The organism is Erwinia sp. E602 (genome assembly GCF_018141005.1).
Taxonomy (GTDB): domain Bacteria; phylum Pseudomonadota; class Gammaproteobacteria; order Enterobacterales; family Enterobacteriaceae; genus Erwinia.
This window is the reverse complement of the sequence record NZ_CP046582.1, coordinates 4,000,283-4,057,953: the sequence shown is the minus strand read 5'-3', so window position 1 is coordinate 4,057,953 and position 57,671 is coordinate 4,000,283. Positions and strand designations below refer to the sequence as shown.

49 protein-coding genes (2 of these 49 running past the window's edge) are annotated in these 57,671 nt (G+C 60.1%); 29 read left to right on the top strand and 20 right to left on the bottom strand.

All coding sequences use genetic code 11. The features are described from left to right. The 3 genes in view from lspA to ispH are tightly spaced (at most 3 nt apart) and all read left to right on the top strand, a layout consistent with a single transcriptional unit that may run on beyond the window. Nucleotides 1-171: the final stretch of a signal peptidase II gene (gene lspA / locus GKQ23_RS20260; RefSeq protein WP_212409284.1), read on the top strand. The gene continues 336 nt to the left of window position 1, outside the view; the window shows 171 of its 507 coding nt (coding positions 337-507); the start codon falls outside the window, past its left edge; its stop codon occupies nucleotides 169-171. A gap of 3 nt (nucleotides 172-174) precedes the next feature. Further along, on the top strand, nucleotides 175-645 hold the full coding sequence (fkpB, locus tag GKQ23_RS20255; protein ID WP_101505425.1) for an FKBP-type peptidyl-prolyl cis-trans isomerase: 471 nt from the start codon (nucleotides 175-177) through the stop codon (nucleotides 643-645). Further along, entirely contained in the window at nucleotides 626-1,579 is a 954-nt protein-coding gene (gene ispH / locus GKQ23_RS20250) for a 4-hydroxy-3-methylbut-2-enyl diphosphate reductase (protein ID WP_212409283.1), read from the top strand. Before fkpB ends, ispH begins: the two co-directional genes overlap by 20 nt. Before the next feature lie 100 nt (nucleotides 1,580-1,679). Here ispH and GKQ23_RS20245 read toward each other — a convergent pair whose 3' ends face one another. Further along, a complete protein-coding gene (locus tag GKQ23_RS20245; RefSeq protein WP_212409282.1) occupies nucleotides 1,680-1,994 on the bottom strand; it encodes a hypothetical protein in 315 nt (104 codons plus the stop codon). A gap of 1,089 nt (nucleotides 1,995-3,083) precedes the next feature. Between GKQ23_RS20245 and dapB the strand changes: the two genes are divergently transcribed. The 3 genes from dapB (at nucleotide 3,084) to carB (ending at nucleotide 8,762) form a co-directional block, all read left to right on the top strand. Continuing rightward, nucleotides 3,084-3,905 carry a 4-hydroxy-tetrahydrodipicolinate reductase gene (gene dapB, locus GKQ23_RS20240; RefSeq protein ID WP_212409281.1) on the top strand — a complete coding sequence of 274 codons (822 nt, stop codon included), beginning with the start codon at nucleotides 3,084-3,086 and terminating at the stop codon, nucleotides 3,903-3,905. A 468-nt stretch (nucleotides 3,906-4,373) separates the two neighbouring features. Continuing rightward, entirely contained in the window at nucleotides 4,374-5,522 is a 1,149-nt protein-coding gene (gene carA / locus GKQ23_RS20235; RefSeq protein WP_369814372.1) for a glutamine-hydrolyzing carbamoyl-phosphate synthase small subunit, read from the top strand. 15 nt (nucleotides 5,523-5,537) lie between these two features. Beyond that, on the top strand, nucleotides 5,538-8,762 hold the full coding sequence (gene carB / locus GKQ23_RS20230) for a carbamoyl-phosphate synthase large subunit (protein WP_056235909.1): 3,225 nt from the start codon (nucleotides 5,538-5,540) through the stop codon (nucleotides 8,760-8,762). Between the two features lie 62 nt (nucleotides 8,763-8,824). Here the strand turns inward: carB and GKQ23_RS20225 are convergent, their stop codons facing one another. Continuing rightward, complete coding sequence (locus tag GKQ23_RS20225; RefSeq protein ID WP_212409280.1) at nucleotides 8,825-9,439, bottom strand: LysE family translocator; 615 nt, start codon at nucleotides 9,437-9,439, stop codon at nucleotides 8,825-8,827. 192 nt (nucleotides 9,440-9,631) lie between these two features. On the opposite strand from GKQ23_RS20225, the gene folA reads away from it, so the two are divergent. Both folA and GKQ23_RS20215 read left to right on the top strand, forming a co-directional pair. Further along, on the top strand, nucleotides 9,632-10,114 hold the full coding sequence (gene folA, locus GKQ23_RS20220) for a type 3 dihydrofolate reductase (RefSeq protein ID WP_056235916.1): 483 nt from the start codon (nucleotides 9,632-9,634) through the stop codon (nucleotides 10,112-10,114). A gap of 62 nt (nucleotides 10,115-10,176) precedes the next feature. After that, entirely contained in the window at nucleotides 10,177-10,383 is a 207-nt protein-coding gene (locus tag GKQ23_RS20215; protein WP_212409279.1) for a hypothetical protein, read from the top strand. Here the strand turns inward: GKQ23_RS20215 and apaH are convergent. The 6 genes from apaH to lptD all read right to left on the bottom strand — a co-directional run bounded on the left by apaH (nucleotide 10,347) and on the right by lptD (nucleotide 17,253). After that, complete coding sequence (gene apaH / locus GKQ23_RS20210) at nucleotides 10,347-11,177, bottom strand: bis(5'-nucleosyl)-tetraphosphatase (symmetrical) ApaH (protein WP_101505421.1); 831 nt, start codon at nucleotides 11,175-11,177, stop codon at nucleotides 10,347-10,349. The two genes, GKQ23_RS20215 and apaH, sit on opposite strands and share 37 nt — an antisense overlap. A gap of 157 nt (nucleotides 11,178-11,334) precedes the next feature. Further along, complete coding sequence (gene apaG / locus GKQ23_RS20205) at nucleotides 11,335-11,712, bottom strand: Co2+/Mg2+ efflux protein ApaG (protein ID WP_056235922.1); 378 nt, start codon at nucleotides 11,710-11,712, stop codon at nucleotides 11,335-11,337. Between the two features lie 2 nt (nucleotides 11,713-11,714). Then, on the bottom strand, nucleotides 11,715-12,545 hold the full coding sequence (gene rsmA / locus GKQ23_RS20200) for a 16S rRNA (adenine(1518)-N(6)/adenine(1519)-N(6))-dimethyltransferase RsmA (protein WP_056235925.1): 831 nt from the start codon (nucleotides 12,543-12,545) through the stop codon (nucleotides 11,715-11,717). Then, nucleotides 12,538-13,536, bottom strand: coding sequence for a 4-hydroxythreonine-4-phosphate dehydrogenase PdxA (pdxA, locus tag GKQ23_RS20195; RefSeq protein WP_212409278.1), 999 nt, complete (start codon nucleotides 13,534-13,536; stop codon nucleotides 12,538-12,540). The genes rsmA and pdxA overlap by 8 nt, the downstream gene beginning before the upstream one ends. Next, nucleotides 13,520-14,815, bottom strand: a complete 1,296-nt coding sequence (gene surA, locus GKQ23_RS20190; RefSeq protein ID WP_212409277.1) for a peptidylprolyl isomerase SurA — start codon at nucleotides 14,813-14,815, stop codon at nucleotides 13,520-13,522. Before surA ends, pdxA begins: the two co-directional genes overlap by 17 nt. Nucleotides 14,816-14,871: 56 nt before the next feature. Continuing rightward, nucleotides 14,872-17,253, bottom strand: coding sequence for an LPS assembly protein LptD (gene lptD / locus GKQ23_RS20185; RefSeq protein ID WP_212409276.1), 2,382 nt, complete (start codon nucleotides 17,251-17,253; stop codon nucleotides 14,872-14,874). A 320-nt stretch (nucleotides 17,254-17,573) separates the two neighbouring features. On the opposite strand from lptD, the gene djlA reads away from it, so the two are divergent. After that, nucleotides 17,574-18,404 (top strand): co-chaperone DjlA, encoded by an 831-nt coding sequence (djlA, locus tag GKQ23_RS20180; RefSeq protein ID WP_212409275.1) that lies wholly within the window; start codon nucleotides 17,574-17,576, stop codon nucleotides 18,402-18,404. Nucleotides 18,405-18,504: 100 nt separating this feature from the next. On the opposite strand, the gene rluA is transcribed toward djlA, so the two are convergent. From rluA to polB, 3 genes are all read right to left on the bottom strand, one after another. After that, entirely contained in the window at nucleotides 18,505-19,164 is a 660-nt protein-coding gene (gene rluA / locus GKQ23_RS20175; protein WP_212409274.1) for a bifunctional tRNA pseudouridine(32) synthase/23S rRNA pseudouridine(746) synthase RluA, read from the bottom strand. Nucleotides 19,165-19,234: 70 nt separating this feature from the next. Then, the gene (gene rapA / locus GKQ23_RS20170) at nucleotides 19,235-22,141 is read right to left on the bottom strand and encodes an RNA polymerase-associated protein RapA (RefSeq protein WP_101505417.1); all 2,907 of its coding nucleotides are present in this window, start codon (nucleotides 22,139-22,141) and stop codon (nucleotides 19,235-19,237) included. A gap of 139 nt (nucleotides 22,142-22,280) precedes the next feature. Continuing rightward, nucleotides 22,281-24,644 (bottom strand): DNA polymerase II, encoded by a 2,364-nt coding sequence (polB, locus tag GKQ23_RS20165; RefSeq protein ID WP_212409273.1) that lies wholly within the window; start codon nucleotides 24,642-24,644, stop codon nucleotides 22,281-22,283. Nucleotides 24,645-24,813: 169 nt separating this feature from the next. Here polB and GKQ23_RS20160 point away from each other — a divergent pair, with 169 nt between their 5' ends. After that, nucleotides 24,814-25,575: a DedA family protein gene (locus GKQ23_RS20160; protein ID WP_056235945.1), complete on the top strand. Its 762-nt coding sequence runs from the start codon at nucleotides 24,814-24,816 to the stop codon at nucleotides 25,573-25,575. A 165-nt stretch (nucleotides 25,576-25,740) separates the two neighbouring features. Here the strand turns inward: GKQ23_RS20160 and thiQ are convergent, their stop codons facing one another. The 9 genes from thiQ to leuL all read right to left on the bottom strand — a co-directional run bounded on the left by thiQ (nucleotide 25,741) and on the right by leuL (nucleotide 35,856). Continuing rightward, nucleotides 25,741-26,448, bottom strand: a complete 708-nt coding sequence (thiQ, locus tag GKQ23_RS20155) for a thiamine ABC transporter ATP-binding protein ThiQ (RefSeq protein ID WP_212409272.1) — start codon at nucleotides 26,446-26,448, stop codon at nucleotides 25,741-25,743. Beyond that, nucleotides 26,432-28,042, bottom strand: a complete 1,611-nt coding sequence (gene thiP / locus GKQ23_RS20150; protein ID WP_212409271.1) for a thiamine/thiamine pyrophosphate ABC transporter permease ThiP — start codon at nucleotides 28,040-28,042, stop codon at nucleotides 26,432-26,434. Before thiP ends, thiQ begins: the two co-directional genes overlap by 17 nt. After that, nucleotides 28,018-29,004: a thiamine ABC transporter substrate binding subunit gene (thiB, locus tag GKQ23_RS20145; protein WP_212409270.1), complete on the bottom strand. Its 987-nt coding sequence runs from the start codon at nucleotides 29,002-29,004 to the stop codon at nucleotides 28,018-28,020. Before thiB ends, thiP begins: the two co-directional genes overlap by 25 nt. Nucleotides 29,005-29,081: 77 nt before the next feature. Further along, a complete protein-coding gene (gene sgrR / locus GKQ23_RS20140) occupies nucleotides 29,082-30,746 on the bottom strand; it encodes an HTH-type transcriptional regulator SgrR (RefSeq protein WP_212409269.1) in 1,665 nt (554 codons plus the stop codon). Between the two features lie 257 nt (nucleotides 30,747-31,003). Beyond that, complete coding sequence (leuD, locus tag GKQ23_RS20135; RefSeq protein ID WP_212409268.1) at nucleotides 31,004-31,609, bottom strand: 3-isopropylmalate dehydratase small subunit; 606 nt, start codon at nucleotides 31,607-31,609, stop codon at nucleotides 31,004-31,006. 9 nt (nucleotides 31,610-31,618) lie between these two features. Then, nucleotides 31,619-33,019, bottom strand: coding sequence for a 3-isopropylmalate dehydratase large subunit (gene leuC / locus GKQ23_RS20130; protein ID WP_212411904.1), 1,401 nt, complete (start codon nucleotides 33,017-33,019; stop codon nucleotides 31,619-31,621). Next, nucleotides 33,019-34,107 (bottom strand): 3-isopropylmalate dehydrogenase, encoded by a 1,089-nt coding sequence (gene leuB / locus GKQ23_RS20125; RefSeq protein ID WP_212409267.1) that lies wholly within the window; start codon nucleotides 34,105-34,107, stop codon nucleotides 33,019-33,021. Before leuB ends, leuC begins: the two co-directional genes overlap by 1 nt. Next, nucleotides 34,107-35,678 (bottom strand): 2-isopropylmalate synthase, encoded by a 1,572-nt coding sequence (gene leuA, locus GKQ23_RS20120; RefSeq protein WP_056235966.1) that lies wholly within the window; start codon nucleotides 35,676-35,678, stop codon nucleotides 34,107-34,109. Before leuA ends, leuB begins: the two co-directional genes overlap by 1 nt. A gap of 94 nt (nucleotides 35,679-35,772) precedes the next feature. Then, entirely contained in the window at nucleotides 35,773-35,856 is an 84-nt protein-coding gene (gene leuL / locus GKQ23_RS24225) for a leu operon leader peptide (RefSeq protein ID WP_099753877.1), read from the bottom strand. Between the two features lie 722 nt (nucleotides 35,857-36,578). On the opposite strand from leuL, the gene ilvI reads away from it, so the two are divergent. The 19 genes from ilvI to lpxC all read left to right on the top strand — a co-directional run. Then, entirely contained in the window at nucleotides 36,579-38,303 is a 1,725-nt protein-coding gene (gene ilvI / locus GKQ23_RS20110; RefSeq protein ID WP_056235973.1) for an acetolactate synthase 3 large subunit, read from the top strand. Between the two features lie 2 nt (nucleotides 38,304-38,305). After that, nucleotides 38,306-38,797 carry an acetolactate synthase small subunit gene (gene ilvN / locus GKQ23_RS20105; protein WP_056235976.1) on the top strand — a complete coding sequence of 164 codons (492 nt, stop codon included), beginning with the start codon at nucleotides 38,306-38,308 and terminating at the stop codon, nucleotides 38,795-38,797. Nucleotides 38,798-38,994: 197 nt separating this feature from the next. Beyond that, on the top strand, nucleotides 38,995-40,014 hold the full coding sequence (gene cra, locus GKQ23_RS20100; RefSeq protein WP_056235979.1) for a catabolite repressor/activator: 1,020 nt from the start codon (nucleotides 38,995-38,997) through the stop codon (nucleotides 40,012-40,014). A 554-nt stretch (nucleotides 40,015-40,568) separates the two neighbouring features. After that, nucleotides 40,569-41,027, top strand: a complete 459-nt coding sequence (gene mraZ / locus GKQ23_RS20095; RefSeq protein WP_056235982.1) for a division/cell wall cluster transcriptional repressor MraZ — start codon at nucleotides 40,569-40,571, stop codon at nucleotides 41,025-41,027. Nucleotides 41,028-41,029: 2 nt separating this feature from the next. Next, nucleotides 41,030-41,971 carry a 16S rRNA (cytosine(1402)-N(4))-methyltransferase RsmH gene (gene rsmH, locus GKQ23_RS20090; RefSeq protein WP_056235985.1) on the top strand — a complete coding sequence of 314 codons (942 nt, stop codon included), beginning with the start codon at nucleotides 41,030-41,032 and terminating at the stop codon, nucleotides 41,969-41,971. Further along, nucleotides 41,968-42,288 carry a cell division protein FtsL gene (gene ftsL / locus GKQ23_RS20085; protein ID WP_056235989.1) on the top strand — a complete coding sequence of 107 codons (321 nt, stop codon included), beginning with the start codon at nucleotides 41,968-41,970 and terminating at the stop codon, nucleotides 42,286-42,288. The genes rsmH and ftsL overlap by 4 nt, the downstream gene beginning before the upstream one ends. 15 nt (nucleotides 42,289-42,303) lie before the next feature. Continuing rightward, a complete protein-coding gene (locus GKQ23_RS20080) occupies nucleotides 42,304-44,070 on the top strand; it encodes a peptidoglycan glycosyltransferase FtsI (RefSeq protein ID WP_056235992.1) in 1,767 nt (588 codons plus the stop codon). Further along, the gene (gene murE / locus GKQ23_RS20075) at nucleotides 44,057-45,544 is read left to right on the top strand and encodes a UDP-N-acetylmuramoyl-L-alanyl-D-glutamate--2,6-diaminopimelate ligase (protein WP_212409266.1); all 1,488 of its coding nucleotides are present in this window, start codon (nucleotides 44,057-44,059) and stop codon (nucleotides 45,542-45,544) included. Before GKQ23_RS20080 ends, murE begins: the two co-directional genes overlap by 14 nt. Next, entirely contained in the window at nucleotides 45,541-46,902 is a 1,362-nt protein-coding gene (gene murF / locus GKQ23_RS20070) for a UDP-N-acetylmuramoyl-tripeptide--D-alanyl-D-alanine ligase (protein WP_212409265.1), read from the top strand. The genes murE and murF overlap by 4 nt, the downstream gene beginning before the upstream one ends. Continuing rightward, a complete protein-coding gene (gene mraY, locus GKQ23_RS20065; RefSeq protein WP_056236003.1) occupies nucleotides 46,896-47,978 on the top strand; it encodes a phospho-N-acetylmuramoyl-pentapeptide-transferase in 1,083 nt (360 codons plus the stop codon). The genes murF and mraY overlap by 7 nt, the downstream gene beginning before the upstream one ends. 2 nt (nucleotides 47,979-47,980) lie before the next feature. Further along, nucleotides 47,981-49,297 carry a UDP-N-acetylmuramoyl-L-alanine--D-glutamate ligase gene (murD, locus tag GKQ23_RS20060; RefSeq protein WP_212409264.1) on the top strand — a complete coding sequence of 439 codons (1,317 nt, stop codon included), beginning with the start codon at nucleotides 47,981-47,983 and terminating at the stop codon, nucleotides 49,295-49,297. Next, nucleotides 49,297-50,517: a cell division protein FtsW gene (gene ftsW / locus GKQ23_RS20055; protein WP_056236010.1), complete on the top strand. Its 1,221-nt coding sequence runs from the start codon at nucleotides 49,297-49,299 to the stop codon at nucleotides 50,515-50,517. Before murD ends, ftsW begins: the two co-directional genes overlap by 1 nt. A 3-nt stretch (nucleotides 50,518-50,520) precedes the next feature. Then, a complete protein-coding gene (gene murG / locus GKQ23_RS20050; RefSeq protein WP_101505411.1) occupies nucleotides 50,521-51,579 on the top strand; it encodes an undecaprenyldiphospho-muramoylpentapeptide beta-N-acetylglucosaminyltransferase in 1,059 nt (352 codons plus the stop codon). A gap of 70 nt (nucleotides 51,580-51,649) precedes the next feature. Further along, nucleotides 51,650-53,113 carry a UDP-N-acetylmuramate--L-alanine ligase gene (gene murC, locus GKQ23_RS20045; RefSeq protein WP_056236015.1) on the top strand — a complete coding sequence of 488 codons (1,464 nt, stop codon included), beginning with the start codon at nucleotides 51,650-51,652 and terminating at the stop codon, nucleotides 53,111-53,113. Then, the gene (locus GKQ23_RS20040; RefSeq protein ID WP_212409263.1) at nucleotides 53,103-54,023 is read left to right on the top strand and encodes a D-alanine--D-alanine ligase; all 921 of its coding nucleotides are present in this window, start codon (nucleotides 53,103-53,105) and stop codon (nucleotides 54,021-54,023) included. Before murC ends, GKQ23_RS20040 begins: the two co-directional genes overlap by 11 nt. Nucleotide 54,024: 1 nt before the next feature. After that, the gene (ftsQ, locus tag GKQ23_RS20035; RefSeq protein WP_056236022.1) at nucleotides 54,025-54,867 is read left to right on the top strand and encodes a cell division protein FtsQ; all 843 of its coding nucleotides are present in this window, start codon (nucleotides 54,025-54,027) and stop codon (nucleotides 54,865-54,867) included. Next, nucleotides 54,864-56,120 carry a cell division protein FtsA gene (gene ftsA, locus GKQ23_RS20030; RefSeq protein ID WP_056236023.1) on the top strand — a complete coding sequence of 419 codons (1,257 nt, stop codon included), beginning with the start codon at nucleotides 54,864-54,866 and terminating at the stop codon, nucleotides 56,118-56,120. The genes ftsQ and ftsA overlap by 4 nt, the downstream gene beginning before the upstream one ends. Before the next feature lie 73 nt (nucleotides 56,121-56,193). Next, on the top strand, nucleotides 56,194-57,348 hold the full coding sequence (gene ftsZ / locus GKQ23_RS20025; RefSeq protein ID WP_056236026.1) for a cell division protein FtsZ: 1,155 nt from the start codon (nucleotides 56,194-56,196) through the stop codon (nucleotides 57,346-57,348). A gap of 103 nt (nucleotides 57,349-57,451) precedes the next feature. Further along, a protein-coding gene (lpxC, locus tag GKQ23_RS20020) for a UDP-3-O-acyl-N-acetylglucosamine deacetylase (protein WP_212409262.1) crosses the window boundary here: on the top strand, nucleotides 57,452-57,671 show its beginning. 698 nt of this gene lie beyond the right edge of the window; 220 of the gene's 918 nt are visible here — the first part of the coding sequence; the start codon lies at nucleotides 57,452-57,454; its stop codon lies beyond the right edge, outside the window.

Below are 57,671 nucleotides of genomic sequence, written 5' to 3'. Positions count from 1 at the left end.
TTTGACCGGTCATATCATGGCTTTGTGGTGGACTTTATCGACTTTTACGTCGGTGACTGGCATTTTGCCACCTTTAACATCGCCGACTGCGCCATCTGCATTGGCGCAGCATTAATCGTGCTGGAAGGGTTTATCAGCCCTGCCAGCAAACCGGCTAAGAGCAAAGGGTAAGGCATGACCGATTCTGTACAGCACGATAGCGCGGTGCTGGTGCATTTCACCTTAAAGCTGGCGGATGGCTCTACTGCAGAGTCAACGCGCAGTAACGGCAAACCGGCGCTGTTTCGCCTCGGCGACGGTAGCCTGTCTGACGGGCTGGAAAGCCAGCTGGTGGGGATGAAGGTGGGCGATAAGCACGCCTTCGCACTCCCGCCTGAGGACGCGTTTGGCGGTATCAGCCCCGATCTGATCCAGTATTTTTCGCGCCGTGATTTTGTCCAGGCCGGCGAACCGGAGATCGGTGCAATCATGCTGTTCAGCGGCATGGATGGCAACGAGATGCCGGGCGTGATCCGTGAAATCTCCGGTGATTCCATCACCGTGGATTTCAACCATCCGCTGGCCGGGCAGACCATTCACTTTGATATAGAAGTGCTGGAGATCGATCCGGTACTGGAGGGCACCCATGCAGATCATGCTGGCTAACCCGCGCGGTTTCTGCGCTGGGGTCGATCGTGCCATCAGCATCGTGGAGCGTGCGCTGGAGATGTATGGCGCACCGATCTACGTGCGCCATGAAGTGGTGCATAACCGCTATGTGGTGAACAGCCTGCGCGAGCGCGGAGCGATCTTTATCGAAGAGATTAGCGAAGTACCGGACGGCTCGATCCTGATCTTTTCGGCACACGGCGTGTCGCAGGCGGTGCGGGCCGAAGCCAGATCCCGCGATCTGACCATGCTGTTTGATGCCACCTGTCCGCTGGTGACCAAGGTGCATATGGAGGTGGCGCGCGCCAGCCGTAAGGGGACCGAAGCGATCCTGATCGGTCACGCCGGGCATCCGGAGGTGGAGGGCACCATGGGCCAGTACAATAACCCGAAAGGGGGGATGTATCTGGTGGAGCAGCCGGCTGACGTGTGGAAGCTGCAGGTTAAGGATGAGAATAACCTGTGCTTTATGACGCAGACCACGCTGTCGGTGGACGACACCTACGAGGTGATCGATGCTCTGCGCGCCCGTTTCCCGAAGATTGTCGGGCCACGAAAAGACGATATCTGTTACGCCACCACCAACCGTCAGGAAGCGGTGCGGGTGCTGGCGAAGGATGCCGACGTGGTGCTGGTGGTCGGTTCGAAGAACTCCTCTAACTCTAACCGTCTGGCGGAGCTGGCACAGCGTGCCGGTAAGCTGGCGCGGCTGATCGACTCCGCTGAAGATATTCAGGAGGAGTGGGTCAGGGGCGCGAAGTGCGTGGGCGTCACCGCCGGGGCTTCAGCACCGGACGTGCTGGTGCAGCAGGTGATCCAGCGTCTGAACGAGCTGGGCGGCGTGGAAGCGATTGAGCTGATCGGCCGCGAAGAGAACATCGTATTCGAAGTACCGAAAGAGCTGCGCGTCGACGTGCGTCAGGTTGACTAAGAAATAAATATTGCCCGGCAGCGTTCGCTTGCCGGGCAATAAAGCGGTGATGCTTTTTTATCGGTTTCGACGAGTAAAACCGTCGACCTGTGCCTGAATTTCAAAGAGGCCCGCCACCTTCTTTTGATTTTTTCAGAAATCCATTTAGAATTTCGAAAGAACTGAAGTCTGCGCCTGCTGGCCACGACTGGCCATTGTCCAGAAATCCCTGAATAAGTTGATTCGCTGTATAACCTGCACCAGCCAGCGCTGCGCCACCCAGCGCACCAGGCAGTGCGCCTACACCACCTATTGCGGCTCCTGCCAGGCCTCCGGTAACGGCTCCGCCAGCGACTGCTCCGGCCAGAGCGGCACCGCTAAATGTGTCACCTGCGCCACTGACCAACCGATAGTTAACAAATGAAAGTGTTTTCATTACAGATTTTCCTTAATTAGTGTTTACCAGAGAATGATTTTTTTACCCTGAACGCTATTAAAATAGCGAAAGAAAAAACCAGCCCCTGCACGATAGTGCTTCCTGGCAGGAAGGTGTCCTTAAAAACTGACATAACCAGCCAGACCGTGAAAAAGTAAATTAAAAAACAGAGTATGAAGATTAAGATCTTTTCCTTCATCGTGACTCCAGCCTGATGTCCGAAAACTCCTTGTTAAAGGACAGCGTGTTTTTTTTCAATGAATGTTTTTTAAATAACCGCTTTTCCTGCTTTATTTCGTAAAGTATCCATGAGATTTTTTGTGTTTCGGGTTTAATGGGCGTGGTTTTGGGGCGGGTCGCTGTGGGCTCGGAGTCTGGCCTGTCCGGGCGTGGCTTTAGGGCCGGGTCGCTGCGGATTCAGGAGGCTGGCGTATTGGGGCGTGGCTTTGGAGCCGGGTCGCTATGGATTCGGGCACCTGGCTTATCGGGGTTTATCCGGAACGCGGACACGCCAGTAACATCCCTGGGCTCTGTCGGGCACGTCCCTGTGCCCGAAGGTCCGCTTATCCGGATAAACCCCGATTGCCTGTAATTTTCTGTGTTGCTGCCTTAAACCCTTCAAGTCTTCAAGTCTTCAAGACTTCAAAATCCTCATAACTCCGCCTGTGCATGGTTTTTACTAAAGCTACGCAATAGCTGGGAGGGGAGGCCGTTGGTGGACAGGTTAGCCGGGCGTACGGCGCATGGACGCGCCGTCCGAGCCCCCATGGATGGGGTCACGGCGACCCGGCGATCTGCCGCCAACGGCCGACCCAGCCTCCGGGTTCGGCAGCGACACGATCACAGAGCCCACCAGCGACGCAATCACGACGTAATCACTGAACCCACCAGCAACACGATCCCGGAAGAGGCAAGCCAACCGGGCACCGACTCGCTTACCCTCTGAATCCTTACAAAAATTCGTTTTACTGATAATGATTGCGCGCTGGCGTAAAATTCTAATCATCCGCTTTTAATTGTGGCACAGTAGTTAACGCGTGGTTAATCTGTGTGCGCTTTGCATGCATTGATATAAGACTGGGAATAATTATGAGTAACGCAGAAATCCGTATCGCCGTGGTGGGAGCCGCCGGGCGTATGGGACGTCAGCTGATTCAGGCCACTGTACAGGCCGAAGGCGCTCGTCTGGGGGCCGCCGTGGTGCGTGCCGGGTCATCGCTGGTGGGGGCTGATGCCGGTGAACTGGCGGGCAGCGGTGCGCTGGGGGTGAAAATCAGCGACAGCCTGAACGCGGTGGTAAATGACTTCGACGTGCTGATCGATTTTACCCGCCCGGAAGTCAGCCTGGAGTACCTGGCCTTTTGCCGCCAGCATGGCAAAGCGATGGTGATTGGTACCACCGGCTTTGATGAGGTGGGCAAGGCGGCGATTAAGGCCGCGTCGGCAGAGATTGGCATCGTGTTTGCCGCTAACTTTAGCGTCGGCGTTAACCTGGTACTGAAGCTGCTGGAAAAAGCCGCCAAAGTGATGGGCGACTACGCGGATATCGAAATTATTGAAGCCCACCACCGTCATAAAGTGGATGCGCCGTCCGGCACCGCGCTGGCGATGGGTGAGGCGATTGCCGATGCGATGGACTGGAACCTGAACGAGCACGCGGTTTACGCCCGTGAAGGCATTACCGGCGAGCGCAAGGCGCAGACTATCGGATTTGCCACCGTACGCGCCGGCGATATCGTCGGTGAGCATACCGCGATGTTTGCGGATATCGGTGAGCGGGTAGAGATTACCCACAAGGCTTCAAGCCGGATGACCTTCGCTAATGGTGCGGTTCGTGCGGCTGGTTGGTTGAGTGCGCATAAATCAGGTCTCTTTGATATGAGAAGCGTGCTTAATCTGGAAGATTTGTAAGTGTTGTGCACCATCGTGATGTGGTTATTACAATCATAAGGTTATGATTGAGTGGGCAATAATTTTTATTGCCCTTTTTATTTTGTAAAAAAAAGACCTTCGTTGTTTATTTTGTTTCAGCGGTCTGAAATTTGCTTTTTATTGATTTTACTGGTCGCCAAAGATAATAATTTTGACCATTTGGTCTGGTTTTTCACACTTTTCCCTCTGTTTTTATGCGTAAGCCGTCAGGCAAACGGTTTTATCACCAGGATATGTTCCCTTTTTATCGCCAATCTACTGATTTTCCGTTCAGTGAGTTAAAAAAATAAGAAAAAGTGGCTCTCAGGGTAGACATTAGGCGGGGCTATCATTAGAATGCGCGCAATTTGCCAAAAACTGAGCATTCAGGCAGTTTTGACGTTGATTTTAGGGGCAATCCTGAATTAATATGCAGATATTGTGACTGTTTATTCCCTGGAGGATGTTTTGATTAAGTCAGCGCTCTTGGTTCTGGAAGACGGAACCCAATTCCACGGTCGGGCCATCGGGGCAACCGGATCGGCAGTGGGAGAAGTTGTTTTCAACACTTCAATGACCGGTTATCAAGAAATCCTCACTGATCCTTCCTATTCCCGCCAGATCGTTACTCTTACTTATCCCCATATCGGCAATGTCGGCACTAACGCCGCTGATGCAGAATCCACTCAGGTACATGCCGCGGGCCTGGTTATTCGTGATTTACCACTGATTGCCAGCAACTACCGTAATGAAGAAGGGCTGTCTGAGTATCTGGTTCGCCACAACATTGTCGCTATTGCCGATATCGATACGCGTAAGCTGACCCGTCTGTTGCGCGAAAAAGGGGCACAGAACGGTTGCATCATTGCCGGTGACGCGCTGGACGCCGCGGTGGCGCTGGAAAAGGCTAAAGCCTTCCCGGGCCTGAAAGGCATGGACCTGGCAAAAGAAGTCACCACCCCGGATGCCTATCAATGGGCACAGGGCAGCTGGACGCTGGAAGATGAACTGCCGGCGGCGAAAACCGCTGCGGAGCTGCCGTTCCACGTGGTGGCCTATGACTACGGCGTGAAGCGCAACATCCTGCGCATGCTGGTGGATCGCGGCTGCCGCCTGACCGTGGTGCCGGCGCAGACCTCTGCAGAAGAGGTGCTGGCCCTGAATCCGGACGGCGTGTTCCTCTCTAACGGACCGGGCGACCCGGAGCCGTGTGACTACGCGATTAACGCCATCACCCGTCTGCTGGCAACCGACATCCCGGTGTTCGGCATCTGCCTAGGCCACCAGCTGCTGGCGCTGGCCAGCGGGGCTAAAACGGTGAAGATGAAGCTCGGCCACCACGGCGGCAACCACCCGGTGAAAGATCACGACAACAACACCGTGATGATCACCGCGCAGAACCACGGTTTTGCCGTTGATGACAGCAACCTGCCGGCTAACCTGCGCGTGACCCATACCTCACTGTTTGACCACACGGTACAGGGTATTCACCGCACCGATAAAGCGGCGTTCAGCTTCCAGGGGCACCCTGAAGCCAGCCCAGGCCCGCACGATGCTGCACCGCTGTTCGATCACTTTATCGAACTGATTAACGCTTACCGTTCTGCCGCGAAATAAATCAGGAGCGAAAAAATGCCAAAACGTACAGACATAAAAAGTATCCTGATCCTCGGTGCTGGCCCGATCGTTATCGGCCAGGCCTGTGAATTTGACTACTCCGGCGCCCAGGCGTGTAAAGCCCTGCGTGAAGAGGGTTACCGCGTTATCCTGGTGAACTCTAACCCGGCCACCATCATGACCGACCCGGAAATGGCCGATGCCACCTACATCGAGCCTATCAACTGGGAAGTGGTGCGTAAGATCATCGAAAAAGAGCGCCCGGACGCGGTTCTGCCGACCATGGGCGGCCAGACCGCGCTGAACTGTGCGCTGGAGCTGGAACGTCAGGGCGTGCTGGCCGAGTTCGGCGTCACCATGATCGGCGCCACCGCCGACGCGATTGATAAAGCCGAAGACCGTCGCCGCTTTGATGTGGCGATGAAGAAGATCGGTCTGGACACCGCGCGTTCCGGTATCGCACACACCATGGAAGAAGCGCTGGCGGTTGCCGCTGACGTCGGCTTCCCGTGCATCATCCGTCCGTCCTTCACCATGGGCGGCACCGGCGGCGGTATCGCTTACAACCGTGAAGAGTTCGAAGAGATCTGCGAACGCGGTCTGGATCTGTCGCCAACCAACGAGCTGCTGATTGACGAGTCGCTGATTGGCTGGAAAGAGTACGAGATGGAAGTGGTGCGTGATAAAAACGACAACTGCATCATCGTCTGCTCGATTGAAAACTTCGATGCCATGGGCATCCACACCGGTGACTCGATTACCGTAGCGCCAGCCCAGACGCTGACCGACAAAGAGTACCAGATCATGCGTAACGCCTCGCTGGCGGTACTGCGTGAAATCGGCGTGGAGACCGGCGGTTCTAACGTTCAGTTCTCGGTGAATCCGGAGAACGGCCGTCTGATCGTTATCGAGATGAACCCGCGCGTGTCGCGCTCGTCGGCGCTGGCCTCAAAAGCGACCGGCTTCCCGATTGCTAAAATCGCCGCCAAGCTGGCAGTAGGCTTCACCCTCGACGAACTGACCAACGATATCACCGGTGGCCTGACCCCGGCTTCGTTTGAACCCTCTATCGACTACGTGGTCACTAAAATCCCACGCTTCAACTTTGAAAAGTTCGCCGGTGCGAATGACCGTCTGACTACCCAGATGAAGTCGGTCGGTGAAGTGATGGCGATTGGCCGCACCCTGCAGGAATCGATGCAGAAAGCGCTGCGTGGCCTGGAAGTGGGCGCGACCGGTTTCGACCCGAAAGTCGACCTTAACGACCCGGAAGCGTTGACCACCATCCGTCGCGAGCTGAAAGATGCCGGCTCAGACCGTATCTGGTACATCGCGGACGCCTTCCGTGCCGGCCTGAGCGTGGAGGATATCTTCGCGCTGACCAACGTTGACCGCTGGTTCCTGGTGCAGATTGAAGAGCTGGTGCAGCTGGAGCAGCAGGTGGCGAAAGAGGGCGTTAACGGCCTGAACTACGACTTCCTGCGTAACCTGAAACGTAAAGGCTTTGCCGATGCCCGCCTGTCGGCGCTGGCCGGCGTGTCGGAAGCCGAAATCCGCAAGCTGCGCGAGCAGCATAACCTGCACCCGGTCTACAAACGCGTGGACACCTGTGCGGCGGAATTCGCCACCAATACCGCTTACATGTACTCCACCTATGAAGAAGAGTGCGAGTCTAACCCGAGCCAGGATCGTGACAAAATCATGGTGCTGGGCGGCGGTCCAAACCGTATCGGCCAGGGTATTGAGTTCGACTACTGCTGCGTTCACGCCGCGCTGGCGCTGCGTGAAGACGGTTTCGAAACCATCATGGTCAACTGTAACCCGGAAACCGTGTCAACCGACTACGACACCTCTGACCGTCTCTACTTCGAACCGGTGACCTTTGAAGACGTGCTGGAAATCGTGCGCATCGAGAAGCCGAAAGGCGTGATCGTGCAGTACGGTGGCCAGACCCCGCTGAAGCTGGCGCGCGCGCTGGAAGCAGCAGGCGTACCGGTGATCGGTACCAGCCCGGATTCGATTGACCGTGCCGAAGACCGCGAGCGTTTCCAGCAGGCGGTCGATCGCCTGGGACTGAAACAGCCGGCTAACGCCACGGTGACCGCCATCGATATGGCGGTAGAGAAAGCGGCGATCATCGGTTATCCGCTGGTGGTGCGCCCGTCCTACGTGCTGGGCGGCCGCGCGATGGAGATCGTCTACGACGAAATCGACCTGAAGCGCTACTTCAACACCGCGGTGTCCGTCTCGAACGACGCGCCGGTGCTGCTGGACCGCTTCCTTGATGACGCGGTGGAAGTGGATGTTGATGCCATCTGCGACGGCGACCAGGTGCTGATCGGCGGCATTATGGAGCACATTGAGCAGGCCGGCGTGCACTCCGGTGACTCCGCCTGTTCTCTGCCGGCCTACACGCTGAGCGAAGAGATCCAGAACGTCATGCGTCAGCAGGTCGAGAAACTGGCCTTCGAGCTGGGCGTACGCGGCCTGATGAACGTGCAGTTCGCGGTGAAGGATAACGAGGTGTACCTGATTGAGGTGAACCCGCGTGCCGCCCGTACCGTGCCGTTCGTCTCCAAGGCCACCGGCGTACCGCTGGCGAAAGTGGCTGCCCGCGTGATGGCAGGCAAAAAGCTGGCCGAGCAGGGCGTGACCGAAGAGATTATCCCGCCGTACTACTCGGTGAAGGAAGTGGTGCTGCCGTTTAACAAGTTCCAGGGCGTTGACCCGATCCTCGGCCCGGAAATGCGTTCAACCGGTGAAGTGATGGGCGTCGGCCGCAGCTTTGCGGAAGCCTTCTGCAAAGCGATGCTCGGCGCGCAGAGCAACATGAAGAAGAGCGGCCGCGCGCTGCTGTCGGTTCGCGAAGGCGATAAGAAGCGTATCGTTGAGCTGGCACAGCGTCTGCAGAGCTACGGCTTTGAGCTGGACGCCACCGCCGGCACCGCTGCGGTGCTGGAAGCCGCGGGTATCGTCGTACGCCGGGTAAACAAGGTGCACGAAGGCCGCCCGCACATTCAGGATCGCCTGAAGAACGGTGAATACGCCTACATCGTGAACACCACCGCAGGCCGCCAGGCGATTGAGGATTCCAAGCTGATCCGCCGCAGTGCCCTGCAGTACAAGGTGCACTACGACACCACGCTGAACGGTGCCTTCGCCACCACCACCTCGCTGAACTCCAGCGCGACTGACCGGGTGATTTCAGTGCAGGAAATGCACGCGCAGATCGCCGGTTAATCGCTGACAACAGCTGTAAAAAACCCCGCTTCCGAGCGGGGTTTTTTTATAGGGGGGATCTATCAGGAGAGCGCCACCTTGATGCCCAGCGCGATCAGCACGCCGCCCAGCAGTTTGTCGATGATGCGCTGGGCTTTGGTCAGCCCGGCACGCACCGGTGCGCTCTGGATCAGAAACACCAGCAGCGGCCACCACAGCGTGGAGAGGCCGAGGATGATGCCGGCATACCAGAGTTTCTCACCGACGCCGGAGTCGACGCTGAGCACCTGGGTGAATACCGACAGGAAAAACAGCGTCGCCTTCGGGTTGAGCAGGTTACACAGGTAGCCCTGCAGGAAGGCTTTACTCAGCGTCACCGGTTCCTGCGCCACGCTATTCAGATCCAGCCTGCTGCCGCCGTGCGCCCGCAGCGCCTGAATACCGATCCAGATCAGGTACGCTGCACCGGCATATTTCAGCAGCATAAACAGCCACGGCGTGGTGGTGATGACCACTGCCAGGCCGGCCACACAATAAGCCATATGGGTGGCGACCGCGCAGTTAACGCCCATCGCCGTCATCAGCGCGGCGCGGCGCGAATAGCGGGCGGCATTTTTCACCACCAGGAAAAAATCGGGGCCGGGGGAGAGCATGCCCAGCGTGGCGATGGTGGCAACGAACAGCGTAGTTTCAAACATGATCGGTTTCTGCAGGGAGTGTAAAGGGCGAAGTTTAGCACGAAGGGGGGAGTGTGGTGGCCGAAATGGTGAGAGGCAGAGCACGTAAAGGCCGCGCTGAACAACCTTTACGGAATATGCAGCGCTTACCTATCGACGAAAGTTTCGCCTTTCCGTATGATGGCGCGAATTTTACCCCCTGCTGAGTTTGATATGATGATTAGCCTGATTGCGGCCCTGGCGGCCGATCGCGTAATTGGTATGGAAAACGCCATGCCATGGCACCTGCCTGCTGACCTGGCGTGGTTTAAACGCCAGACGCTGAACAAGCCGGTGGTGATGGGGCGGCGTACCTGGGAGTCGATTGGACGCCCGCTGCCAGGACGGCTGAATATTGTAATTAGCAGTAAACCTGGCGATGCCGATGGTGTGACCTGGGTGAGCTCGATTGACGAAGCGCTGCAGGTAGCAGGCGACGTGGAAGAACTGATGGTGATCGGCGGCGGACGGATCTACGAGCAGCTGCTGCCGCGTGCCGATCGTCTCTATCTGACCCACATTGACGCGGAAGTGGAAGGGGATACCCATTTCCCGGACTATGAGCCGGATGAGTGGCAGTCAACCTTTAGCGAATTTCACGACGCCGACGACAAGAACTCCCACAGCTTCTGCTTTGAGATCCTCGATCGCCGCTAAGTCGTCACGCTGCTGACATCTTCGGCTTCTATCATGGCGCGACATCCACTACGGAGCGCGCCATGTCTGTTTCTGCTGCACTGAATCGCGATCGCCTGCGTGACCCGGCCCGCCGGGAACTCTCTCTTTCAGAAAGCCACCCGCCGGTGCTGTTCCAGCCGGGCGCGCTGTGGAGTATTCCCTTTGATACCCTGACACCGGCAGAGCGGGCGGCGAACGGCGCCGCAGACGATCACAGTGCCGGGGTGACTTCCCGGTTAGAGGGCTGAACAAAGACCTGCCTGTCTTCCCAGCGCAGCAGGGTCAGGGTGCCGCCCCAGCAACAACCGGTATCGAGGCCGATGACGTTATCCGGCGTGCCTTTCCCTTCCAGCGACGCCCAGTGACCGAAGATCACCGTGTAGTCAGCGGGCAACAGGCCGGGCACGTTAAACCAGGGCTTCAGCGGCGGTGGCGCATTTTCCGGCGACTCTTTGCTGATCATGTCCAGCTGCCCGGCGGGGAAGCAGAAGCGCATGCGGGTCAGTGCGTTGGTGCTGAAGCGCAGGCGCGCCAGACCGCTGAGCGCCGGTGACCAGTTGTTCGGCATATCGCCGTACATCGCATCCAGGAACAGCGGATAGGTGTCGCTGCTCAGTACTGCCTCGACTTCGCGGGCACACAGTTTTGCGGTGTCAATATCCCACTGCGGGGTGATACCGGCGTGCGCCATCACCAGTTTTTTCTCTTCATCCACCTGCAGCAGCGGCTGGCGGCGCAGCCAGTTGATCAGCTCGTCGGCATCGTCGGCCTCCAGCAGCGGCGTCAGGCGATCCTTCGGTTTATTGCGGCTGATGCCGGCGTACACCGCCAGCAGATGCAGATCGTGATTGCCCAGCACGATGCGCACGCTGTCGCCGAGCGAGCGCACATAACGCAGCACGTCCAGCGAGGCCGGCCCACGGGCCACCAGATCGCCGGTCAGCCACAGCTCGTCCTGCGCCGGATCGAAATCCACCTGCGCCAGCAGCATTTTCAGCTCGTCGTAGCAACCGTGAATATCGCCGATAAGATAAGTGCTCATGCTTTCTGTCCTGAAAAGGGGGTTACCGTGATCGCGTGGCCGGCAGCTCAGGATTGCTTAGCCACTGGTCCGGGTCAGGATAACCGCGGCGCGCCTGGCGCGCGCAAAAAAAAATGCGCTTTGCCCGTGAGGAGCAAAGCGCTGGATGAGGGGTGACTCAGTGAATGTGGCTGACAACCGCCAGCCGGAACACCGGAATGTCCACCAGCAGCGTCTCGCCGTCGGCGTCAACCATGCGGTAATGCCCCTGCATGGTGCCCATCGGGGTTTCGAGTATCGCACCGCTGGTGTACTGGAACTCATCGCCAGGGGCGATGTGCGGCTGTTCGCCGATCACCCCTTCACCCTGGACTTCGGTTTCACGGCCGTTGCCGTTGGTGATTAGCCAGTAGCGGCCGATCAGCTGCACCGGGATACGCCCCAGATTACGGATGGTGACGGTGTACGCAAACACATAACGGTCTTCTTCGGGCGCAGACTGCGACGCAATGTAGACGCTTTGTACATGGACACAAACACGGGGCGTATCGTTCATGCTCAGTTCTCCTGAGGAGGCTGCTGCTGAGGGTGCGCGGTCAGCCAGTTCGCCAGCTGGCAGTACTGCGCCACGGTAATGTTCTCAGCGCGCAGCGTCGGGTCAATGTTCATTTCGGCCAGAGCTTCGGCAGAGAACAGGTGGCCGAGGCTGTTACGCAGGGTTTTACGGCGTTTACCAAAGGCTTCGGTGGTGATGCGGCTCAACGCGCGGATATCCTGTACCGGGTGCGGGATCTCCGCGTAAGGCATCAGGCGCACCACCGCAGAATCGACCTTCGGTGCCGGGGTGAAGGACTCCGGCGGTACTTCCAGCACCGGGATCACCTGGCAGTAGTACTGTGCCATTACGGTCAGGCGGCCATAGGCTTTGCTGCCAGGGCCGGCGACCAGACGATTAACCACTTCTTTCTGCAGCATAAAGTGCATATCTTTGATCGCGCCGACGTAGCTGAACAGGTGGAACATCAGCGGGGTCGAAATATTGTACGGCAGGTTGCCGAACACGCGCAGCGGCTGGCCTTTTTCCGCAGACAGCGCCGCAAAATCAAAGGTCATCGCATCCTGCTGGAAAATGGTCAGCTTCGGGCCGAGGAACGGATGCGTCTGCAGGCGTGCTGCCAGATCGCGGTCCAGTTCGACCACCGTCATTTCATCAATGCGCTCACCCACCGGCTCGGTGAGTGCACCGAGGCCAGGGCCGATCTCAACAATCGCCTCGCCGCGCTGTGGGTGAATGGCGTTGACAATACTGTCGATAATATACTGATCGTTAAGGAAGTTCTGTCCAAAACGTTTGCGGGCGAAGTGGCCCTGGTGAACGCGATTATTCATTACTGCTCTTAATCATGGTGATGGCGAGGTTAAGCGCCGTTTTGAAGCTGCCCGCATCGGCCTGACCCGTAGCCGCCAGTTCAAGGGCGGTGCCGTGGTCGACGGACGTGCGGATAAATGGCAGACCGAGGGTGATATTCACCGCGCGGCCAAAGCCCTGATATTTTAGCACCGGCAGGCCCTGATCGTGATACATCGCCAGCACCGCATCGGCGTGCTGCAGATATTTCGGCTGGAACAGGGTGTCCGCGGGGAGTGGCCCGGTCAGGTTGATGCCCTGCTGGCGCAGTTCGTCCAGCGCCGGGGTAATGGTATCAATCTCTTCCCGCCCCATATGGCCGCCTTCACCCGCGTGCGGGTTCAGCCCACACACCAGAATGTGCGGGCTTGCAAGGCCGAACTTGCTCTGCAGATCGGCGTTAAGGATGGTGATCACTTCATGCAGGCTGTCACGGGTGATGGCGTCGGCCACGTCTTTCAGCGGCAGATGGGTGGTGGCCAGCGCCACCCGCAGCTCTTCGGTGGCCAGCATCATCACCACGCGCTCGCACCCGGCGCGTTCGGCGAAGAACTCGGTGTGGCCGCTGAACGGAATGCCCGCGTCGTTGATCACCCCTTTGTGCACCGGTCCGGTAACCAGCGCGGCAAATTCGCCGTTCAGGCAACCGTCGCAGGCGCGCGCCAGCGAGGCCAGCACGTAGTGACTGTTATCCACGCTGAGTTCACCGGCCACCGCGTGGCTGGCCAGCGGCAGCGGCAGCACGGTCAGTGAACCGGCGTCCTGCGGGCGGGCCGTCGCGCTGGCATCATATTCGCGTAGTTCCAGCGGCAAACGCAGCGCTGCCGCGCGGGTGCGCAGCAGCTCGGGATCGGCACAGACTACCAGCTCAACCGGCCACGCCTGTTGCGCCAGGACGACGATCAGATCGGGCCCAATCCCGGCGGGTTCGCCGGGAGTGACCACCACGCGCAGGTTACTGAGCGCTGCCATCGAGGATCTTCACATAGGCGGCGGCACGCTGTTCCTGCATCCAGGTCTGCGCTTCTTCCGAGAATTTACGGTTGAACAGCAGGCGGTAGGCGCGCTCTTTCTTCGCGGAGTCGGTCTTATCAACCTGGCGGGTATCCAGCAGCTGAATCAGGTGCCAGCCGAACGAGGAGTGAACCGGGGCGCTGGTCTGGCCCTTGTTCAGGCGCAGCAGTGCGTCGCGGAACGCCGGATCGTAGGCTTCCGGGGAGCTCCAGCCAAGATCACCGCCCTGGTTGGCGGAACCCGGGTCCTGCGACAGCTGTTTGGCCGCATCGGCAAAGCTGATTCGACCGCTCTTAATATCGGCAGCGGTTTCCAGCAGCTTCTGGCGCGCCTGGTCATCGGTCATGATCGGTGACGGCTTTAGCAGGATATGGCGGGCGTGCACTTCGGTAACCGAAACGCTCTGGTTTTCACCGCGCACGTCGTTAACTTTCAGGATATGGAAGCCGACGCCTGAGCGGATCGGGCCAACGATGTCGCCTTTTTTGGCGGTCACCAGCGCCTGCGCAAACAGCGACGGCAGCTCCTGCAGTTTGCCCCAGCCCATGTTGCCGCCTTTCAGCGCCTGCGGATCGGCGGAATAGGTGATCGCCAGCTTGCCGAAATCGGCACCGCTTTTGCTCTCCTGCACCAGCTGTTTGGCCAGGGTTTCCTGGTCGTCAACCTGCTGCTGCGTTGGGTTTTCCGGCAGCGGCAGCAGAATGTGGCTGATGTTCAGCTCGGTACCGGCATCGTTCTGCGCGGCCATCTGGTTTGAGAGGGAGTCCACTTCCTGCGGCAGGATGGTGACGCGGCGGCGCACTTCATTATTACGCACTTCCGAGGTCAGCATCTCTTTGCGGATCTGCTCGCGGTAGGTGGCGTAGTTCATGCCGTCATACGCCAGGCGGCTGCGCAGCTGATCGACGCTCATTTTGTTCTGTGCGGCGATGTTGCCGATCGCCTGATCCAGCTGCGCGTCGCTAATCTGGATGCCGGCCTGTCTGCCCATCTGCAGCATGATGTTATCCATCACCAGACGTTCGACAATCTGGTGACGCAACGTTTTATCATCCGGCAGCTGCTGCCCGGACTGCTGCGCCTGGCCTTTGACCGACTGCATCATGCCGTCGACGTCACTCTCCAGCACCACGCCGTTATTTACCACGGCGGCGACCTTATCAACAACCTGCGGGGCTGCGAACGCGGTGTTGGCCGTTAAGGCGGCACCGAGGATCAGCATTCTCCAGTTCTTCATACTTTTTCCATTCTTCCTATCCGCACTGCGGGAGTGGTCTGTTAACTGTGCCAACATCAGAAGCCGCGCTGGTAAGGCAGAATGCCCTGGCGCAGCATTTGACCGGTCCCTAAGCCGTAGCTCGGGCTGAGGCCACGCAGTTCAATGTTGAACGAGACTTTGTTGTCGTACTTACTGTTATCGTTTTCCCAGCCGGTGATTTTACGCTCATAACCGAGGCGAATGGCATAACAGCAGGAGCTGTACTGCACGCCCAGCAGCTGGTCAGCGGGCTGGTTGGCTTTGGTATCGTAATACCAGGCCCCGACCACTGACCATGCGTCGGCGACAGGCCAGCTGGCGGTGGCACCCACCTGCGAGATCCCCTTCTGATACAGCGGATTAGTGATCTGCGTCAGCGTCTGCTGAATGTACTCTTCACTGGTGTAACGGTAGTTCAACTGCACCATGCGGTCTGCATCACGGCGCCACTCCAGCACGGCGTTACCCTGCGAGACGTTGTCCAGACGGGTGTCATACTGCAGGCCACCACGTGCTGCCCAGTTGTCGCTAATCTTCCAGTAGGTATCGCCCGCCCATACCAGGCTGCCACGGTCATCGTCATCGGTGGTGTTCAGGCCGGTACGAGCCGGCGTGAACGAGTAGATTTGACCCACGGAAGCGTTAAAACGTTCAACCAGATCGTTATCAAAAATGCGCGTGGTGACGCCGCTGGTCAGCTGATTAGCCGAGGCGATGCGATCCAGGCCGCTGTAGGTGCGGTCGCGGAACAGGCCGGTATAGTCGGTCTGCAGCAGCGTGGAGTCATAGGCGCGGATCATACTCTGATCGCGGTACGGCACGTACAGGTACTGCAGGCGCGGCTCCAGCGTCTGGGTATAGCCCGGCGACCAGTTCATATCGCGGTCAAACACCATCTTGCCGTCAACCTTCAACTGCGGCATCACGCGGTTAACGTTGTCTTTCAGCTGGTTGGTTTTGCCAGTATCGTAGGTGCTGTTGTAGTACTCAATGCCGTCCTGCTGGTAGTGTGTTGCCAACAGTTTCGCTTCGGTGTTCAGACTGCCCCAGCCATTTGACACCGGCAGGTTGATGGTCGGCTCCAGGTGGAGACGGGTGGCGTCCGGCAGGCGTTCGTTGACGTTGGTAAACTTCACCGCCTGCGCATACAGATGGGTGTCAAAGGGGCCGACGTCGTTCTGGTACCAGTTGATATCCAGCTGCGGTTCGGCGCGATACACGTCGTTATTGGCGTTGGTCGAGAAGATCTGGAACTGCTTGGTCGACAGCGTGGCGTCCCAGTTGGTATCTGCATAGCCAATACTGAATTTTTGCGTCACATAGCCGTCGGTGGTCGAGCCGTAGGTCGAGTCCAGGTCGGTAAAGTAGTAGGGATCGCTGACTTTGGTGTAGTCGGCATTGAAGCGCCAGTGCTGCTCGTAGATCCCCGAATGGTTCCAGTAGAACAGCCAGCGGTTGGAGTCTTTATCGTCCTCGTGCTCGTTGTTATACACTTTATCCGATGCCATATAGTCGAACTCCATCAGGCCGGCACCGACGCCGGTCAGATAGCGGAATTCGTTCTGCCACTGCATGCCGCGGCGGCTGATGTAGTGCGGCGTCAGCGTGGCGTCGGCCTGCGGCGCAATGTTCCAGTAGTACGGCAGCATAAACTCAAAGCCGCTGTTGCTACCGTATTTGGCGTTGGGGATCAGGAAGCCCGAGCGGCGCTTATCGCCGACCGGCAGCTGCAGGTACGGGCTGTAAAACACCGGCACCGGGCCGATTTTAAAGCGTGCGTTCCAGATCTCGGCCAGCTGCTCCTGGCGATCGTGAATAATTTCGGAACCGACCACGCTCCAGCTGTTCTGCCCTGGCAGGCAGGAGGTGAAGGAGCCGTTTTCCAGAATGGTGTAGCGGTTATCACCGCGCAGCTTCATCTGGTCAGCGTTACCGCGCCCCTGGCGGCCGACCATCTGATAGTCGCCATTCCACACGTTGGTGTCTTTGGTGTTCAGGTTAGACCAGGCTTTCGGCCCTTTCAGGATCACCTGGTTATCGTCGTAGTGGACGTTGCCCAGCGCGTCGACGGTACGGGTGGGTTCGCTTTTACCCGGCAGCATCTTCTGATGCAGCTGCACCTCGTCGGACTGCAGGCGGCTGTTACCCTGGCGGATATCCACATCGCCGCTAAAGACCGCATTATCCGGGTAATTACCCTGCGATTTGTCGGAATTGATGGTTATCGGCAGTTGGTTGGTGTTTTTCCCTTCTACCAGCGGACGGTTATAGGAAGGCACCCCGAGCATACACTGGGATGCGAGGTCATCGGCCAGGCCCTGCTGGCTGTACAGCGCTGAGCCGATCAGGGTGGCCAGCAACGTAGGTAGTCTATTTTTCATACGCGGTATCGAAAATTCCGTGATCACTGGCATCATGCCGACAAACGGTCAGAGACTAACGCACTCAAGGAGGTTGCGCCAGTCATATACACGTCATCCTTCACGCTGCCTCTGCGTTGGCTGCTCTCGCTCACCCCAGTCACAGAGCCATCTCTGCTCCCGGGGATTCACTCGTTTGCCGCCTTGATGCAGTGTGAATGATTTAGTGTATACCCACATTTCAGGCTACAGCTGCTGGCCGCTATAACCGGTGAGGTATCTTCTGGTTGTTTGACCGCGTTGCCAATAGGCTATGAGATGAATGACAGGTATGATAATGCAAATTGTAGCCTTGAGCATGGCGAATTGAGGAGTATATGCGCTATTGGGGAAAAGTATTGGGACTTGTGCTGGGTTTATTGTCCGGCGCGGGCTTCTGGGGCGTAGTTTTTGGCCTGCTGGTCGGCCATCTGGTTGATAAAGCGCGTTCAACGCGGCGTCAGGGTTATTTTGCCAACCAGCAAACCCGTCAGGCGCTGTTTTTCAGCACCACCTTCCAGGTGATGGGGCATCTGACCAAATCGAAAGGCCGGGTCACGGATGCCGATATCCAGATGGCATCGCTGCTGATGGACCGCATGCAAATGCAGGGCGCCAGCCGTACCGCAGCCCAGCAGGCGTTCCGTGAAGGTAAAGAGGGTGACTACCCGCTGCGCGAAAAATTGCGTGAGCTGCGCAGCGCCTGCTTTGGTCGCTTCGATCTGATTCGCATGTTTCTGGAGATCCAGATTCAGGCGGCGTTTGCCGACGGCTCGCTGCACCCCAACGAGCGCCAGGTGCTGTATGTGATCGCCGAAGAGCTGGGGATCTCCCGTCATCAGTTCTATCGGTTCCTGCGCATGATGGAAGGCGGCCAGCAGTTTGGCGGCGGCGGGTACGGTTATCAGGGTGGCCACTCCTCACAGGGCGGGTACACCGGAGCGCAGCGCGGCCCAACGCTTGATGATGCCTGTAACGTACTGGGGGTGAAGAGCAGCGATGATGCCACCACCATCAAGCGTGCCTACCGTAAGCTGATGAGCGAGCACCATCCGGATAAGCTGGTGGCGAAAGGCCTGCCGCCGCAGATGATGGAGATGGCCAAGCAGAAAGCGCAGGAGATTCAGGCCGCTTACGACCTGATCAAGCGCGAGAAGGGCTTTAAGTAAAAAAACGGGCTTACGGCGAGTGCCGTCAGCCCGTGTTATCGCGACGTGGTGCCAACCCTGCCTCCGCCCGCTGCGCCCTTCGGCCGGGGGGAACAGCAGATTAAAACGCCGCCGGCTGGCGAAAGGTCATCGGCGTGCCGTACTGCGGATGGGTGATGCTCAGGCTTTCGGCGTGCAGCTGCAGACGGGGCGCCATCGCTAACGCCTCATCGTGGGCATAGAAACGATCGCCGAGAATCGGGTGCCCCAGCGCCAGCATATGCACGCGCAGCTGGTGCGAGCGACCGGTGATCGGCTTCAGCTGCACCCGCGCCCAGTTCTCTGCCACCTCCAGCACCTGATACTCCGTCTGCGCCGACTTACCGGTTTCAAAACAGACCTTCTGCTTTGGCCGGTTCGGCCAGTCACAAATCAGCGGCAGGTCCACCAGCCCTTTTTCCGGCTGCGGCACCCCCCACACGCGGGCGACGTAGGTTTTCTGCGGCTCACGCTCGCGGAACTGGCGCTTCAGCTCACGCTCCGCCGCTTTGTTCAGCGCCACCACCATCACGCCGCTGGTCGCCATATCCAGCCTGTGCACCGACTCCGCCGCCGGGAAGTCACGCTGGACGCGCGTCATTATGCTGTCCTTGTGCTCCTCCAGACGTCCGGGTACGGAGAGCAGCCCGCTGGGTTTGTTGACCACCATAATGTGCTCATCCTGGTAGAGAATATGCAGCCAGGGTTCGGACGGCGGGTTGTAAGGTTCCATCATAAGCATCTCGCAAAGTGCCGGAGAGGGGCAGGGTGCAGACCATCGCGGGACGATGGCAGGCACCCTGCTGAGGGGATTACTGGTGAGCGACCACGATAAGACGCAGCGCATCCAGGCGCCAGCCGGCATCATCCAGGCTGGCCAGCACCTGCTCGCGGTTGCTTTCCAGCGCGTCAATCTCATCCTGACGGATGTTCGGGTTGACGGCGCTCAGCGCCTGCAGGCGGGAAAGCTCCGCACCCAGCTTATCGCTGGCTTCCGCACGGGCGGCATCGATCAGCTTACGCGCTTCCACCGCCGCCGGCTCCTCGGACAGCTTGATAATCTCATGCACGTCCTGCTGCACCGCGTTGACCAGCTTGCTGCCGGTGTGGCGGTTGATGGCGTTCAGCTGGCGGTTAAAGCTTTCAAACTCCACTTTGGCCGCCAGGTTATTGCCGTTACGGTCGACCAGCATGCGCACCGGGGTTGGCGGCAGGAAGCGGGTCAGCTGCAGGTGCTTCGGCGCCTGCGCTTCCACCACCCAGACCAGCTCCAGCAGCAGCGTGCCGGCCGGCAGCGCCTTGTTTTTCAGCAGCGACAGCGCGCAGCTGCCGGTGTCGCCGGAGAGGATCAGATCCAGACCGTTGCGGATGATCGGGTGCTCCCAGCTGACGTACTGCGCGTCTTCACGCGACAGCGCCTGGTTACGGTCGAAGGTGATGGTGCAGCCATCTTCCGGCAGGCCCGGGAAGTCCGGCACCAGCATATGGTCGCCGGGGGTCAGCACGATCAGGTTATCGCTGCGGTCTTCCTGGTTAATGCCGACGATATCGAACAGGTTGAGCGCGAAGTTCACCAGCTCGATGTCGTTATCCTGTTCGGCGATCTGTGCGGCCAGCGCCTGCGCCTTCTCGCCGCCGTTGGAGTTGAGCTCCAGCAGACGGTCGCGGCCCTGTTCCAGCTGCGCCTTCAACCCGTCATGCTGTTTGCGGCAGCCGGCGATAAACTCTGCCAGCCCTTCGCTGTTTTCCGGCGCGGCGAGGTACGCGATCAGCTGTGCATAGACGCTGTCATAGACGGTACGGCCGGTCGGGCAGGTGTGTTCGAAGGCGTCCAGCCCTTCGTGGAACCACTGCACCAGCACCGCCTGCGCGGTACGTTCCAGATACGGCACGTGGATCTGAATATCGTGCATCTGGCCGATACGGTCCAGACGGCCGATACGCTGCTCCAGCAGGTCCGGGTTAAACGGCAGGTCGAACATCACCAGCTGGCTGGCGAACTGGAAGTTGCGGCCTTCGGAGCCGATCTCCGAACAGAGCAGCACCTGGGCACCGTCCTCTTCAGAGGCGAACCACGCGGCGGCGCGGTCACGCTCGATAATCGACAGCCCTTCATGGAACACGGCGGCACGGATCGCTTCGCGCTCGCGCAGCACCTGCTCCAGCTGCAGCGCGGTGGCCGCCTTGGCGCAGATCACCAGCACTTTCTTGTCGCGGTTGCTGGTCAGGAAGCCGAGCAGCCACTCAACGCGCGGGTCGAAGTTCCACCAGGTGCCGCTGTCGCCTTCAAATTCCTGATAAATCTGCTCCGGATAGAGCATATCGCGCGCGCGCTCGTCGGCAGATTTGCGGGCGCTCATGATGCCGGAGACCTTAATCGCGGTCTGGTACTGGGTCGGCAGCGGCAGGCGGATCTGGTGCAGTTCGCGTTTCGGGAAGCCCTTTACGCCGCCGCGGGTGTTACGGAACAGCACGCGGCTGGTGCCGTGGCGATCCATCAGCATGCTGATCAGCTCCTGACGGGCCTCCAGCTTGCCTTCACGATCGCTGTTGGCCACCTGCAGCAGCGGCTCGATATCCTGCTCGCCCATCAGGTCGTTCAGCAGGTTCAGCTCGTCGTTGCTGATGGTTTTATCGGCCAGCAGCATCGATACCGCGTCGGCGATCGGCTGGAAGTGCTTCTGCTCTTCAACAAAGGCCGCGAAATCGTGGAAGCGGTCCGGATCCAGCAGGCGCAGGCGGGCAAAGTGGCTCTCCAGACCCAGCTGTTCCGGGGTGGCGGTCAGCAGCAGAACGCCGGGAATATTTTCCGCCAGCTGTTCAATCACCTGATACTCGCGGCTCGGTGCCTCTTCCGACCACACCAGGTGGTGGGCTTCATCGACCACCATCAGGTCCCACTCGGCGTCGGCCAGCTTCTCCAGGCGCTGCTTGTTGCGGCGTACGAAGTCCAGCGAACAGATAATCATCTGCTCGGTTTCAAACGGGTTGTCGCTATCGTGCTGCGCTTCGGCGTAGCGGTCGTCATCAAACAGCGCAAAGCGCAGGTTGAAGCGGCGCAGCATCTCAACCAGCCACTGGTGCTGCAGGGTTTCCGGCACCACGATCAGAATACGCTCGGCGCGGCCGGCCAGCAGCTGCTGGTGGATGATCATCCCGGCTTCAATGGTTTTACCCAGACCCACTTCATCGGCCAGCAGCACGCGCGGCGCGTGGCGGCGGCCAACGTCGTGTGCGATGTGCAGCTGGTGCGGGATCAGGCTGGTGCGCATGCCGCGCAGGCCGCTGATCGGCAGGCGGTACTGCTCGCTCTGATATTTGCGCGCGCGGAAGCGCAGCGCAAAACGGTCCATGCGGTCAAGCTGGCCGGCGAACAGGCGATCCTGCGGCTTGCCAAACACCAGCTTGCTGTCGAGCATCACTTCCCGCAGGCGTACCCCGGTCTCGCCGGTGTCGGTGCGGGTGCCGAAATAGCTGACCACGCCGTTGTCGGTTTGTACTTCGTCAACGATGAGCTGCCAGCCTTCGTGGCTGGTGACGGTATCGCCCGGGTTAAACACCACGCGGGTGATCGGCGAATCATTTCTGGAGTAGAGACGGTTTTCACCGGTGGCAGGGAACATCACCGTGACCATGCGGGTATCCACCGCAACCACGGTTCCTAATCCCAGCTCGCTTTCCGTATCGCTTATCCAGCGTTGACCAAGTGTAAAAGGCATATAATATTCGGCTCGATTGTCGTCAGTTTATTGCAGGCAATAGTGTTACGACCCGGCAGAGGCTGCCCGGTAGTCGTTTCAGAACGTTTATTTTAAGGAAGGGCGCTATGGTACTGGAAGGCGGCCCTTTCGTCACCTGTCAAAACAGGCCCAGCTGCCCGGTTATCAGTCTGGCAAAGTCATCCTGCACAAAGGGCAGGATGCCATCCGCCACCGGCTGCAGCTGGCGGGAGACATAGTGATCGTAGTCCAGCGGCGTGCTGCGCACCTCCAGCGGCTCGGGGCCGGAGGTGGCCATCACGTAGCGGATTTTGCCGCCGTTCTGGTAGAGCAGCGGCCTTTCGAGCTTCTGATGATACTCATCGGCGATGCGCGCGGCGCGCACGTGCGGTGGTACGTTACGCTGGTAGTCGCCGAGCGGGCGACGCAGCCGCTTGCTGTACACCAGCAGGTCGTCCAGTTCGCCGTTCAGCAGCCGTGCCACGGTGTCGCGGATATAGTCCTGCCAGGGCTGGCCGGTAAAAATTTTCAGGTACAGCGCCTGCTGGAACTGCTGCGCCAGCGGGGTCCAGTCGGTGCGGACCGTCTCCAGCCCTTTAAACACCATACGTTCACCGCCGTCGGTGCGGATCAGTCCGGCGTAGCGTTTCTTGCTGCCCTGTTCGGCACCGCGGATGGTTGGCATCAGAAAGCGGCTGAAATGAGTTTCATATTCCAGCTCCAGCGCGCTCTCAAGATCGAATTCGGTTTTCAGATGCTGCCGCCACCAGTCGTTAACCTTCGCCACCAGCCGCTGGCCGATCGCCGCCGCCGTCGCCTCGTCGTGGGGCGACTTCAGCCAGACAAAGGTGGAGTCGGTATCGCCGTAAATCACGTCATAGCCTTCCGCCTCGATCAGTTCGCGGGTCTGCAGCATGATCTCGTGGCCGCGCAGGGTGATCGACGAGGCGAGGCGCGGATCGAAGAAGCGGCAGGCGCTGGTGCCGAGCACGCCGTAGAAGGCGTTCATAATGATCTTCAGCGCCTGCGACAGCGGCTTGTTGCCGGCGCGCTTGGCCGCGTCGCGCCCCTGCCAGATCTGGCTGACGATCTCCGGCAGGCAGTGGCGGCTGCGCGAGAAGCGCGCGTGGCGGAAACCGGCCACCGAATCGGCGTCGTCCGGGTGCGCCAGCCCCTCCACCAGGCCGACCGGGTCGATCAGGAAGGTGCGGATAATCGCCGGATACAGGCTCTTGTAGTCGAGCACCAGCACCGAGTCGTACAGGCCGGGGCGCGAGTCCATCACGTAGCCGCCGGGGCTGGCTTCCGACGCCAGCTCGCCCATATTCGGCGCGACGTAGCCGGCGCGGTGCATGCGCGGCAAATAAAGGTGGCTGAACGCCGCCACCGAACCGCCGTGGCGATCCACCGCCAGGCCGTTGACCGAGGCGCGCTCCAGCAGAAACGGCATCAGCTCGGTGTGCTGGAAAATGCGCGTCACCAGCTCGCAGTCTTTCAGGTTGTAGTGCGCCAGCGCCGGTTTGTCTTCGGCGAAGCGCTGGTTGATCTCCTCCATGCGCTGCCACGGGTTGCCGATCGCCTTGCCTTCCCCCAGCAGCTCGCGGGAGACCGCCTCCAGGCTGAAGGAGTCAAAGTTCCAGAACGCCGACTTTAGCGCTTCAATGCCGTCGATAATCAGCCGACCGCTGGCCTGAGCGAAGAACACGCCGGGCTTAAAGCCGTGCTCGCGCCACTCCAGCGCCGGATGATGGCCGCGCCCCAGTCGCAGCGGGATGCCGTAGCGGTCGGCGTGCTTCTGCAGCACCCTTAAGTCGAACTGCACTACGTTCCAGCCGATCAGCACGTCCGGATCGTGTTCGGCAAACCAGGCGTTCAGGCGCTCCAGCAGGGCGGGACGGCTGCTCAGGTACTCAAGATTAAAGTCCAGCCGGCTGGCATCGCCGTTCGGCGGCCCGAGCATAAAGACATCGCGCCGCCCGCAGCCCTCCAGGCCAATGCAGTAAAGTTCGCCGTGACGGGTGGTTTCAATATCCAGCGACACCCACTTCAGCGGCGGGCGGTAATCGGGGTGCGGCTTGAGCCGCGCGTCGGTCAGACGGTTGCCGTCCGGCCTGCCGCTGAACCACACCGGCGCGGTGATAAAACGCTCCATCAGGTAGCGCTCCGGCGGGCGGATATCGGCCTCGTATACGGTGATGTCGTTTTCGCGCAGCAGTTTCTCCAGCTTCATCAGCTGGCGCTGCTGGCGACAGTAGAGGCCGGCCACCGGCCGCTGGCGGAAGTCTTTCAGCGTCAGCGGGGCGAAACGCCAGTCGCGTTCGTTCGCCAGCAGGCGCTCCGCCGCCGCCTGCTGTTCTACCGGCACAAAGGCTACCGACTCCTGCGCAGGCAGCACCACCTGCTGCGGACCGGCGTCGGTGGCCAGCCACAGCGTCACTTCGCTGCCGGCCGGCGTGTCCCGCCAGTGGCGGGTTAACAGAAATCCTGCGCGTGGGTCGTTCACACTGCCTCCGGGACGCATAATGCTGTAATAATAGCATGTTTATATATACAGTGGTTGTTTCCCTGTATCACCAGGCTAATGCGGTCATACGTTCCCATACAAATATCGTCTTGACGCCCGCCGGGCGGGCCGGGAAAATCGCCGGTTCTGTCAACTCTGTTGGATACTTATGGAAGCCTGGCTGGAACACTTAATTACGCAATCGCTGGCGTATGCGCTGCTGGCCGTGGGGCTGGTGGCTTTTCTGGAGTCGCTGGCGCTGGTTGGGCTGCTGCTGCCCGGCACGGTGATGATGGCCTCGCTGGGGGCGTTAATCGGCAGCGGCCAGATGGGGCTCTATCCGGCGTGGCTGGTGGGCACCATTGGCTGCCTGCTGGGCGACTGGATCTCCTACCTGCTGGGCTGGAAATTTAAAGGGCCGCTGCACCGCTGGTCGTTTATTAAAAAGCACCACTCGCTGATGAGCAAAACCGAGCATGCGCTGCACCAGCACAGCATGCTGACCATTATGGTCGGCCGCTTTGTCGGGCCGACCCGCCCGCTTATCCCGCTGGTGGCGGGGATGCTGGAGCTGCCGGTGCGCAAGTTTATTCCGCCGAATATCATCGGCTGCATCCTCTGGCCGCCGCTCTACTTCCTGCCGGGCATTCTGGCCGGGGTGGCGATCGACGTGCCGAAGGACGCCAGCAGCGGCCTGTTTAAATGGCTGCTGTTAGCGGTGGCGATCCTGGTGTGGCTGGGCGTCTGGCTCGGCTGGCGCTGGCTGCGCAGCGGTAAGCAGCAGGACTGGGCGACGGCGTACCTGCCGGCGGCGCGGCTGCGCTGGCTGGGGCCGCTCGGGCTGCTGGTCGCCGTTGGCAGCTTTACGGCCATTCAGTTCCACCCGATGATGCCGATGTTCCGGCACCTGCTGTGGCAGGTCTTCTTCTGATCATGCAGCGAGGCGGCGCGAGTACCTGCCGGTTAAACCCGGCGGCCTGCTCGCGCCGTTTATCGACTGCCTCCGCAATCCGCTGCTGCGGGCGCGTCTGATATCGTTTACTGATGGAACCTGGGCTACACCGTTCCCTGTGCGCCGCCGGATAAGCGAGACGGTTTATCCGGGCCGGTAAGCGATGCCCAGCACCGCCGCGGCACTCACCTCACCGCGCTGCAGCTGTGCGGTGCTGCCGTCCCAGTAAACCCGCCCGTCTACGATCAGCAGGCTGCGTGGCGCGATCTGTGCGGCATCCTCGACGCTGTGCGATACCATCAGCAGGGTGATATTGCGCTCGCGGCACACCTCATCGACCAGTGCCAGCATCTCCTTACGCAGCGCCGGGTCCAGCGCTGAGAACGGCTCGTCCAGCAGCAGGATCGGCTGCTGCCGCACCAGGCAGCGGGCGAGCGCGGCGCGCTGACGCTGGCCGCCGGAGAGCTGATGCGGCAGCCGGGGCAGATGCTCTGCCAGCCCGACGCGGCGGGCGATCTCCTGCATCTGCTGCTTCTGCTGCGGGTTCAGCTTCAGCCCCGGATGCAGGCCGAGGCCGATATTCTCCGCCACCGTCAGGTGGGGAAACAGGTTATTTTCCTGGAACAGCATCGACACCGGGCGCTGCGCGGGCGGCGTGTGGCGGTGCTCCGCGCCGTTCAGCTGCAGGCTGCCGCTTTCGGCGTTGAGAAAGCCGGCGATCAGGCTGAGCAGGGTGCTTTTACCCGCGCCGCTGGGGCCAAGGATCGCCAGCCTTTCGCCGGCCTGCGCGCTGAAGGTAAAGCGCATCGGCAGGTGCTGATAGAGCCAGGTGAGGTTAGTCAGGTTTAGCATGGCGTCCCGGAAGCTTTTCAATCAGGGTGAACAGCAGGAAGCAGAGCAGCAGCAGCAGCAGGGCGGTGACCGCGCCGTCGCTGCTGCGGTAAGAGCCGATCTGCTGGTAGAGATAGAAAGGCAGGGTGCGGAAGTCCTCATTGCCGAACAGCGCCACCGCGCCAAAATCACCGATCGACAGCACGCAGGCAAAGGCCAGCGCCTGCGCCAGCGGCCGCCGCAGCGCGCGCAGCTCAATCAGCCGCAGGCGGTTCCAGCCGCGAATATCCAGCGACAGGCACAGGCGGTTGTAACGCTCGGCGATATCACGCAGCGGGTTTTCCAGCACCTTGATCGCATAGGGTATGGCCATCAGCGCGTTGGTGAAAATCACCACGCCGTCCGCCGATGCGGGCAGGCCGGTGGTGGCATTCAGCAGCAGGAAAAAGCCGGTGGCCAGCACGATACCCGGCATCGCCAGGATCAGCATGCCGCTCAGCTCCAGCAGCTGCCCGCTTTTTGGTCGCTGGCGCAGGCGCAGCTCGCGGCTGCTCCACAACAGCATCACGGTCAGTATCACGCTGAGCAGCCCGGCGGCCAGCGCAATGCGCAGCGAGGTAAAGGTGGCCTGCCACAGGGCGGGTTGCTGCAAAACGCCGCTGAACCCCTGGTTAATGCCGCTGACCGCTACCGCCAGCAGCGGCGGCAGGATCAGCAGCAGCGCGGCGGCGATAAGCACCGCATCCAGCAGGCGGGCGCGCAGGCTGTCCTGCGGATTACGCCAGCCGCCGATCTGCTGGCTGCCTGCGGGCAGCGCCCTGTTCAGCCGCTGGCTGAGCAGCACCAGCCCCAGGCAGCAGATCATCTGCAGCAGCGCCAGCAGCGCGGCGCGGCCGGGATCGTAGTCAAAGCTCAGCGCCTGGAAGATCGCCAGCTCAATGGTGGTGGCCTGCGGGCCGCCGCCCAGCGACAGCACGGTGGCAAAGCTGGCAAAACAGAGCATAAAAATCAGCGCGACGGCGGGCAGCAGCTGCCGCTTCAGCCACGGCCACTCGACGATGCGAAAGTGCGCCCAGCCGCGCAGGCCGAGCTGCGCGGCCAGCTGGCGCTGTTCGCCGGGGATCTGCTCCAGCGCCTGCAGCAGCAGCCGGGTGGCCAGCGGCAGGTTGAAAAAGACGTGCGCGAGCAGGATGCCCTGCAGTCCGTAGGGGGTGAAGGTCCACGGAATGCCGAGCAGCGCGCAGAGCTGCGCCAGCCAGCCGCTGCGGCCGTAAACGGTAAGGATGCCGAACACCGCCACCAGCACCGGCAGCACCAGGGTCATGGCGCACAGCCGCAGCAGGCTGCTGCGCCCGGGGAAACGGCGGCGGTAGAGGGCGCGGGCCAGCGGAACGGCGGGCAGCGCCGACAGCAGGGCCGATAGCAGCGCCTGCCAGAAGGAGAAACCGAGCACGTGCCACAGATAGCGGTCCTGCAGCATGCCCCGCCAGTCGGTGGCCGGAGCGCTGGCCCACAGCGCGCCAAAGGCCAGCAGCGCCACGGTAACCAGCAGCGTGGCCGCCAGGCCGCCGGGCAGAAGCCAGCCGGGGATCAGCGGCTGACGGCGCGTTGCCATGCGCTAATCCAGCCGCTGCGCTGGCTGGCAACGTCCTGCGGGCTGTACTGCAGTGAGGTTTCCGGTACCGGCAACGTTTTGAAGGCGTCCGGCAGTGCGGTCTGCGCCGCCGGGTACATCCAGTTGCCGGTGGCGATGGTCTGCTGGAAGCCCGGCTTCAGGATAAACTGCATAAACTGCTGCGCCAGCTTCGGCTGCGGGCTGGCTTTCAGCTGGCCCGCCACCTCCACCTGCAGATAGTGCCCTTCACTGAAGTTCGCCGCCGCATACTGGGTTTTCTTCTCTTCGATCAGGTGGTAAGCCGGAGAGGTGGTGTAGCTGAGCACCATATCGGCTTCCCCTTTCAGGAACAGGCCGTAGGCTTCGCTCCAGCCCTTGGTGACGGTGACGGTTTTCTGCGCCAGCTTCTGCCAGGCGGCGGGGGCGTCGTTGCCATATACCTTTTGCATCCACAGCAGCAGGCCGAGGCCCGGCGTGCTGGTGCGCGGATCTTCGTAGATCACCTTCAGCGGCCGATCGCTCTCCACCAGCTCTTTCAGGCTCTTCGGCGGGTTTTGCAGTCTGGTTTTGTCATAGACAAAAGCGAACCAGCCGTAGTCGAACGGCACAAAGGTGTTGTCGTGCCAGCCGCCGGGCACGGTACTGGCGGCGGTATCCACGTTGCTGGCGGTAAACAGGCCGGTCTTTTGCGCCGCTTCCAGCAGGTTGTTATCCAGCCCCAGCACCACGTCGGCCCTGCTGTTCTTTCCTTCCATGCGCAGGCGGTTAAGCAGCGAGACGCCATCCTCCAGCGCAACAAATTTCAGCTCGCAGCCGCACTCCGCTTCAAAATTTTTCTTCACCGCGGGTCCCGGGCCCCACTCGGCGGCAAACGAGTCGTAGGTGTAAACCGTCAGGGTCGGTTTTGCCGCAAGGGCGGGCAGGGAGAACAGCGCCAGCAGAGGTAAGATTTTTTTCAGCACCAGAGGTTCCTTTATGTGTGGCGGTCTGCCCGCAGACCGCAGAGTGTAGTGACTTCAGCCAGGTAACGAAAGCGCGATTATGCGTCAGGTGGCGCAAACCAGGCGGACTTAAAGTCAAACCAGCCGAGGGTGTTCATCCGCACCCCGCGCATGCTGCGCTGACCGTGCAGCAGCAGCCAGTGGTGGAACAGCGGATGAATATAGTTATCGGCGACCAGCTGTCGGCTCCAGTCGGCCAGATCGAGTTGCTTATCGCGCCACTGCCGTGCGTCCTGCTGCCAGTCGCGGGGCACGCAGTGCTGCAGCAGCGGGATCTCATACAGCAGGGAGAAGACCGAAAATTCCAGCGGCAGGGTGAAGTTGGCGCTGCCCAGCCACAGATCGCTCTCCGCCTCGCCGTTATGCCACGCCTCGTAACCGATCTCCTGCGTGATCAGATCCACGCCGTGGGATGCCAGGATCGGTCGCAGCGCGCTGGCGATCCCCAGATGTTCGATATGATCGCTGTACCAGGTGATAGTCAGCGAGGTCAGCCCTTCGGGTTTTTCCGCCGTGGCCATGTCAAGGCGGTGGTGCCAGCGCGGCAGCAGGCCATAGGCCGGGAACCAGTAGCGCTGATAACCGATGCTGTTCTGACTGAGCAGCGCGATCGGGTTGAAGATGGTGCCGATCCAGCGGCGCAGCTGTTCGTTCTGCCCCCACGCTGAACGCTGGTCAAACAGCAGAAAATAGCAGCCCTCTTCCAGCCGGCTCTCTTCCGCCGATTTCTGATCCTCGCCGTCGCTCTGCAGCTTGACGCCGGAGTAGACCAGCTCGTCGCTGATCTCCGGCAGCACCCAGATGTTGACCTCGTCAATCAGCGCCCGGTAGCCAAAGTAGTCGTCAAAGGCGGCAATGCGCAGCTGGCTGTGCTGGTTGCGTTCCACCGCGTAGGCACCGGTACCCACCGGCTGGCGGGCGAAGTTGCGCATAAACGGCCACTCTTTCGGCAGGATCATCGCGCTGACGCTGCCCAGCAGCCAGGGCAGCCAGCGGTCCGGCTGATGCAGATGGATATCCAGCGTCCATGGCGTGCCGGACTCAATGCGTGCCAGATGGCTGAAGAGCGGCTGGTTCAGCAGCCGTTCCAGCGTGCTGGTGACGTCCTCCATCTGCAGTTCGCGGCCGTGGTGGAAGTGGATCGCCGGGCGCAGGTAGAAACGCCAGTGCAGCGGTGCCAGCTGCTGCCAGTGGTGCGCCACGTCCGGCTCGATTTCCCCGTTTTCCTCGTTTATTTTGGTCAGCCCGCTGAAGATCTGCCGGGCGAGGTGGGTTTCCGAGCGCCTGAGCGGCGTGCCGGGCAGCAGATTGAGCAGCGGGCGATAGTAAAGGACGCGCAGGATATGTTTCCCCTGGCGGAAGCTGCGGCCAAGATGCGAGAGCAGCATCTGGCGCACGCGGTTTTTATCCCCCACCAGCTGCACCAGCTGGTCGATGCGATCCTGTTCCAGCAGATCTTCCGCCCGCTGCTGCTGCAGCGCCAGCCCGGTATAGAGGAAGTTCAGCCTGGAGCGCTTGCCGCGCCCGGCCTCCGCCTGCCACTCCAGCCAGCCGGCCGCCTGCATGGCGTTGAGCAGGTTACGCATATGGCGGCGGGAACAGCTGAGCTGCACGGCCAGATCGCTGAGGGTGGTCTCCTGCGACTGGCCGTCGCAGCTCTGCCACAGGCGAATAAACTGCTGCTGCAAACGCGGTGAGGACATAAAAGGGGAACTCCGGGTTGAAAGCCGTCTGTTTTTTGTTCCCTGTATTATGGCGATAATGGCGACAGATGGAAGAGCGGGAGGCATTCTGATGAATGGCGCTCTGACATCCGCTAGATCGCCCGGTACCGGCCTGCAGCAGGAACCGGGTTTTTTCTGAGTATGGTGCTTTTCACCAGCCAGCGGGCCTGACGGCCCGCTGGCTTTTTTATGGCGCAATCTGCTGCCCGGGGCGGGCGGCAGAGCAACGGGCGGGCTTAACGCAGAAACGCCGGCTGGTTTTGCTCGTAGCGGGCGATGGCATCATCGTGCTGCAGCGTCAGGCCAATTGCATCCAGCCCGTGCAGCAGGCAGTGACGGCGGAAGCTGTCGATCTCAAAGCGATAAGCCCTGTCACCGGCCAGCACCTGCTGGTTTTCCAGGTCGACGGTAAACTGTACGCCCGGCTGCGCGTCAACCATCTGAAACAGTTCGTCGACCTCGGCTTCGCTCAGCGTCACCAGCAGCAGCTGGTTATTGAACGAGTTGTTGGCAAAGATATCGGCAAAGCCAGAACCGACGATCGCCTGAATGCCGTAGTCGGTCAGCGCCCAGGGCGCGTGTTCGCGTGACGATCCGCAGCCAAAGTTTTCGCGGGTCAGCATGATGCTGGCACCGCTGAACGCCGGCTGGTTGAGAATAAAGTCCGGGTTGGGCACCTGGCCTTCGGCATCGCTGTAGCGCCAGTCAAAGAACAGGTTGCGGCCAAAGCCGGTGCGGGTCACCATCTGCAGAAACTGCTTGGGGATAATCGCGTCGGTATCAACGTTGGCCAGGTCCATCGGCAGCACCACGCCGGTGTGCTGAGTAAATTTTTTCGCCATGTTTTGTCCTTACGCCAGTTCGCGAATATCAGCAAAGTGGCCGGCCACCGCTGCTGCCGCGGCCATCGCCGGGCTGACCAGATGAGTACGGCCGCCGCGCCCCTGGCGTCCTTCAAAGTTGCGGTTGCTGGTGGAGGCGCAGCGCTCGCCCGGATTGAGGCGATCGTTGTTCATCGCCAGGCACATTGAGCAGCCCGGCAGACGCCACTCAAAGCCGGCGTCGATAAAGATCTTATCCAGCCCTTCGGCTTCCGCCTGCGCTTTTACCGGGCCGGAACCCGGCACCACGTAACCCTGAACGCCGCCGGCGATCTTATGTCCTTTGACCACCGCCGCCGCGGCGCGCAGATCTTCAATGCGTGAGTTAGTGCAGGATCCGATAAAGACCTTATCGATCTTCACCTCGGTCAGGCGCACGCCGGGCTGCAGATCCATATAGGCCAGCGCCTTCTCAGCGGAAGCGCGTTCCACCGGATCGCTGAACGAGGCCGGATCGGGGATCGGATCGCTGACGGCGATCACCTGGCCTGGATTAGTGCCCCAGGTAACCTGCGGCGCGATGCCGGCGGCATCCAGCGTGACCACCTTATCAAACGTTGCACCCTCGTCGGTCCTGAGCGTACGCCAGTACGCCACCGCCTGCTCCCACTCCGCCTCTTTCGGCGCAAAACGACGTCCTTTAACATAGTTAAAGGTTGTGTCATCCGGCGCCACCAGGCCCGCCTTCGCGCCCAGCTCAATCGCCATATTGCACAGCGTCATGCGGCCTTCCATGCTCAGGGCGGCCACCGCCTCACCGCAGAATTCGACCACGTGGCCGTTGCCGCCGCCGCTGCCGGTTTTGCCGATAATCGCCAGCGCGATATCTTTCGCGGTGATGCCGGGCGCCGTTTGTCCGCGCACTTCCACCTTCATGGTTTTCGCCCGCGCCTGCTTCAGCGTCTGGGTGGCCAGCACGTGCTCCACTTCCGAGGTGCCGATGCCGAACGCCAGCGCGCCCAGCGCGCCGTGGGTCGAGGTGTGGGAATCGCCGCAGACGATGGTCATGCCGGGCAGTGACAGCCCCTGTTCGGGGCCCATCACGTGGACGATGCCCTGAAACTGATGGCTGAGGTCAAACAGCTGTACGCCAAAGGCCTCGCAGTTTTTGATCAGCATCGACATCTGGATCCGCGCCATCTCGCCGCTGGCGTTAATATCCCGCGACTGGGTGGAGACGTTGTGATCCATGGTGGCAAAGGTTTTAGACGGCTGACGCACCGGGCGTCCGTGCGCGCGCAGGCCGTCAAACGCCTGTGCTGAAGTCACCTCATGAACGAGGTGACGATCGATATAAATCAGCGGCGTTTCACTGGGTGCTTCATGCACGACATGCGCGTCAAACAGCTTCTCGTACAGTGTTTTCATAATTATGCTTCGCGAATAAACCGGGCAATCACATCGCCCATTTCATCGGTGCCGATCGCCGTGCCACCGCCGGCCAGATCGCCGGTACGGTAGCCCTCTGCCAGCGCGCGGTTAATCGCCTGCTCAATGGCGTCTGCGGCGTCGGCGGCATTCAGGCTGTAACGCAGCAGCAGTGCCAGCGACAGGATCTGGGCGATCGGGTTGGCGATATTTTTACCGGCGATATCTGGCGCGGAGCCACCGGCCGGTTCAAACAGGCCAAAGCCCTGCTCGTTCAGGCTTGCAGACGGCAGCATGCCCATCGAGCCGGTGATCATCGCACACTCATCAGACAGAATGTCACCAAACAGGTTCGAGCACAGCACCACGTCAAACTGCGACGGTGCCTTGATCATCTGCATGGTGGCGTTGTCGATATACATATGCTCCAGCGCCACGTCCGGGTAATCCTTCGCGATTTCGGTGACGATCTGACGCCAGAGGATCGAGGATTGCAGCACGTTGGCTTTATCGATCGAGGTCACTTTATTGTGGCGCTTGCGTGCCGACTCAAAGGCGATACGCGCAATCCGCTCGATCTCAAAACGGTGATAGACCTCGGTGTCGAAGGCGCGCTCGTGCATGCCGCTGCCTTCACGGCCCTTCGGCTGGCCGAAGTAGATGCCGCCGGTCAGTTCACGCACCACCAGGATATCGAAGCCCTTATCGGCGATATCGCGGCGCAGCGGGCAGAAATCTTCCAGCCCTTTATACAGGCTGGCCGGGCGCAGGTTGCTGAACAGCTGGAAGTGCTTACGCAGCGGCAGCAGCGCGCCGCGCTCCGGCTGCTCTGCCGGCGGCAGGTGTTCCCACTTCGGGCCACCGACGGAACCAAACAGAATTGCATCTGCCTGCTCACAGCCCTTAACGGAGGCTGCCGGCAGCGGCTCGCCGTGACGGTCGATGGCGATGCCGCCAACGTCATATTCGCTGGTGGAGATGCGCATACCGAAGCGCTGGCGAACCGCGTCCAGTACTTTACTGGCCTGCGCCATCACTTCCGGGCCGATGCCGTCACCGGGTAATACTGCGAGATGATAAGTCCTGGACATTATTCCACCGCTTCCTTCTGATCCTGTTGAGTCGATTTACGCTGCAGTTCCTGCTCGACCTGACGTGCGCGCCAGATATTGTTCAGTGCGTGAACCATGGCTTTAGCCGAGGATTCGACGATATCGGTCGCCAGACCTACGCCGTGGAACTTACGGTCGTTGTACTGCACCACGATATCGACCTGGCCCAGCGCGTCTTTACCGTGGCCTTTGGCCGTCAGCTGATAGCTGACCAGCTCGGCGTCAAAGTCGGTGATGCGGTTGATCGCCTGGTAGACGGCGTCGACCGGGCCGTTACCGGTGGCGGCTTCGGTTTTCTGCTCATCGCCGCAGCCCAGCTGAACGGTGGCGGTGGCGATCACGCTGGAGCCGGACTGCACGTTAAAGGTGTCCAGCTTGAAGTATTCCGGCTCTTCCGACTGTTTGTTGATAAAGGCCAGCGCTTCCAGGTCGTAATCAAACACCTGGCCTTTCTTGTCGGCCAGCGCTTTGAACGCCTCATACAGCGCGTCCATATTGTATTCAGACTCGTCGTAGCCCATCTCTTCCATACGGTGTTTTACCGCCGCACGGCCGGAGCGGGAGGTCAGGTTCAGCTGCACCTGCTTCAGGCCGATCGATTCCGGGGTCAGGATTTCGTAGTTTTCACGGTTCTTCAGCACGCCGTCCTGGTGGATACCGGAAGAGTGTGCGAAAGCGTTGGAGCCGATAATCGCCTTGTGCGCCGGGATAGGCATATTGCAGATCTGGCTGACGGTCTGGCAGGTGCGGTAGATCTCCTGATGGTTAATGCGGGTGTGCACGTTCATCAGCTGACCACGGGTTTTAATCGCCATTATGGTCTCTTCCAGCGCACAGTTACCGGCGCGCTCGCCCAGACCGTTCATTGCCCCTTCAATCTGGCGGGCACCGGCGTTGACCGCGGCCAGCGCGTTACCAACCGCCATCCCTAAGTCATCATGGGTATGCACGGACAGAATTGCTTTATCGATGTTCGGCACGCGGTCGCGCAGGGCGCTGAAAATGTTGGCGTACTCGTAAGGCAGGGTATAACCGACGGTATCAGGGATATTGATGGTGGTGGCACCGGCGTTGATCGCCGCTTCCACGACGCGGCACAGATCGTCAATCGGGGTACGGCCGCCGTCTTCGCAGGAGAACTCCACATCGTCAGTGTAGTTGCGCGCGCGTTTTACCATCTTCACGGCACGCTCGATTACCTCGGGCAGGGTGCTGCGCAGTTTGGTGGCGATATGCATCGGCGAGGTCGCCAGGAAGGTGTGGATGCGGTAAGCCTCCGCCACGCGCAGCGCTTCATAGGCGGCGTCGATATCTTTTTCCACACAGCGTGCCAGGCCACACACCCGGCTGTTTTTAATCTGGCGGGCGATGGTCTGCACCGATTCGAAGTCGCCCGGCGAAGAGACCGGGAAGCCGACTTCCATCACGTCCACACCCATGCGTTCCAGTGCCAGGGCAATCTGCAGCTTTTCTTTCACACTCAGGCTGGCCTGTAACGCCTGCTCGCCGTCGCGCAGAGTGGTATCGAAAATAATGACTTGTTGGCTCATTGGATAGTTCCTTGTCTTGTCTGCTTCGCCAGTTGCCGCGAGCATAAAAAAACCCGCGCATTGGCGCGGGTTTCTTAGGTTTTGCAAGTCTGAATCAGTGATTGATTCCGCCCACAAGTCTACCGCGCAAAGAGGATGCGTTTAGTAGTAGACCGAGTAGGCGGGTGGAACGAATCATTGGCTCAGACCTCGTAAATTCACAGTGGCTTTATTGATACCTGATAAGGGCGGGGGCTGTCAACTTTCATCACCCTACAATGAGTGCGTGGTGCCGGGCGGGTAAAGAAAATTATTCTGGAGATAGCGCAGGCATCAGAAGAATAGCGAAAGTCGCCAGCGGTTGGGGAAAAATCAGCGGCGGTTTCCTGGCGTGATGGCGGTTTTTTTGTTGATTTATGTTTATGATTTTTAATGTTATTGTTTATTTTCAGCCTGAGGGTTGAGAGCCTGATAGTTTACTCTCATTTGGAGATTTATCTTACTGTCTGGTTGAATGCCAGCAGATTAAACTAAAAAAAACCGTCAGTCAGAATGGCCCACCGTGGTTTTACCAGTGCACGGATTTAATAACAAAACGATCGCGCTGAAAAATAACCGCCTTACAGTACTTTTCGCTTTTATTACGCCGCAATCTCAGTGTTATTGTCGATGACAGGGGTAACGCGGCAGAGCCTTACTCACACTATTCCGCACGGTGGGCAGGGTTTGCCGTTTGCCTGCCAACTTTTCTACGGTTATGGTATTTGCCATAACCTCAAATCTGAGGCGTCACCCTGTACCTGGATTATGGAAATGAGTTCCATTTTTTCAAGCAGATAAAAAAACAGGTTTTGACCTTATCTGCAGGCCAGACAGTGCCGAACCCAGATAAATCAGTACCTTGAAAGCCTGGAGGCAAAAATGGAGATGTTGTCAGGAGCCGAGATGGTGGTCCGATCGTTGATCGATCAGGGCGTAAAACATGTATTCGGCTATCCCGGCGGAGCGGTCCTTGATATTTATGACGCTCTGCAAACCGTTGGCGGCGTGGATCACATCCTGGTTCGCCATGAACAGGGTGCCGTACATATGGCGGACGGCTATGCCCGCGCCACCGGCGATGTCGGCGTGGTGCTGGTCACCTCTGGCCCGGGTGCGACCAATGCGATTACCGGCATTGCCACCGCCTATATGGACTCCATTCCGATGGTGGTGCTGTCTGGCCAGGTGATGTCCAGCCTGATTGGCTACGACGCCTTCCAGGAGTGCGACATGGTCGGCATTTCCCGTCCGGTGGTTAAGCACAGCTTTATGGTGAAAAGCGTCGAAGAGATCCCGACCATCATGAAGAAGGCCTTCTGGCTGGCGGCCAGCGGCCGTCCTGGCCCGGTGGTGGTGGATCTGCCAAAAGATATGATGAACCCGGCCAACAAGCTGCCTTACGTCTGGCCGGATGCGGTGAGCATGCGCTCTTACAACCCGACCACTCAGGGCCATAAAGGGCAAATCAAACGCGCCCTGCAAACGCTGCTGAACGCGAAGCATCCGGTGATTTACGCCGGCGGCGGCGTGATCAACGCGGCCTGCCATGATGAGCTGCGCGAGCTGGCCGAGAAGCTTAACGTGCCGGTGACCACCTCACTGATGGGGCTGGGCGCGTTCCCTGGCACCCACCGTCAGTGCGTGGGCATGCTCGGTATGCACGGCACCTATGAGGCCAATATGACCATGCACAACTCCGACGTGATCTTCGCCGTCGGCGTGCGCTTTGATGACCGTACCACCAACAATCTGGCGAAATACTGCCCGAATGCCACGGTACTGCATATCGACATCGACCCGACGTCGATCTCGAAAACCGTGGCCGCGGACGTGCCGATCGTCGGCGATGCGAAACAGGTGCTGCAGCAGATGCTGGAGCTGCTGGCGCAGAGCGATGTTAAGCAGAACTACGACAGCCTGCGCGACTGGTGGCAGAGCATTGAGCAGTGGCGCGCCCGTCAGTGCCTGGAATTCGATCGTACCAGCGATAAAATCAAGCCGCAGGCGGTGATTGAAACGATCTGTCGCCTGACCAACGGCGAGGCTTACGTCACCTCTGACGTTGGCCAGCACCAGATGTTTGCCGCGCTCTACTATCAGTTTGATAAACCGCGTCGCTGGATCAACTCCGGTGGCCTCGGCACCATGGGCTTTGGCCTGCCAGCTGCGCTGGGTGTGAAGCTGGCGCTGCCGCAGGAAACCGTGGTCTGCGTGACCGGTGACGGCAGTATCCAGATGAATATCCAGGAGCTCTCCACCGCGCTGCAGTACGGCATTCCGGTGCTGGTGCTGAACCTCAACAACCGTTTCCTCGGCATGGTGAAACAGTGGCAGGACATGATCTACTCCGGCCGCCATTCGCAGTCCTACATGGAGTCGCTGCCTGACTTCGTGCGGCTGGCAGAAGCCTATGGTCACGTCGGCATCTCGATCACCCGCCCGGACGAGCTGGAAGCGAAGCTGACCGAGGCGCTGGAGCAGCTGGGCCGCGAGCGGCTGGTATTTGTTGATGTCAACGTCGACGGGACGGAACACGTCTACCCGATGCATATTCGCGGTGGCGGTATGGACGAAATGTGGCTGAGTAAAACGGAGAGGACATAAGTATGCGTCGTGTATTATCGGTTCTGCTGGAAAACGAATCCGGCGCATTGTCCCGCGTGGTGGGTCTGTTCTCCCAGCGCGGCTACAACATTGAAAGCCTGACCGTCGCCCCGACCGACGATCCAACCCTGTCACGCATGACCATTCAGACCGTCGGCGATGAGAAGGTGATCGAGCAGATCGAAAAGCAGCTGCACAAGCTGGTGGACGTGCTGCGCGTCAGCGAGCTGGGCCAGGGCGCGTTCGTGGAACGTGAAATCATGCTGGTGAAAATCCAGGCCAGCGGCTACGGCCGGGAAGAGGTCAAGCGCAGCGCCGAGATCTTCCGCGGTCAGATCGTTGACGTCACGCCGTCGCTTTATACGGTTCAGCTGGCCGGCACCAGCGACAAGCTGGACGCCTTCCTCAGCACCGTGCGTGAAGTGGCCGAAATCGTTGAGGTGGCCCGCTCCGGTATCGTTGGCGTTTCACGCGGCGAGCGCATTATGCGCTGAAGCGCGGTTTCCTCTGCGTTAAAGCGAACTAACCCGGCGAAATGCCGGGTTTTTTTTATTTTTTTACTTAAAGCACTCGTCGCTGGTGAAAAGCGGTTGCCCGCCAAACTTTTCTGCGGTTAGATGTATTAATGTGTTATCCATAGCCGTAATGTGGCTATTTGCCGCCGTTACCGCGTCTGAAGTGTGGGGTTAGAGTGAAACTGGATGAAATTGCGCGCCTCGCGGGTGTTTCGCGCACGACGGCCAGCTACGTCATAAATGGCAAGGCGAAGCAGTATCGTGTCAGCGATAAAACCGTTGAAAAAGTGATGGCGGTGGTGCGGGAGCACAATTACCACCCCAACGCGGTGGCTGCAGGCCTGCGTGCCGGGCGTACCCGCTCGATCGGTCTGGTGATCCCCGATCTGGAAAATACCAGCTATACCCGCATCGCCAACTATCTTGAGCGCCAGGCGCGCCAGCGCGGCTATCAGCTGCTGATCGCCTGCTCAGAAGACCAGCCCGACAACGAAATGCGCTGCGTGGAGCATCTGTTACAGCGCCAGGTGGATGCGATTATTGTCTCCACGTCGCTGCCGCCGGAGCATCCGTTTTATCAGCGCTGGATCAACGATCCGCTGCCGATTATTGCGCTGGATCGTGCGCTGGATCGTGAGCATTTTACCAGCGTGGTCGGTGCCGATCAGGATGATGCGCAGGCGCTGGCCGCCGAGTTACGTAACCAGCCGGTGAAGTCGGTGCTGTTCGTGGGCGCGCTACCGGAGCTGTCGGTCAGTTTCTTACGCGAAATGGGCTTCCGCGACGCGTGGCAGGGCGATGAACGCCCGATCGATTTTATCTACGCCAACAGCTTCGAACGCCACGCGGCGGCGGCGCTGTTTGAGAACTACCTGCAGGATCACCCGATGCCGGAGGCGCTGTTCACCACCTCGTTTGGCCTGCTGCAGGGCGTGATGGACGTGACGCTGAAGCGGGAAGGGCGGCTGCCGCAGGATCTGGCGATCGCTACCTTTGGCGACCATGAGCTGCTCGACTTCCTTGAGTGCCCGGTGCTGGCGGTAGGCCAGCGCCACCGCGACGTGGCTGAACGGGTACTGGAACTGGTGCTGGCCAGTCTGGATGAGCCGCGCAAGCCGAAACCCGGCCTGACGCGAATTCGCCGTAATCTTTATCGCCGCGGCCGTTTAAACCGCAAGTCCCCGTCCGGGCAATAGTTCCCCCTCCTCTCAGGGCAGCTGCGGCTGCCTTTGTTTTCGCTCACTATTACTTTTTGTTACCTATTTTATCGGCAACCCGTTCCTATTAACTCTGCTGCAACCGGTTACGTGCATTTTTAGTAAATATAGGTATAAACAGGTAAAAGAAAGTCATTTCCGGCGCGGGTGGATGGACACAAAATATATCCGCTGCCCGCCTCTGCCCTTGCCGCTGAGGCCTGCTGCCATAAGGCTGGGCAAATTTTAAGAAAACACCTAAAATGCCGCCTGGGTCGCAAAGCCGGAGATCTCATTTTTATCCGATTAAACTGGCATAAATTTGAGCAATCGTCCGCTGCAGACGAATTTCCTGCCACTATTCATTAGTTTATTTTTATGTGTTGAGCCGGTTAAGGCTTTTTTTAACTAATTCGGCATTTTCTGTTTTGCAGAAATAATGAAAATGAGCCAGGCCTGCGGCTTGACAATGTTTTCCTCCCCTTCGTAAACTCTTTTGGTGGGAATTTGTGGTGTAAAGTGGAGTTCCGGGGCGATGGGGGACTAAAACGGGCATGTTCCGTGGGGCAACGCTAGTCAATCTCGACAGTAAAGGGCGGCTTGCCGTGCCAACGCGCTATCGCGAAACGCTGATCGGGGAATCTGAAGGGCAAATGGTCTGTACCATTGACCTCCATCAGCCATGTCTGCTGCTTTACACCCTGCCCGAATGGGAAATTATTGAACAAAAGCTCTCTCGCTTATCCAGCATGATCCCGGCCGAACGGCGCGTTCAGCGTCTGTTACTCGGGCATGCAAGCGAATGCCAGATGGATAATGCAGGTCGCTTACTGCTGGCGAACACCCTTCGTCAGCACGCGAACCTGACCAAAGAAGTGATGCTGGTTGGACAGTTCAACAAATTTGAACTGTGGGATGAACAGACCTGGTATCAACAAGTCAGGGAAGATATTGACGCAGAGCACACCTCTCAGCAGGCGCTGTCTGAGCGGTTACAGGATTTGTCACTATAGTCATGCAGGATAATTTTAAACACACCACCGTGCTGTTAGACGAGGCGGTAAACGGCCTCAACCTGAAGTCTGACGGGATCTACATTGACGGCACCTTCGGGCGTGGCGGTCACTCACGCCTGATCCTCTCCCAGCTGGGCGAGCAGGGCAAACTGTTCGCAATCGACCGCGATCCGCAGGCGATTGCCGCCGCGGCTGAGATTACCGATCCGCGCTTCAGCATTATCCACGGCCCGTTTTCTGCGCTGGCGGAGTACATGGAAGAGCGCGGTTTGTCCGGCAAGATCGACGGTATCCTGCTGGATTTAGGCGTCTCTTCGCCGCAGCTGGATGACGCCGAGCGCGGCTTCTCGTTTATGCGCGACGGCCCGCTGGATATGCGTATGGACCCGACCCGCGGCCAGTCTGCCGCCGAATGGCTGCTGCAGGCTGACGAAAGCGATATCGCATTTGTGCTGAAAACCTTCGGCGAGGAGCGCTTTGCCAAACGTATTGCCCGCGCCATTGTTGAACGCAACCGCGAGCAGCCGATGACGCGCACCAAAGAGCTGGCCGATGTGATTTACGTTGCCACGCCGGTGAAAGACAAATTTAAGCATCCTGCCACCCGCAGCTTCCAGGCCATTCGAATCTGGGTCAACAGCGAGCTGGAAGAGATCGAGCGGGCGCTGAAGGGCGCATTAACCGCGCTGGCACCCGAGGGACGCCTGTCGGTGATCAGCTTCCACTCGCTGGAAGACCGCATTGTGAAGCGCTTTATGCGTGAACAGAGCCGCGGGCCGCAGGTGCCACATGGCCTGCCGATGACCGAAGAGCAGCTTAGCAAGCTGGGCGGGCGTTACCTTAAGGCGCTGGGCAAAATGATGCCGGGTGAAGCGGAAGTCGCTGAGAACCCACGCGCGCGCAGTTCCGTGCTGCGCATTGCGGAGAGGACCTCAGCATGATCGGTAATGAGCGGCACAGCCTGCCCGGCGTGATCGGCGGCGATATCCTTCGCCACGCTAAGATCCCGCTGATCCTGCTGATCGCGGTGCTGGTTTCCTCAGTGCTGGTGGTGACCACCGCTCATAAAACGCGCCTGCTGACCGCGCAGCGCGAACAGCTGGTGCTGGAACGGGATGCGCTGGATATCGAATGGCGCAACCTGATCCTGGAAGAGAACGCCCTGGGCGATCACAGCCGGGTGGAACGCACGTCAACGGAGAAACTTCAAATGCAGCATGTTGATCCTTCGCAGGAACACATTGTGGTTGAACAATAAGGAAATCCGGACTCAATGAGAGCCGCAACCAAGACGCAGAAGTCGAAACGCACGGAAGATCAGGCCAGCTTTGTTAGCTGGCGTTTTGCGTTGCTGTGTGGCTGTATTTTACTGGCGCTGGTCGGGCTGTTGGCCCGCGCGGCGTATCTGCAGGTGATTAATCCTGAACGGCTGGTGCGTGAAGGTGACATGCGTTCGCTGCGCGTGCAGGCCGTACCGACCTCACGCGGCATGATCAGCGATCGTGCCGGCCGCCCGCTGGCGGTCAGCGTGCCGGTTAACGCCATCTGGGCCGATCCGAAGGAGCTGCACCAGAAGGGCGGCGTGACGCTCGACAGCCGCTGGAAAGCGCTGTCGGACGCGCTCTCCATTCCTCTCGACCAGCTGGCCGCCCGCGTCAATGCCAACCCTGACGGGCGCTTTGTCTATCTGGCCCGTCAGGTCAACCCGGCGATTGGCGACTACATCAAGAAGCTCAAGCTGCCGGGCATTTATCTGCGTGAAGAGTCCCGTCGCTACTACCCGGCCGGTCAGGTGACCTCTCACCTGATCGGCTTTACCAATATTGATGGCCAGGGCATTGAAGGCGTTGAGAAGAGCTTCGATAAGTGGCTGACCGGCCAGCCTGGTGAACGTACCGTGCGTAAAGACCGCTACGGCCGCGTAATCGAGGATATCTCCTCCGTTGACAGCCAGGCGGCACACAACCTGGCGCTGAGCATTGACGAACGCCTGCAGGCGCAGGTGTACCGTGAACTGAACAACGCGGTGGCCTTTAACAAGGCTGAATCGGGTACCGCGGTGCTGGTTGATGTCAATACCGGCGAAGTGCTGGCGATGGCCAACAGCCCGGCCTACAACCCGAATAATCTCACCGGCACCACCAAAGACGTGATGCGTAACCGCGCGATCACCGACATCTTCGAACCGGGTTCGACGGTTAAGCCGATGGTGGTGATGACCGCGCTGGAGCGCGGCGTGGTGCGTGAAAACAGCGTACTGAACACCGTACCTTACCGAATTAATGGCCACGAGATCAAAGACGTGGCGCGTTACAGTGAACTCACCCTGACCGGGGTGCTACAGAAGTCGTCTAACGTCGGGGTTTCTCGGCTGGCGTTAGCGATGCCCTCCAGTGCGTTAGTAGAAACTTACTCTCACTTTGGCCTGGGCAAAGCGACCAATTTGGGGTTGGTCGGAGAAAGCAGTGGCTTATATCCTCAAAAACAACGGTGGTCTGACATAGAGAGGGCCACCTTCTCTTTCGGCTACGGGCTAATGGTAACGCCGTTACAGCTAGCGCGAGTCTATGCAACCATTGGCAGCTATGGCATCTATCGCCCGCTGTCGATTACCAAAGTTGACCCGCCGGTGGCGGGTCAACGCGCCTTCCCGGAAGCCACGGTGCGCACCGTCATGCACATGATGGAGAGCGTGGCGCTGCCGGGCGGCGGCGGCGTAAAAGCGGCGATTAAGGGCTATCGCATCGCGATTAAAACCGGTACCGCGAAGAAGGTCGGGCCGGACGGCAAGTACGTGAACAAATACATTGCTTACACCGCCGGCGTAGCGCCGGCCAGCAATCCTCGTTTTGCGCTGGTGGTGGTGATTAACGATCCCCAGGCGGGTAAATATTACGGTGGTGCGGTTTCTGCACCGGTATTTGGCGCGATTATGGGCGGCGTGCTGCGCACCATGAACGTCGAGCCGGATGCTCTCACCACCCCGGAAAAGAACGAGATTGTAACTAACAAGAAAGAGGGATCGAGTGACCGATCGTAACCTGCGCGACTTACTGGCTCCATGGGTGCCTGGTCTGCCAGCGCACCCGCTGCGTGACATGATTCTGGACAGCCGCGCGGCGGCTGCCGGCGATCTGTTTGTGGCGATTAAAGGGCACGCGGCAGACGGCCGCCGTTTTATCCCGCAGGCCATTGCCCAGGGCGTGGCGGCGGTGCTGGCCGAAGCGGAAGGCGCGGCCAGCGATGGCGATGTGGTTGAGATGCACGGCGTGCCGGTGATTTATCTGGCCCAGCTCTCCCAGCGCCTGTCTGCCCTGGCCGGGCGCTTTTATGACCAGCCGGGCGATAAACTGAAGCTGGTGGGCGTTACCGGGACCAACGGGAAAACCACCACCACCCAGCTGCTGGCACAGTGGGCGCAGCTGCTGGGAGAAACCGGCGCGGTGATGGGCACCGTCGGCAACGGCCTGTACGGCCAGCTGACGCCGGCGGAGAACACCACCGGCTCTGCGGTCGACGTGCAGCATCTGCTGGCGTCGCTGGCAGAACAGGGGGCGACTCTGGCCGCGATGGAGGTCTCCTCTCACGGCCTGGTGCAGCACCGCGTGGCGGCGCTGCCGTTTGCCGCCGCTGCCTTTACCAACCTCAGCCGCGATCACCTCGACTATCACGGCGATATGGCCGGTTATGAAGCCGCCAAATGGCTGCTGTTTGCCGAACACCAGGTCGGCCAGGCGATTATCAACGCCGACGATGAAGTGGGGCGCCGCTGGCTGAGCAAGCTGCCGGATGCGGTAGCCGTCACTATGGAAGATAACCTGCAGCCGGGCTGTCATGGCCGCTGGCTGAAGGCCACCGCCGTGGACTATCACGACGGCGGCGCGACCGTCGCCTTCAGCTCAAACTGGGGCGACGCCACCATTGAGAGCCGCCTGATGGGCGCCTTCAACGTCAGCAACCTGCTGGTGGCGCTGGGCACCCTGCTGGCGCTGGATTACCCGCTGGCAGCGCTGGTGGCGACCGCCGGCCAGCTGCAGCCGGTTACCGGGCGGATGGAAGTCTTCAGCGCCCCCGGCAAACCGACGGTGGTGGTTGATTACGCCCATACGCCGGACGCGCTGGAAAAAGCGCTGGCGGCGGCACGCCTGCACTGCACCGGTAAACTCTGGTGCCTGTTTGGCTGCGGCGGCGACCGTGATAAAGGCAAACGTCCACTGATGGGGGCGATTGCCGAACAGTTTGCTGACGTGGTGGTGGTCACCGACGACAACCCGAGGAGCGAAGATCCGGCGGCGATCATCGCCGACGTGCTGAGCGGCCTGCTCGACCCCGGCCGCGCGCTGGCGATGCCGGGGCGCGCGCAGGCGGTCACCCACGCGGTGATGCAGGCGCAGGAGGGCGATATCGTGCTGGTGGCCGGTAAAGGCCATGAGGATTATCAGATCGTCGGCAGCCAGCGCTTTGACTACTCCGACCGCGCTACCGTAGCGCGGCTGCTGGGGGTGCTGGCATGATCGCCATTACCCTGCAACAGCTGGCAGAGATCGCCGGTGGCACGCTGCACGGCGGCGACCTGAGCGTCAACGCGGTGACCACCGACACGCGTAAAGTGACCGCCGGCTGCCTGTTTATCGCCCTGAAGGGCGAACGCTTCGACGCCCATGACTTCGCCGCTGATGCGGTGAACGCCGGTTCGGCGGCGCTGCTGGTGAGTAAGCGCTTACCCGTTTCCGCCTCACAGGTGGTGGTGGCCGACACCCGCATTGCCCTCGGGCAACTGGCGGGCTGGGTTCGCCAGCAGTCCGCTGCCCGCGTGGTGGCGCTGACCGGCTCTTCCGGCAAAACCTCGGTAAAAGAGATGACCGCCGCGATCCTGCGCCAGTGTGGTGAAACCCTCTACACCGCCGGCAACCTGAATAACGACATCGGCGTGCCGCTGACCCTGCTGCGCCTGACCGCCGAACACCAGTACGCGGTGATCGAACTGGGTGCCAACCACCAGGGTGAAATCGCGTACACCACCGAACTGACCCGCCCGGAAACGGCGCTGGTCAACAACCTCGCCGCCGCGCATCTGGAAGGGTTTGGCTCGCTGGCCGGCGTGGCGAAAGCGAAGGGCGAAATCTTTAACGGCCTGCCGCTGCACGGCACCGCCATTCTCAACGCCGACAGTAACGACTGGCCACACTGGCAGGCCGGCCTGCAGGGTAAAACGGTATGGCGCTTCTCGCCGGACGCGCAGGCCGACAGCGATTTCTACGCCAGCGAGGTGCGTTTTTCGCCGCGCGGCACCCACTTTACGCTGCACAGCCCGCAGGGCGAGGTGGCGATTACGCTGCCGCTGCCGGGCCGCCATAACATTGCCAACGCGCTGGCCGCTACCGCACTGTCGCTCTCTGTCGGTGCTCCGCTCAGCGCGGTGCAAAGCGGGCTGAGCCAGCTGCAGGCGGTGCCGGGGCGGCTGTTCCCGATTGTTCTCAATGAACAGCAGCTGCTGCTGGATGACAGCTACAACGCCAACGTCGGCTCCATGACCGCCGCTGCACAGGTGCTCGGTGAGATGCCGGGCTACCGCGTGCTGGTGGTGGGCGATATGGGCGAGCTGGGGGATGAGGCCGCCGAGTGCCACCGTCAGGTGGGGGAAGCGGCGCGTCTGGCCGGGATCGACAAAGTATTGAGCGTGGGCACGCTCAGCCGTGGCATCAGCGATGCCAGCGGCGTGGGTGAACATTTCAGTGACAAAGCCGCGCTCTCAGCCCGCGTCAGCGAGCTGCTGGCACAACATAAAACGATGACCGTATTAGTGAAAGGTTCCCGCAGTGCCGCGATGGAACAGGTAGTACACAGCTTACAGGAGAAAGGCACATGTTAGTCTGGCTGGCCGAGCATCTGGTCTCTTTATATTCCGGCTTTAACGTCTTTTCCTATCTGACGTTTCGCGCCATTGTCAGCCTGCTGACCGCGCTGTTTATCTCACTGTGGATGGGGCCGCGGATGATTGCCCGCCTGCAGCAGATGTCCTTTGGCCAGGTGGTGCGCAACGATGGCCCGGAGTCGCATTTCAGCAAGCGCGGCACGCCGACCATGGGCGGCATTATGATCCTCTTCTCGATTACCGTCTCGGTGCTGCTGTGGGCCTATCCCTCTAATCCGTACGTCTGGTGCGTGCTGTTTGTGCTGGTTGGCTACGGCATCGTCGGCTTCGTCGACGACTACCGCAAGGTGGTGCGCAAGGATACCAAGGGGCTGATTGCCCGCTGGAAATACTTCTGGCAGTCGGTGATCGCGCTGGCGGTGGCGTTCGCCATGTATGCCATCGGCAAAGATACCCCGGCTACCCAGCTGGTGGTGCCGTTCTTTAAGGACGTGATGCCGCAGCTTGGCCTGCTCTACCTGCTGCTGACCTACTTTGTGATCGTCGGCACCAGTAACGCGGTCAACCTGACCGACGGGCTGGACGGTCTGGCGATTATGCCGACGGTGTTCGTTGCCGCCGGCTTTGCGCTGGTGGCCTGGGCGACCGGTAACGTGAAGTTCGCCGAATACCTGCACATCCCTTACCTGCGCCATGCCGGCGAGCTGGTGATCGTCTGTACCGCCATCGTCGGGGCCGGGCTGGGCTTCCTGTGGTTTAACACTTATCCGGCGCAGGTGTTTATGGGTGACGTCGGTTCACTGGCGCTGGGCGGCGCGCTGGGCACCATCGCCGTGCTGCTGCGCCAGGAGTTCCTGCTGGTGATCATGGGCGGGGTGTTTGTGGTGGAAACGCTGTCGGTGATCCTGCAGGTCGGCTCGTTCAAACTGCGCGGCCAGCGTATTTTCCGCATGGCGCCGATCCATCACCACTATGAGCTGAAAGGCTGGCCGGAACCACGAGTCATCGTGCGCTTCTGGATTATTTCACTGATGCTGGTGCTGATTGGCCTGGCAACGCTGAAGGTGCGCTAATCATGGCTGACTATCAGGGTAAAAAAGTGGTCATCATCGGGCTGGGGCTGACCGGCCTCTCCTGCGTTGATTTCTTTTTAGCGCGGGGAGTCACTCCCCGCGTGATGGATACCCGTGTCGTGCCGCCGGGGCTGGAGAAGCTGCCGAAAGGAGTGGAGCGCTGGCTCGGATCGTTAAATGACGGCTGGCTGCAGAACGCTGACCTGATCGTCGCCAGCCCTGGCATGGCGCTGGCGCACCCGTCGCTGGCGGCGGCACAGGATGCCGGCGTGGAGATCGTCGGTGATATCGAGCTGTTCTGCCGCGAAGCGCAGGCGCCGATCGTGGCGATCACCGGCTCTAACGGCAAAAGCACCGTTACTACCCTGGTGGGCGAGATGGCGAAGGCGGCGGGCTGGCAGGTCGGCGTGGGCGGCAATATCGGCCTGCCGGCGCTGACCCTGCTGACCCAGCCGGCACAACTCTACGTGCTGGAACTCTCCAGCTTCCAGCTGGAGACCACCTCCAGCCTGCAGGCGGCCGCGGCGACCATCCTCAACGTCACCGAGGATCATATGGATCGCTACCCGCTGGGGATGCAGCAGTATCGCGCCGCCAAGTTACGTATTTATGACGGTGCCGCGGTCTGCGTGGTCAACGCGGACGACGCGATGAGCATGCCGGTACGCGGTGCCGATCCGCGCTGCGTCAGTTTCGGCGTCGACGTCGGTGACTACCACCTCAACCGCCAGCAGGGCAGCGTCTGGCTGCGCGCGCGCGGGGAGAAAGTGCTGGATACCGCCGAGATGCACCTGGTCGGCCAGCACAACTACACCAACGCGCTGGCCGCGCTGGCGCTGGCCGACGCCGTCGGCCTGCCGCGCGCCAGCAGCCTGAAGGCGCTGACCACCTTTGGCGGGCTGCCGCACCGCTTCCAGCTGGTGCATGAACACAACGGCGTGCGCTGGATTAACGACTCGAAAGCCACCAACGTCGGCAGCACCGAAGCCGCGCTGAATGGTTTACAGATTAAGGGCACCCTGTGGCTACTGCTGGGCGGGGACGGCAAAGCTGCCGACTTCAGCGCGCTGACCCGCTATCTGCAGGGGGATCGCGTGCGCACCTTCTGCTTTGGCCGCGACGGTGCTGAACTGGCCGCGCTGCGCCCGGAGATTGCCACCCGGACCGACACGCTGGCTGAAGCGGTGCAGCAGATTGCCTCTCAGGTTCAGCCTGGCGATATGGTACTGCTGTCGCCGGCCTGTGCCAGCCTCGATCAGTTTAAGAACTTTGAACAGCGTGGCGACCTGTTCGCTCAGCTGGCGCGGGAGGCAGGCTGATGCGCGTACCGGGTCTGAGCTTCGCAGGATACCTGGCCGGTGGCCTTACCAGCCGCATAAAAGGCTGGGTGATGGGCACGCGGGAGAGCGACACCAACTCGATGGTGTTGTACGACCGGACGCTGCTGTGGCTGACCTTTGGCCTGGCGATCGTCGGCTTTGTAATGGTGACGTCGGCGTCGATGCCGGTCGGGCAGCGCCTGAACGACGACCCGTTCTACTTTGCCAAGCGCGATGCGTTCTACATCCTGCTGGCATTCGGCATGGCGCTGGTCACCCTGCGCATCCCGATGGATTTCTGGCAACGCTACAGCAACGTGATGCTGCTGGTGACGGTGGCGATGCTGCTGGTGGTGCTGCTGGTCGGTAGCTCGGTTAACGGCGCATCGCGCTGGATCGCACTTGGCCCGCTGCGTATTCAGCCCGCCGAGCTGTCGAAACTGTCGCTGTTCTGTTACCTCGCCAGCTATCTGGTGCGCAAGGTGGAAGAGGTGCGTCAGAACTTTTGGGGCTTCTGTAAACCGATGGGCGTGATGGTGGTGCTGGCGGTACTGCTGCTGGCGCAGCCCGATCTGGGTACGGTGGTGGTGCTGTTCGTCACCACGCTGGCGATGCTGTTCCTGGCCGGAGCGAAACTGTGGCAGTTCCTGGCGATTATCGGCTCGGGAATTTTTGCGGTTTGCCTGCTGATCGTGGCCGAACCTTACCGTATGCGCCGCGTCACCTCATTCCTCGATCCCTGGGAAGATCCGTTCGGCAGCGGCTACCAGTTAACCCAGTCGCTGATGGCCTTTGGCCGCGGCGAATTCTGGGGGCAGGGGCTGGGAAATTCGGTGCAAAAACTGGAATATTTACCGGAAGCGCACACCGATTTTATCTTCTCCATTCTCGGTGAGGAACTGGGTTATATCGGTGTGGTTTTGGCGTTGTTAATGGTATTCTTCGTCGCTTTTCGCGCGATGTCCATCGGACGCCGCGCTTTAGAGATCGATCAGCGTTTTGCCGGCTTTCTCGCCTGCTCAATTGGCGTGTGGTTCAGCTTCCAGGCGCTGGTTAACGTCGGTGCCGCGGCCGGGATGTTGCCGACCAAAGGCCTGACGTTGCCGCTGATCAGTTACGGTGGTTCGAGTCTGATTATTATGTCGACCGCCATCGTGTTTTTGTTACGTATTGATTATGAGACGCGTCTGGCCAAGGCCCAGGCGTTTACGCGAGGGTAGTCGATGAGTGCAAAGCGACTGATGGTGATGGCTGGCGGAACCGGCGGGCACGTGTTCCCCGGGCTGGCGGTAGCACACCATCTGATGGCGCAGGGCTGGCAGGTACGCTGGCTTGGAACCGCTGACCGGATGGAAGCGGATTTAGTGCCAAAACACGGAATCGACATTGATTTTATTCGCATCAGCGGCCTGCGCGGCAAAGGGCTGAAGGCCCAGCTGATGGCGCCGCTGCGCATCTTCAACGCGTGGCGGCAGGCGCGGGCGATCATTAAGGCCTGGCAGCCGGACGTGGTGCTGGGCATGGGTGGCTACGTTTCCGGCCCCGGCGGGCTGGCGGCGTGGAGCTGCGGTGTGCCGGTGGTGCTGCATGAGCAGAACGGCATCGCCGGGCTGACTAACAAGTGGCTGGCAAAGATTGCTACCAAAGTGATGCAGGCGTTTCCCGGAGCCTTCCCGCATGCCGACGTGGTTGGCAACCCGGTGCGTACCGACGTGCTGGCGCTGCCGCTGCCGGCCGAACGGCTGGCCGGGCGCAGCGGCCCGACCCGTGTGCTGGTGATCGGCGGCAGCCAGGGGGCACGGGTGCTCAACCAGACGCTGCCGCAGGTCGCCGCGCTGCTGGGTGAGCAGATTACCCTGTGGCACCAGGTCGGCAAAGGATCGCTGGACAGCGTCAACGCCGAGTACCAGCGGCTGGGCCAGAACGGCCATCGGGTGGCCGAGTTTATTGACGATATGGCCAGCGCCTATGCCTGGGCTGACGTGATCGTCTGCCGCTCCGGCGCGCTGACCGTCAGTGAGGTGGCCGCCGCCGGCCTGCCGGCGATCTTCGTGCCGTTCCAGCACAAAGACCGTCAGCAGTACTGGAACGCGCTGCCGCTGGAGCAGGCCGGCGCCGCCAGAATTTATGAACAGCCGCAGTTCACCGCGGCAACCGTGGCGGATACGCTGGCGGGCTGGGATCGGGTCACGCTGCTGCAGATGGCTGAAAAAGCCCGCGCGGTGGCGATCCCCGACGCAACAGAGCGCGTGGCGGCTGAAGTCAGTAAGGCCGCGCGCTAAACAGATTATGCAGGGGTCAGGCAGGCCTGGCCCGTAATACAGGTGCGGTGACGCACCAGCAGGCGAAGAGATGAATACACAACAACTGGCAAAACTGCGTTCTATCGTGCCCGAGATGCGTCGCGTCCGGCACATCCACTTTGTTGGCATCGGTGGTGCCGGCATGGGCGGTATTGCCGAAGTGTTGGCCAACGAAGGCTATGAAATCAGCGGTTCCGACCTGGCGCCGAACGCGGTAACCCAGCATCTGGCCGGCCTTGGGGCGACCATCTATTTTAACCATCGCCCGGAGAACGTCAGCGACGCCAGCGTGGTGGTGGTTTCGACCGCGGTGTCTCAGGACAACCCGGAAGTGGTGGCGGCGCGTGAAGCGCGTATCCCGGTAATCCGCCGCGCCGAGATGCTGGCCGAACTGATGCGCTTTCGTCACGGTATTGCCATTGCCGGCACCCATGGCAAAACCACCACCACCGCACTGGTCTCCGGCATTTATGCCGAGGGCGGCCTGGACCCGACCTTTGTCAACGGCGGGCTGGTGAAGGCGGCCGGCACCCACGCGCGTCTGGGCAGCAGCCGCTACCTGATTGCGGAAGCCGATGAGAGCGACGCATCGTTCCTCCATCTGCAGCCGATGGTGGCGATCGTCACCAATATCGAAGCCGACCATATGGATACCTACCAGGGCGACTTCGAGGTGTTAAAAACGACGTTTATCAACTTCCTGCACAACCTGCCGTTTTATGGCCGTGCGGTGCTCTGCGTTGATGACGAGGTGATCCGTGAACTGATCCCGCGCGTTGGCCGGCAGATCACCACCTACGGCTTCAGCGATGACGCCGACGTGCGGGTCGAGAATTACGAGCAGCGTGGGGCACAGGGCCACTTTACCCTGGTACGTCATGACAAGCCGCTGATGCACGTGACGCTGAACGCGCCGGGCCGCCATAACGCGCTGAACGCGGCGGCGGCGGTGGCGGTGGCCACCGAAGAGGGCATTGAGGACGAAGATATCCTCAGCGCGCTGCTGAGCTTCCAGGGCACCGGACGTCGCTTTGACTTCCTCGGCGAGTATCCGGTTGAGAACGGTAAGGCGATGCTGGTTGATGACTACGGTCATCACCCGACCGAAGTGGACGTGACGATCAAAGCGGCACGCGCCGGCTGGCCGGATAAAAATCTGGTGATGATTTTCCAGCCGCACCGCTACACGCGTACCCGCGACCTGTATGACGACTTCGCTAACGTGCTGTCGCAGGTCGACGTTCTGCTGATGCTGGACGTCTATGCCGCCGGCGAAGCGCCGATCCCGGGCGCCGACAGCCGCTCGCTGTGCCGCACCATTCGCGGCCGCGGCAAAGTTGACCCGATTCTGGTCTCTGACCACGATGCGGTGCTGGAGATGCTGTTGCCGAAGCTGACCGGCAACGATTTGATTCTGGTGCAGGGGGCGGGCAACGTTGGCCGCATCGCCCGCACGCTGTCTGAACTAAAATTAACGTTGCAGAACAACGGTGAGGAACATCATGGCGGATAAAATAGCGGTATTGCTGGGCGGCACCTCGGCCGAGCGTGATGTGTCACTGTTATCCGGTGCGGCGGTAACCGCCGGTCTGCAGGAGGCGGGCGTTAACGCCCATCCGGTGGACATCCGTGATTTCCCGGTGACGCGTCTGAAGGAAGAGGGCTTTACCAGAGCCTTTATCGCGCTGCACGGTCGCGGCGGAGAAGATGGCACCCTGCAGGGGCTGCTGGAGTACCTGGCGATCCCCTATACCGGCAGCGGCGTGATGGCTTCGGCGATCACCATGGACAAGCTGCGCACCAAATATCTGTGGGGCGGCTGTGGCCTGCCGATCGCCCCCTACGTGGCGCTGACCCGTCAGCAGATGGACGCGGGCATCAGCGGCGAGCTGGAAACGCGCATCGCCGCGCTGGGCCTGCCGCTGTTTGTTAAGCCGAGCCGTGAAGGCTCCAGCGTCGGCATCTCACGGGTCAATCAGGCCACGGAGCTGCCGGCGGCGCTGTCGGAAGCCTTCCGCCACGATGACGAAGTGCTGGTCGAAGCCTTCCTCAGCGGCCCGGAGTACACCGTAGGCGTGATCGGCGACGAAATTCTGCCGTCGATCCGCATCCAGGCCGCCAGCGAGTTTTACGACTATCAGGCGAAATATATCTCTGACGAAACCCAGTACTTCTGCCCGTCAGGGTTGAATGCGGAGCAGGAAGCGGAGCTGAACAGCCTGGTGCTGGCCGCCTGGCGTGCGCTGGGCTGCAGCGGCTGGGGCCGCGTAGATGTGATGATGGGCGGCGACGGACGCTTCTACCTGCTGGAGGTCAACACCTCTCCGGGCATGACCAGCCACAGCCTGGTGCCGATGGCGGCGAAACAGGCCGGGCTGAGCTTCTCGCAGCTGGTAGCGCGCATTCTGGAGCTGGCCGACTGATATGTCTCAGGCGGCTCTGAACGTTCGTAACCGGGAAGCGCAGGAAAAAAAGGCGCGTACCGGGCGCAGTAACGGCACGCGGCTGGCGGGGATCCTGTTCCTGCTGATGGTGGTTGGCGTGATGGCGGCGGGGGGCGTAGTGGTGCTGAAGTGGATGAACGATGCGTCCCGGCAGCCGCTGTCAAAGCTGGTGGTCACCGGCAAGACGCACTACACCACCAACGATGATATTCGCCAGGCTATTTTGTCGCTGGGCGAGCCCGGCACCTTTATGTCGCAGGATGTCGACATCATCCAGCAGCAGATCGAACGTCTGCCGTGGATCCAGCAGGTGAGCGTGCGCAAGCAGTGGCCGGACGAATTAAAGATTCATCTGGTTGAATATGTCGCCGTTGCACGGTGGAATGATGTGCATATGGTTGATGCTGAAGGCAAATCGTTCAGCGTGCCGGCCAGCCACCTCGGCAAAGAGAGTCTGCCGATGCTGTACGGCCCGGAGGGCAGCGAGTCCGAGGTGTTAGCCGGCTATCACGAGATGCGCGACGTGCTGGCGGCCAGCAAATTTACGCTTAAGGCGGCCTCAATGACCGCCCGGCGATCCTGGCAGCTGGTGTTGAGTGATGACACCCGCCTGGAGTTAGGGCGCAACGAGGATATGAAGCGCCTGAAGCGCTTTATTACCCTGTACCCGACGCTGCAGCAGCAGGGGCAGGCAGAAAATACGCGTATCAACTACGTTGACCTGCGTTACGACTCTGGCGCGGCAGTAGGATGGACACCGATAATTACTACGAGTGCTGACGGCGAACAGCAGCAGACTCAGGCACAGGCTAAACAACAATGATCAAGTCGACGGACAGAAAACTGGTAGTTGGACTCGAGATTGGCACCGCGAAGGTTGCCGCCCTGGTAGGGGAAGTTCTGCCCGATGGCATGGTCAATATTATCGGGGTGGGCAGCTGCCCGTCTCGTGGCATGGATAAAGGTGGCGTGAACGACCTTGAGTCGGTGGTGAAGTGCGTGCAGCGCGCCATCGATCAGGCGGAGCTGATGGCGGATTGCCAGATTTCCTCGGTCTACCTCGCATTATCGGGTAAACACATCAGCTGCCAGAACGAAATAGGGATGGTTCCTATTTCCGAAGAGGAAGTAACCCAGGAAGATGTCGAGAACGTAGTGCACACCGCCAAATCGGTACGCGTGCGCGACGAGCACCGCATTCTCCATGTGATCCCGCAAGAGTACGCCATCGACTATCAGGAAGGGATCAAAAACCCGGTGGGTCTGTCCGGCGTGCGCATGCAGGCTAAGGTGCACCTGATTACCTGCCACAATGATATGGCGAAGAACATCGTGAAAGCGGTGGAGCGCTGTGGCCTGAAGGTCGATCAACTGATCTTTGCCGGGCTGGCGTCCAGCTTTGCGGTGCTGACCGAAGACGAACGTGAGCTGGGCGTCTGCGTGGTCGACGTCGGCGGTGGCACCATGGATATCGCCGTCTACACCGGCGGCGCGCTGCGTCATACCAAAGTGATCCCCTATGCGGGCAACGTGGTGACCAGCGACATCGCCTACGCTTTTGGTACGCCGCCGACGGATGCTGAAGCGATTAAAGTGCGCCACGGCTGTGCGCTCGGGGCTATCGTCGGTAAAGACGAGAATGTTGAGGTGCCGAGCGTCGGTGGCCGGCCTCCGCGCAGCCTGCAGCGTCAGACGCTGGCGGAAGTGATCGAGCCGCGCTACACCGAACTGCTTAACCTGGTGAACGACGAGATCCTGCAACTGCAGGAGCAGCTTCGCCAGCAGGGCGTTAAACACCACCTCGCGGCCGGCATCGTACTGACCGGCGGCGCGGCACAGATTGAAGGATTAGCGGCTTGCGCGCAGCGGGTGTTCCACACCCAGGTGCGTATCGGACAGCCGCTGAATATCACAGGATTAACGGATTACGCGCAGGAGCCTTACTACTCGACGGCGGTAGGTCTGCTGCATTACGGAAAAGAATCTCACCTCAGCGGTGAGGCGGAAGTTGAAAAAAGAGCCTCAGTGGGTAACTGGTTCAAAAAAATCAACAGCTGGCTGAGAAAAGAGTTTTAATTATTACTAAAGGCGATCATGCTAGAGCAATGCGTGATCTCCAGGCGTACAGGCACATAAACGGAGAGAAATTATGTTTGAACCAATGGAATTAACCAATGACGCGGTGATTAAAGTCATCGGCGTCGGCGGCGGCGGCGGTAATGCCGTAGAGCATATGGTGCGTGAACGTATTGAAGGCGTAGAGTTCTTCGCCGTAAACACCGACGCTCAGGCACTGCGTAAAACGGCCGTTGGCCAGACCATTCAGATCGGTAACGGGATTACCAAGGGTCTGGGTGCCGGTGCCAACCCGGAAGTAGGCCGTAACTCGGCTGAAGAAGATCGTGAAGCACTGCGTCAGGCGCTGGATGGCGCGGACATGGTGTTTATCGCCGCAGGTATGGGTGGCGGCACCGGTACCGGTGCAGCTCCGGTCGTGGCTGAGGTGGCTAAAGAGCTCGGTATTCTGACCGTGGCGGTAGTGACCAAGCCGTTCAACTTCGAAGGCAAAAAGCGCATGGCGTTTGCTGAACAGGGGATCGCCGAGCTGTCCAAGCACGTTGACTCACTGATCACCATCCCCAATGACAAGCTGCTGAAGGTGCTGGGCCGTGGTATTTCACTGCTGGACGCTTTTGGCGCGGCCAACGACGTGCTGAAGGGCGCGGTGCAGGGTATCGCCGAGCTGATTACCCGTCCGGGTCTGATGAACGTCGACTTTGCTGACGTGCGCACCGTGATGTCCGAAATGGGCTACGCGATGATGGGCTCCGGCGTCGCCTGCGGTGAAGACCGTGCGGAAGAAGCTGCTGAAATGGCGATCTCCAGCCCGCTGCTGGAAGATATCGACCTTTCCGGCGCGCGTGGCGTACTGGTCAACATCACCGCCGGCTTCGACCTGCGTCTGGATGAGTTCGAAACCGTGGGTAACACCATCCGTGCCTTTGCATCGGATAACGCCACCGTGGTGATCGGTACTTCACTGGATCCGGAAATGAACGATGAACTGCGCGTCACCGTGGTGGCAACCGGCATCGGCATGGACAAACGTCCAGAAATCACCCTGGTCACCAACAAGCAGTCTGCACAGCCGACCATGGATCGCCGCTACCAGCAGCACGGTATGGCACCGCTGCCGCAGGAACAGAACCCGGCGGCCAAAGTGGTCAACGACTCTGCTACCCAGACTAACAAAGAGCCTGATTATCTGGATATTCCGGCCTTCCTGCGCAAGCAGGCGGACTAAGAATTTCCTGATAGTAGGGAATTTGCACTCTTTGTGCTAAACTGTTCGCCCGCCAGTAAGCTAAACTGGTGGTCGGATGGTAATTTTTTTGCGAGATAATGCGATGATCAAACAACGGACATTAAAACGTATTGTTCAGACGACCGGCGTCGGTTTACACACCGGCAAAAAAGTCACGCTGACGTTACGCCCTGCGCCGGCTAACACCGGGGTCATCTATCGTCGCACTGACTTGAATCCACCGGTTGATTTCCCGGCTGATGCCAAATCCGTGCGTGATACCATGCTCTGTACTTGCCTGGTCAATGAGCATGACGTGCGTA

Coding starts and splice junctions, on each gene's coding strand:
- ftsL (WP_056235989.1), top strand. CDS start 41,968: ATGATCGGTAATGAGCGGCACAGCCTGCCCGGCGTGATCGGCGGCGAT.
- leuA (WP_056235966.1), bottom strand. CDS start 35,678: ATGAGCCAACAAGTCATTATTTTCGATACCACTCTGCGCGACGGCGAG.
- GKQ23_RS20080 (WP_056235992.1), top strand. CDS start 42,304: ATGAGAGCCGCAACCAAGACGCAGAAGTCGAAACGCACGGAAGATCAG.
- GKQ23_RS20225 (WP_212409280.1), bottom strand. CDS start 9,439: ATGTTTGAAACTACGCTGTTCGTTGCCACCATCGCCACGCTGGGCATG.
- pdxA (WP_212409278.1), bottom strand. CDS start 13,536: ATGGCAGCGCTCAGTAACCTGCGCGTGGTGGTCACTCCCGGCGAACCC.
- sgrR (WP_212409269.1), bottom strand. CDS start 30,746: ATGTCCTCACCGCGTTTGCAGCAGCAGTTTATTCGCCTGTGGCAGAGC.
- rsmA (WP_056235925.1), bottom strand. CDS start 12,545: ATGAATAATCGCGTTCACCAGGGCCACTTCGCCCGCAAACGTTTTGGA.
- djlA (WP_212409275.1), top strand. CDS start 17,574: ATGCGCTATTGGGGAAAAGTATTGGGACTTGTGCTGGGTTTATTGTCC.
- rsmH (WP_056235985.1), top strand. CDS start 41,030: ATGCAGGATAATTTTAAACACACCACCGTGCTGTTAGACGAGGCGGTA.
- apaH (WP_101505421.1), bottom strand. CDS start 11,177: ATGAGCACTTATCTTATCGGCGATATTCACGGTTGCTACGACGAGCTG.
- thiP (WP_212409271.1), bottom strand. CDS start 28,042: ATGGCAACGCGCCGTCAGCCGCTGATCCCCGGCTGGCTTCTGCCCGGC.
- ftsZ (WP_056236026.1), top strand. CDS start 56,194: ATGTTTGAACCAATGGAATTAACCAATGACGCGGTGATTAAAGTCATC.
- fkpB (WP_101505425.1), top strand. CDS start 175: ATGACCGATTCTGTACAGCACGATAGCGCGGTGCTGGTGCATTTCACC.
- murC (WP_056236015.1), top strand. CDS start 51,650: ATGAATACACAACAACTGGCAAAACTGCGTTCTATCGTGCCCGAGATG.
- carB (WP_056235909.1), top strand. CDS start 5,538: ATGCCAAAACGTACAGACATAAAAAGTATCCTGATCCTCGGTGCTGGC.
- leuL (WP_099753877.1), bottom strand. CDS start 35,856: ATGATTCGTTCCACCCGCCTACTCGGTCTACTACTAAACGCATCCTCT.
- ispH (WP_212409283.1), top strand. CDS start 626: ATGCAGATCATGCTGGCTAACCCGCGCGGTTTCTGCGCTGGGGTCGAT.
- dapB (WP_212409281.1), top strand. CDS start 3,084: ATGAGTAACGCAGAAATCCGTATCGCCGTGGTGGGAGCCGCCGGGCGT.
- ilvN (WP_056235976.1), top strand. CDS start 38,306: ATGCGTCGTGTATTATCGGTTCTGCTGGAAAACGAATCCGGCGCATTG.
- GKQ23_RS20215 (WP_212409279.1), top strand. CDS start 10,177: ATGTCTGTTTCTGCTGCACTGAATCGCGATCGCCTGCGTGACCCGGCC.
- GKQ23_RS20245 (WP_212409282.1), bottom strand. CDS start 1,994: ATGAAAACACTTTCATTTGTTAACTATCGGTTGGTCAGTGGCGCAGGT.
- GKQ23_RS20040 (WP_212409263.1), top strand. CDS start 53,103: ATGGCGGATAAAATAGCGGTATTGCTGGGCGGCACCTCGGCCGAGCGT.
- murG (WP_101505411.1), top strand. CDS start 50,521: ATGAGTGCAAAGCGACTGATGGTGATGGCTGGCGGAACCGGCGGGCAC.
- ftsA (WP_056236023.1), top strand. CDS start 54,864: ATGATCAAGTCGACGGACAGAAAACTGGTAGTTGGACTCGAGATTGGC.
- apaG (WP_056235922.1), bottom strand. CDS start 11,712: ATGAACGATACGCCCCGTGTTTGTGTCCATGTACAAAGCGTCTACATT.
- murD (WP_212409264.1), top strand. CDS start 47,981: ATGGCTGACTATCAGGGTAAAAAAGTGGTCATCATCGGGCTGGGGCTG.
- folA (WP_056235916.1), top strand. CDS start 9,632: ATGATGATTAGCCTGATTGCGGCCCTGGCGGCCGATCGCGTAATTGGT.
- mraZ (WP_056235982.1), top strand. CDS start 40,569: ATGTTCCGTGGGGCAACGCTAGTCAATCTCGACAGTAAAGGGCGGCTT.
- rapA (WP_101505417.1), bottom strand. CDS start 22,141: ATGCCTTTTACACTTGGTCAACGCTGGATAAGCGATACGGAAAGCGAG.
- ftsW (WP_056236010.1), top strand. CDS start 49,297: ATGCGCGTACCGGGTCTGAGCTTCGCAGGATACCTGGCCGGTGGCCTT.
- mraY (WP_056236003.1), top strand. CDS start 46,896: ATGTTAGTCTGGCTGGCCGAGCATCTGGTCTCTTTATATTCCGGCTTT.
- GKQ23_RS20160 (WP_056235945.1), top strand. CDS start 24,814: ATGGAAGCCTGGCTGGAACACTTAATTACGCAATCGCTGGCGTATGCG.
- lptD (WP_212409276.1), bottom strand. CDS start 17,253: ATGATGCCAGTGATCACGGAATTTTCGATACCGCGTATGAAAAATAGA.
- leuD (WP_212409268.1), bottom strand. CDS start 31,609: ATGGCGAAAAAATTTACTCAGCACACCGGCGTGGTGCTGCCGATGGAC.
- surA (WP_212409277.1), bottom strand. CDS start 14,815: ATGAAGAACTGGAGAATGCTGATCCTCGGTGCCGCCTTAACGGCCAAC.
- ftsQ (WP_056236022.1), top strand. CDS start 54,025: ATGTCTCAGGCGGCTCTGAACGTTCGTAACCGGGAAGCGCAGGAAAAA.
- murF (WP_212409265.1), top strand. CDS start 45,541: ATGATCGCCATTACCCTGCAACAGCTGGCAGAGATCGCCGGTGGCACG.
- thiQ (WP_212409272.1), bottom strand. CDS start 26,448: ATGCTAAACCTGACTAACCTCACCTGGCTCTATCAGCACCTGCCGATG.
- ilvI (WP_056235973.1), top strand. CDS start 36,579: ATGGAGATGTTGTCAGGAGCCGAGATGGTGGTCCGATCGTTGATCGAT.
- leuB (WP_212409267.1), bottom strand. CDS start 34,107: ATGTCCAGGACTTATCATCTCGCAGTATTACCCGGTGACGGCATCGGC.
- rluA (WP_212409274.1), bottom strand. CDS start 19,164: ATGCTTATGATGGAACCTTACAACCCGCCGTCCGAACCCTGGCTGCAT.